The 56,389-nt window shown below is 71.6% G+C and carries 57 protein-coding genes and 1 riboswitch (2 of these 58 only partly in view); of the genes, 41 read left to right on the top strand and 16 right to left on the bottom strand.

Features of this window, described 5'->3' with window-relative positions; all coding sequences use genetic code 11:
• The 11 genes from J5V16_RS10225 to J5V16_RS10175 form a co-directional block, all read left to right on the top strand.
• On the top strand, window positions 1–650 hold the final stretch of the coding sequence (locus tag J5V16_RS10225) for a dihydroorotase (protein ID WP_208496096.1). Its footprint begins 664 nt before the window's first position; the window shows 650 of its 1,314 coding nt (coding positions 665–1,314); the start codon falls outside the window, past its left edge; it ends in the stop codon at window positions 648–650.
• The gene (carA, locus tag J5V16_RS10220) at window positions 647–1,774 is read left to right on the top strand and encodes a glutamine-hydrolyzing carbamoyl-phosphate synthase small subunit (protein ID WP_208496095.1); all 1,128 of its coding nucleotides are present in this window, start codon (window positions 647–649) and stop codon (window positions 1,772–1,774) included. Before J5V16_RS10225 ends, carA begins: the two co-directional genes overlap by 4 nt.
• A complete protein-coding gene (gene carB / locus J5V16_RS10215; protein ID WP_208496094.1) occupies window positions 1,767–5,087 on the top strand; it encodes a carbamoyl-phosphate synthase large subunit in 3,321 nt (1,106 codons plus the stop codon). The genes carA and carB overlap by 8 nt, the downstream gene beginning before the upstream one ends.
• A gap of 75 nt (window positions 5,088–5,162) precedes the next feature.
• Complete coding sequence (locus J5V16_RS10210) at window positions 5,163–6,239, top strand: quinone-dependent dihydroorotate dehydrogenase (protein ID WP_208496091.1); 1,077 nt, start codon at window positions 5,163–5,165, stop codon at window positions 6,237–6,239.
• Window positions 6,240–6,269: 30 nt separating this feature from the next.
• Entirely contained in the window at window positions 6,270–7,187 is a 918-nt protein-coding gene (gene pyrF, locus J5V16_RS10205; protein ID WP_208496089.1) for an orotidine-5'-phosphate decarboxylase, read from the top strand.
• A 148-nt stretch (window positions 7,188–7,335) separates the two neighbouring features.
• A complete protein-coding gene (mihF, locus tag J5V16_RS10200) occupies window positions 7,336–7,659 on the top strand; it encodes an integration host factor, actinobacterial type (protein WP_030156658.1) in 324 nt (107 codons plus the stop codon).
• Between the two features lie 20 nt (window positions 7,660–7,679).
• Complete coding sequence (gmk, locus tag J5V16_RS10195) at window positions 7,680–8,282, top strand: guanylate kinase (RefSeq protein WP_208496087.1); 603 nt, start codon at window positions 7,680–7,682, stop codon at window positions 8,280–8,282.
• A gap of 53 nt (window positions 8,283–8,335) precedes the next feature.
• The gene (gene rpoZ, locus J5V16_RS10190) at window positions 8,336–8,608 is read left to right on the top strand and encodes a DNA-directed RNA polymerase subunit omega (protein WP_091051042.1); all 273 of its coding nucleotides are present in this window, start codon (window positions 8,336–8,338) and stop codon (window positions 8,606–8,608) included.
• A 35-nt stretch (window positions 8,609–8,643) separates the two neighbouring features.
• Window positions 8,644–9,906, top strand: a complete 1,263-nt coding sequence (locus J5V16_RS10185) for a bifunctional phosphopantothenoylcysteine decarboxylase/phosphopantothenate synthase (RefSeq protein ID WP_208496085.1) — start codon at window positions 8,644–8,646, stop codon at window positions 9,904–9,906.
• A gap of 116 nt (window positions 9,907–10,022) precedes the next feature.
• Window positions 10,023–11,216, top strand: coding sequence for a methionine adenosyltransferase (gene metK, locus J5V16_RS10180; RefSeq protein WP_307792914.1), 1,194 nt, complete (start codon window positions 10,023–10,025; stop codon window positions 11,214–11,216).
• A 59-nt stretch (window positions 11,217–11,275) separates the two neighbouring features.
• The gene (locus tag J5V16_RS10175; protein ID WP_208496082.1) at window positions 11,276–13,201 is read left to right on the top strand and encodes a primosomal protein N' family DNA-binding protein; all 1,926 of its coding nucleotides are present in this window, start codon (window positions 11,276–11,278) and stop codon (window positions 13,199–13,201) included.
• Between the two features lie 12 nt (window positions 13,202–13,213).
• Here J5V16_RS10175 and J5V16_RS10170 read toward each other — a convergent pair whose 3' ends face one another.
• The 4 genes from J5V16_RS10170 to J5V16_RS10155 form a co-directional block, all read right to left on the bottom strand.
• On the bottom strand, window positions 13,214–13,672 hold the full coding sequence (locus J5V16_RS10170; RefSeq protein ID WP_208496080.1) for a DUF4190 domain-containing protein: 459 nt from the start codon (window positions 13,670–13,672) through the stop codon (window positions 13,214–13,216).
• A gap of 81 nt (window positions 13,673–13,753) precedes the next feature.
• Window positions 13,754–14,020 carry a hypothetical protein gene (locus J5V16_RS10165; RefSeq protein WP_208496079.1) on the bottom strand — a complete coding sequence of 89 codons (267 nt, stop codon included), beginning with the start codon at window positions 14,018–14,020 and terminating at the stop codon, window positions 13,754–13,756.
• A gap of 36 nt (window positions 14,021–14,056) precedes the next feature.
• A complete protein-coding gene (locus J5V16_RS25020) occupies window positions 14,057–16,588 on the bottom strand; it encodes an ATP-binding protein (RefSeq protein WP_208496077.1) in 2,532 nt (843 codons plus the stop codon).
• Window positions 16,589–16,825: 237 nt separating this feature from the next.
• A complete protein-coding gene (locus tag J5V16_RS10155; RefSeq protein ID WP_208496076.1) occupies window positions 16,826–17,194 on the bottom strand; it encodes an iron chaperone in 369 nt (122 codons plus the stop codon).
• A gap of 109 nt (window positions 17,195–17,303) precedes the next feature.
• Here J5V16_RS10155 and J5V16_RS10150 point away from each other — a divergent pair, with 109 nt between their 5' ends.
• From J5V16_RS10150 to J5V16_RS10140, 3 genes are all read left to right on the top strand, one after another.
• On the top strand, window positions 17,304–17,783 hold the full coding sequence (locus J5V16_RS10150) for a VOC family protein (protein ID WP_208496075.1): 480 nt from the start codon (window positions 17,304–17,306) through the stop codon (window positions 17,781–17,783).
• 121 nt (window positions 17,784–17,904) lie between these two features.
• Complete coding sequence (locus J5V16_RS10145; protein ID WP_208496074.1) at window positions 17,905–19,122, top strand: sensor histidine kinase; 1,218 nt, start codon at window positions 17,905–17,907, stop codon at window positions 19,120–19,122.
• Window positions 19,119–19,760, top strand: a complete 642-nt coding sequence (locus J5V16_RS10140) for a response regulator transcription factor (RefSeq protein WP_208496073.1) — start codon at window positions 19,119–19,121, stop codon at window positions 19,758–19,760. The genes J5V16_RS10145 and J5V16_RS10140 overlap by 4 nt, the downstream gene beginning before the upstream one ends.
• Window positions 19,761–19,796: 36 nt before the next feature.
• On the opposite strand, the gene J5V16_RS10135 is transcribed toward J5V16_RS10140, so the two are convergent.
• Window positions 19,797–20,240 carry a hypothetical protein gene (locus tag J5V16_RS10135; protein ID WP_208496072.1) on the bottom strand — a complete coding sequence of 148 codons (444 nt, stop codon included), beginning with the start codon at window positions 20,238–20,240 and terminating at the stop codon, window positions 19,797–19,799.
• A gap of 15 nt (window positions 20,241–20,255) precedes the next feature.
• Window positions 20,256–21,917 (bottom strand): hypothetical protein, encoded by a 1,662-nt coding sequence (locus J5V16_RS10130; protein ID WP_208496071.1) that lies wholly within the window; start codon window positions 21,915–21,917, stop codon window positions 20,256–20,258.
• 168 nt (window positions 21,918–22,085) lie between these two features.
• Here J5V16_RS10130 and J5V16_RS25465 point away from each other — a divergent pair, with 168 nt between their 5' ends.
• A complete protein-coding gene (locus J5V16_RS25465; RefSeq protein WP_208496070.1) occupies window positions 22,086–22,412 on the top strand; it encodes a hypothetical protein in 327 nt (108 codons plus the stop codon).
• A gap of 8 nt (window positions 22,413–22,420) precedes the next feature.
• Entirely contained in the window at window positions 22,421–23,806 is a 1,386-nt protein-coding gene (locus tag J5V16_RS25015; protein ID WP_208496069.1) for a WXG100 family type VII secretion target, read from the top strand.
• Between the two features lie 157 nt (window positions 23,807–23,963).
• Here the strand turns inward: J5V16_RS25015 and J5V16_RS10115 are convergent, their stop codons facing one another.
• Window positions 23,964–24,638, bottom strand: coding sequence for a hypothetical protein (locus J5V16_RS10115; protein ID WP_208496068.1), 675 nt, complete (start codon window positions 24,636–24,638; stop codon window positions 23,964–23,966).
• Between the two features lie 150 nt (window positions 24,639–24,788).
• Here J5V16_RS10115 and J5V16_RS10110 point away from each other — a divergent pair, with 150 nt between their 5' ends.
• The 15 genes from J5V16_RS10110 (at window position 24,789) to ribH (ending at window position 39,842) form a co-directional block, all read left to right on the top strand.
• Window positions 24,789–27,155 (top strand): AfsR/SARP family transcriptional regulator, encoded by a 2,367-nt coding sequence (locus J5V16_RS10110; protein ID WP_208496067.1) that lies wholly within the window; start codon window positions 24,789–24,791, stop codon window positions 27,153–27,155.
• A gap of 190 nt (window positions 27,156–27,345) precedes the next feature.
• On the top strand, window positions 27,346–27,711 hold the full coding sequence (locus J5V16_RS10105; RefSeq protein ID WP_208496066.1) for a GntR family transcriptional regulator: 366 nt from the start codon (window positions 27,346–27,348) through the stop codon (window positions 27,709–27,711).
• Window positions 27,708–28,583 carry an ATP-binding cassette domain-containing protein gene (locus J5V16_RS10100; protein WP_208496065.1) on the top strand — a complete coding sequence of 292 codons (876 nt, stop codon included), beginning with the start codon at window positions 27,708–27,710 and terminating at the stop codon, window positions 28,581–28,583. The genes J5V16_RS10105 and J5V16_RS10100 overlap by 4 nt, the downstream gene beginning before the upstream one ends.
• Before the next feature lie 2 nt (window positions 28,584–28,585).
• Complete coding sequence (locus J5V16_RS10095; protein WP_208496064.1) at window positions 28,586–29,344, top strand: hypothetical protein; 759 nt, start codon at window positions 28,586–28,588, stop codon at window positions 29,342–29,344.
• Window positions 29,345–29,347: 3 nt separating this feature from the next.
• Window positions 29,348–30,028 (top strand): hypothetical protein, encoded by a 681-nt coding sequence (locus J5V16_RS10090; RefSeq protein ID WP_208496063.1) that lies wholly within the window; start codon window positions 29,348–29,350, stop codon window positions 30,026–30,028.
• Between the two features lie 2 nt (window positions 30,029–30,030).
• Entirely contained in the window at window positions 30,031–30,759 is a 729-nt protein-coding gene (locus tag J5V16_RS10085) for a hypothetical protein (RefSeq protein WP_208496062.1), read from the top strand.
• A gap of 246 nt (window positions 30,760–31,005) precedes the next feature.
• Window positions 31,006–31,557 carry a peptide deformylase gene (def, locus tag J5V16_RS10080; RefSeq protein WP_208496182.1) on the top strand — a complete coding sequence of 184 codons (552 nt, stop codon included), beginning with the start codon at window positions 31,006–31,008 and terminating at the stop codon, window positions 31,555–31,557.
• Window positions 31,554–32,477, top strand: coding sequence for a methionyl-tRNA formyltransferase (gene fmt / locus J5V16_RS10075; protein WP_208496061.1), 924 nt, complete (start codon window positions 31,554–31,556; stop codon window positions 32,475–32,477). The genes def and fmt overlap by 4 nt, the downstream gene beginning before the upstream one ends.
• Complete coding sequence (locus J5V16_RS10070; protein WP_208496060.1) at window positions 32,474–33,853, top strand: RsmB/NOP family class I SAM-dependent RNA methyltransferase; 1,380 nt, start codon at window positions 32,474–32,476, stop codon at window positions 33,851–33,853. Before fmt ends, J5V16_RS10070 begins: the two co-directional genes overlap by 4 nt.
• A gap of 169 nt (window positions 33,854–34,022) precedes the next feature.
• Window positions 34,023–35,378, top strand: a complete 1,356-nt coding sequence (locus J5V16_RS10065; protein WP_208496059.1) for a glycoside hydrolase family 6 protein — start codon at window positions 34,023–34,025, stop codon at window positions 35,376–35,378.
• A 110-nt stretch (window positions 35,379–35,488) separates the two neighbouring features.
• On the top strand, window positions 35,489–36,184 hold the full coding sequence (gene rpe, locus J5V16_RS10060) for a ribulose-phosphate 3-epimerase (protein ID WP_307792913.1): 696 nt from the start codon (window positions 35,489–35,491) through the stop codon (window positions 36,182–36,184).
• A gap of 52 nt (window positions 36,185–36,236) precedes the next feature.
• Window positions 36,237–37,223: a GGDEF domain-containing response regulator gene (locus J5V16_RS25460; RefSeq protein WP_208496058.1), complete on the top strand. Its 987-nt coding sequence runs from the start codon at window positions 36,237–36,239 to the stop codon at window positions 37,221–37,223.
• Between the two features lie 79 nt (window positions 37,224–37,302).
• Window positions 37,303–37,444, top strand: a riboswitch (FMN riboswitch).
• 90 nt (window positions 37,445–37,534) lie between these two features.
• The gene (locus J5V16_RS10050) at window positions 37,535–38,125 is read left to right on the top strand and encodes a riboflavin synthase (protein WP_208496057.1); all 591 of its coding nucleotides are present in this window, start codon (window positions 37,535–37,537) and stop codon (window positions 38,123–38,125) included.
• Window positions 38,122–39,369, top strand: a complete 1,248-nt coding sequence (locus J5V16_RS10045; protein ID WP_208496056.1) for a bifunctional 3,4-dihydroxy-2-butanone-4-phosphate synthase/GTP cyclohydrolase II — start codon at window positions 38,122–38,124, stop codon at window positions 39,367–39,369. Before J5V16_RS10050 ends, J5V16_RS10045 begins: the two co-directional genes overlap by 4 nt.
• Before the next feature lie 2 nt (window positions 39,370–39,371).
• Window positions 39,372–39,842, top strand: a complete 471-nt coding sequence (gene ribH, locus J5V16_RS10040) for a 6,7-dimethyl-8-ribityllumazine synthase (RefSeq protein WP_208496055.1) — start codon at window positions 39,372–39,374, stop codon at window positions 39,840–39,842.
• A 63-nt stretch (window positions 39,843–39,905) separates the two neighbouring features.
• On the opposite strand, the gene J5V16_RS10035 is transcribed toward ribH, so the two are convergent.
• The 3 genes from J5V16_RS10035 to J5V16_RS10025 all read right to left on the bottom strand — a co-directional run bounded on the left by J5V16_RS10035 (window position 39,906) and on the right by J5V16_RS10025 (window position 42,846).
• Window positions 39,906–40,328, bottom strand: a complete 423-nt coding sequence (locus J5V16_RS10035; RefSeq protein ID WP_208496053.1) for an ester cyclase — start codon at window positions 40,326–40,328, stop codon at window positions 39,906–39,908.
• Between the two features lie 69 nt (window positions 40,329–40,397).
• Window positions 40,398–41,843: a glycosyltransferase family 39 protein gene (locus tag J5V16_RS10030; protein WP_208496052.1), complete on the bottom strand. Its 1,446-nt coding sequence runs from the start codon at window positions 41,841–41,843 to the stop codon at window positions 40,398–40,400.
• 91 nt (window positions 41,844–41,934) lie between these two features.
• On the bottom strand, window positions 41,935–42,846 hold the full coding sequence (locus J5V16_RS10025) for an NmrA family NAD(P)-binding protein (RefSeq protein WP_208496050.1): 912 nt from the start codon (window positions 42,844–42,846) through the stop codon (window positions 41,935–41,937).
• Between the two features lie 108 nt (window positions 42,847–42,954).
• Between J5V16_RS10025 and J5V16_RS10020 the strand changes: the two genes are divergently transcribed.
• Both J5V16_RS10020 and J5V16_RS10015 read left to right on the top strand, forming a co-directional pair.
• The gene (locus J5V16_RS10020; protein ID WP_208496049.1) at window positions 42,955–43,689 is read left to right on the top strand and encodes an SbtR family transcriptional regulator; all 735 of its coding nucleotides are present in this window, start codon (window positions 42,955–42,957) and stop codon (window positions 43,687–43,689) included.
• An 88-nt stretch (window positions 43,690–43,777) separates the two neighbouring features.
• Window positions 43,778–45,472, top strand: coding sequence for a glycoside hydrolase family 2 protein (locus J5V16_RS10015; protein ID WP_208496047.1), 1,695 nt, complete (start codon window positions 43,778–43,780; stop codon window positions 45,470–45,472).
• Window positions 45,473–45,489: 17 nt separating this feature from the next.
• On the opposite strand, the gene J5V16_RS10010 is transcribed toward J5V16_RS10015, so the two are convergent.
• Complete coding sequence (locus tag J5V16_RS10010; RefSeq protein ID WP_208496046.1) at window positions 45,490–45,855, bottom strand: hypothetical protein; 366 nt, start codon at window positions 45,853–45,855, stop codon at window positions 45,490–45,492.
• 103 nt (window positions 45,856–45,958) lie between these two features.
• The gene (locus J5V16_RS10005; RefSeq protein ID WP_208496044.1) at window positions 45,959–46,666 is read right to left on the bottom strand and encodes a GH12 family glycosyl hydrolase domain-containing protein; all 708 of its coding nucleotides are present in this window, start codon (window positions 46,664–46,666) and stop codon (window positions 45,959–45,961) included.
• Window positions 46,667–46,952: 286 nt separating this feature from the next.
• On the opposite strand from J5V16_RS10005, the gene J5V16_RS10000 reads away from it, so the two are divergent.
• Both J5V16_RS10000 and hisG read left to right on the top strand, forming a co-directional pair.
• The gene (locus J5V16_RS10000) at window positions 46,953–47,216 is read left to right on the top strand and encodes a phosphoribosyl-ATP diphosphatase (RefSeq protein WP_270109719.1); all 264 of its coding nucleotides are present in this window, start codon (window positions 46,953–46,955) and stop codon (window positions 47,214–47,216) included.
• 24 nt (window positions 47,217–47,240) lie between these two features.
• Window positions 47,241–48,086, top strand: a complete 846-nt coding sequence (gene hisG, locus J5V16_RS09995) for an ATP phosphoribosyltransferase (RefSeq protein WP_208496040.1) — start codon at window positions 47,241–47,243, stop codon at window positions 48,084–48,086.
• Here the strand turns inward: hisG and J5V16_RS09990 are convergent, their stop codons facing one another.
• From J5V16_RS09990 to J5V16_RS09975, 4 genes are all read right to left on the bottom strand, one after another.
• A complete protein-coding gene (locus tag J5V16_RS09990; RefSeq protein WP_208496038.1) occupies window positions 48,087–49,535 on the bottom strand; it encodes a PH domain-containing protein in 1,449 nt (482 codons plus the stop codon).
• On the bottom strand, window positions 49,532–50,038 hold the full coding sequence (locus J5V16_RS09985) for a PH domain-containing protein (RefSeq protein WP_208496032.1): 507 nt from the start codon (window positions 50,036–50,038) through the stop codon (window positions 49,532–49,534). The genes J5V16_RS09990 and J5V16_RS09985 overlap by 4 nt, the downstream gene beginning before the upstream one ends.
• 22 nt (window positions 50,039–50,060) lie before the next feature.
• Window positions 50,061–50,273: a hypothetical protein gene (locus J5V16_RS09980; RefSeq protein ID WP_208496030.1), complete on the bottom strand. Its 213-nt coding sequence runs from the start codon at window positions 50,271–50,273 to the stop codon at window positions 50,061–50,063.
• A gap of 61 nt (window positions 50,274–50,334) precedes the next feature.
• Window positions 50,335–50,898, bottom strand: a complete 564-nt coding sequence (locus J5V16_RS09975; protein WP_208496028.1) for an alpha/beta hydrolase — start codon at window positions 50,896–50,898, stop codon at window positions 50,335–50,337.
• 510 nt (window positions 50,899–51,408) lie between these two features.
• Between J5V16_RS09975 and J5V16_RS09970 the strand changes: the two genes are divergently transcribed.
• The 6 genes from J5V16_RS09970 to J5V16_RS09945 form a co-directional block, all read left to right on the top strand.
• Window positions 51,409–52,491, top strand: a complete 1,083-nt coding sequence (locus J5V16_RS09970; protein WP_208496027.1) for an AAA family ATPase — start codon at window positions 51,409–51,411, stop codon at window positions 52,489–52,491.
• Window positions 52,485–53,399 carry a DUF58 domain-containing protein gene (locus J5V16_RS09965; protein WP_208496180.1) on the top strand — a complete coding sequence of 305 codons (915 nt, stop codon included), beginning with the start codon at window positions 52,485–52,487 and terminating at the stop codon, window positions 53,397–53,399. The genes J5V16_RS09970 and J5V16_RS09965 overlap by 7 nt, the downstream gene beginning before the upstream one ends.
• A 26-nt stretch (window positions 53,400–53,425) precedes the next feature.
• Window positions 53,426–54,376 carry a VWA domain-containing protein gene (locus J5V16_RS09960; RefSeq protein WP_208496026.1) on the top strand — a complete coding sequence of 317 codons (951 nt, stop codon included), beginning with the start codon at window positions 53,426–53,428 and terminating at the stop codon, window positions 54,374–54,376.
• A gap of 107 nt (window positions 54,377–54,483) precedes the next feature.
• Window positions 54,484–55,188 (top strand): beta-ketoacyl-ACP reductase, encoded by a 705-nt coding sequence (locus J5V16_RS09955; RefSeq protein ID WP_208496025.1) that lies wholly within the window; start codon window positions 54,484–54,486, stop codon window positions 55,186–55,188.
• A gap of 51 nt (window positions 55,189–55,239) precedes the next feature.
• Window positions 55,240–56,022, top strand: a complete 783-nt coding sequence (gene fabI / locus J5V16_RS09950) for an enoyl-ACP reductase FabI (RefSeq protein ID WP_208496024.1) — start codon at window positions 55,240–55,242, stop codon at window positions 56,020–56,022.
• 16 nt (window positions 56,023–56,038) lie between these two features.
• A protein-coding gene (locus J5V16_RS09945; protein WP_208496179.1) for a ferrochelatase crosses the window boundary here: on the top strand, window positions 56,039–56,389 show its beginning. 690 nt of this gene lie beyond the right edge of the window; the window shows 351 of its 1,041 coding nt (coding positions 1–351); it begins with the start codon at window positions 56,039–56,041; its stop codon lies beyond the right edge, outside the window.

Raw genomic sequence — 56,389 nt, 5'->3', positions numbered from 1 at the left:
TCGCCGAGTACACCGGCGCGCGCGTCCACTTCTGCCACGTCTCCACCGCCCGCTCCGTGGACATCATCCGCGAGGCCAAGGCCCGCGGCGCGAAGGTCACCGCCGAGGTCTGCCCGCACCACCTCCTCCTCACCGACGAGGCCGCGCGCTCCTACGACCCGGTGTACAAGGTCAACCCGCCGCTGCGCCGCGAAGCCGACGTGGCCGTGCTGCGCGCCGCGCTCGTCGAGGGCGTCATCGACGCCGTCGCGACCGACCACGCCCCGCACGCCCCGCAGGACAAGGAATGCGAGTGGGCCGCCGCCCGCCCCGGGATGCTCGGCCTCGAGACCGCGCTGTCGATCAGCGTCCTCGCCCTCGGCGGACCAGCCGAAGTGGACTGGGACGTGCTCGCCGAGCGCACCTCCCGCACCCCCGCCCGCATTGCCGGCCTCGAAGCGCACGGCCGCGACCCGCAGCCGGGCACCGAAGCGAACTTCACCCTCGTCGACCCCTCCGCGACCTGGACCGTGGTCCCCGAAGGCCTCGCGTCCCTGTCGCGCAACACCCCCTACGCCGGGATGGAACTCCCGGTCACCGTCCAGGCGACGTTCCTCCGCGGACGCGCCACCGTGCTGAACGGGAAAATCGAAGAGGAGACCCACTCGTGAGCAGCAGAGCACCAGCGATCCTCGTCCTCGAGGACGGCCGCGTCTTCCGCGGCGAGGCCTACGGCTCGGTCGGCGAGACCTTCGGCGAAGCGGTCTTCAACACCGGCATGACCGGCTACCAGGAGACCCTCACCGACCCGTCCTACTACGGCCAGGTGGTCGCCCAGACCGCCCCGCAGATCGGCAACACCGGCTGGAACGACGAGGACGACGAGTCCCGCCGCATCTGGGTCGCCGGGTACGTCGTCCGCGACCCCGCCCGCATGGCCTCCAACTGGCGCGCCAAGCGCGGCCTCGAAGACGAGCTCGCCGCCCAGGGCATCGTCGGCATCAGCGGCGTCGACACCCGCGCCCTCACCCGCCACCTCCGCGAGGCCGGGGCCATGCGCGTCGGCATCTCCTCGCGCGACACCGACGTGGCCGCGCTCCTGGAGAAGGTCCGCGCCACCCCGCACATGGCCGGCGCCAACCACGTCGGCGCCGTGACCACGCCCGAGCCCTACACCTACGAGGCCAAGGAGACCAAGTACACGGTCGCCGCCCTCGACCTGGGCATCAAGCGGAACACGCCGCGCCGCCTCGCCGCCCGCGGCATCACCACCACCGTCTACCCGGCCACCGCCGAGGTGGAGCAGCTGCTCTCGGGGAACCCCGACGCCGTGTTCCTCTCCAACGGCCCCGGCGACCCCGCCACCGCCGACCACCAGGTCGCCGTCACGCGCGAACTCCTGCGCCGCAAGGTGCCCGTGTTCGGCATCTGCTTCGGCAACCAGATCCTCGGCCGCGCTCTCGGCCTCGAGACCTACAAGCTGAAGTTCGGTCACCGCGGCATCAACCAGCCGGTGCTCGACCGCCACACCAACAAGATCGAGATCACCGCCCACAACCACGGCTTCGCGCTCAAGGCCCCCGAGTCAGGGGAGTTCTTCGAGACCGACTTCGGGCGCGTCCAGGTGAGCCACGTCTGCCTCAACGACGACGTCGTCGAAGGCCTCACCTGCCTCGACGTGCCCGCGTACTCCGTCCAGTACCACCCCGAGGCCGCCGGCGGCCCGCACGACGCCGACTACCTGTTCGACCGCCTGATCGAACTCATCCAGGAAGGGGCCCCGACCCATGCCTAAGCGCCCAGACCTCAAGCACATCCTGGTCATCGGCTCCGGACCCATTCAGATCGGCCAGGCCTGCGAGTTCGACTACTCCGGCACGCAGGCCTGCCGCGTGCTCCGCGAGGAGGGCCTGCGCGTCACCCTCGTCAACTCCAACCCGGCCACGATCATGACCGACCCCGAGTTCGCCGACGCCACCTACGTCGAGCCGATCACCACCGAGGTCATCGAGCAGGTCATCGCCAAAGAGAAGCCCGACGCGCTCCTGCCCACCCTCGGCGGGCAGACCGCGCTCAACGCCGCCGTCGCCCTCCACGAGGCCGGCATCCTCGAGAAGTACGGCGTCGAGCTCATCGGCGCCGACATGGACGCCATCCAGCGCGGCGAGGACCGGCAGCAGTTCAAGGAGGTCGTCCTCAAGGTCGGCGGCGACGTGCCCCGCTCCGCGGTCTGCCACACCATGGACGAGGTCTCCGCCACCGTCAAGGACCTCGGCCTGCCCGTCGTCATCCGCCCCTCCTTCACCATGGGCGGCCTCGGCTCCGGCATGGCCTACACCTGGGAGGACGTCGACCGCATCGCCGGCAACGGCCTCGCCGAGTCGCCCACCTCCGAGGTCCTCATCGAGGAGTCCGTGCTCGGCTGGAAGGAGTACGAGCTCGAACTCATGCGCGACCGCAACGACAACGTCGTCATCGTCTGCTCCATCGAGAACGTCGACCCCATGGGCGTGCACACCGGCGACTCCGTCACCGTCGCCCCCTCGCTCACGCTCACCGACCGCGAGTACCAGAAGCTCCGCGACCTCGGCATCGCCATCCTCCGCGAGGTCGGCGTCGACACCGGCGGCTGCAACATCCAGTTCGCGATCAACCCCGCCGACGGGCGCATCATCGTCATCGAGATGAACCCGCGCGTCTCCCGCTCCTCCGCGCTGGCGTCGAAGGCCACCGGCTTCCCGATCGCGAAGATCGCCGCGAAGCTCGCCATCGGCTACACCCTCGACGAGATCCCGAACGACATCACCAAGGCCACCCCGGCCGCGTTCGAGCCCACGCTCGACTACGTCGTCGTCAAGGTCCCGCGGTTCACGTTCGAGAAGTTCCCCGGCGCCGACCCGACGCTGACCACCACCATGAAGTCCGTCGGCGAGGCCATGAGCCTCGGCCGGACCTTCCAGCAGGCGCTCCAGAAGGCCCTGCGGTCCACCGAGACCAAGCAGGCCGGGTTCTGGACCCGCCCCGACCCCGAGGGCGCCACCCTCGAGAACACCATGGAGGCCCTGCGGACCCCGCACGACGGCACCCTCTACACCGCCGAGCGCGCCCTGCGCCTCGGCGCCACGATCGGTGAAGTCCACGAGGCCTGCAAGATCGACCCGTGGTTCCTCGACCAGGTCGCGCAGCTCATCGACCTGCGCGGCGAGATCGAGAACGCCGCCGTCGTCGACGAGGACCTGCTCCGCAAGGCCAAGCGCGCCGGATTCTCCGACGCCCAGGTCGCGGCCCTGCGCCCCGAACTCGCCGGCGAGGACGGCGTGCGCCGCCTGCGCCACCGGCTCGGCCTGCGCCCGGTCTTCAAGACCGTCGACACCTGCGCCGCCGAGTTCGAGGCCCACACGCCCTACCACTACTCGACGTACGAGGACGAAACCGAGGTCGCGCCCTCCGACCGGCCCAAGGTGATCATCCTCGGCTCCGGCCCCAACCGCATCGGCCAGGGCATCGAGTTCGACTACTCGTGCGTCCACGCCGTGCAGGCCCTGCGCGAGGCCGGGTACGAGACGATCATGGTCAACTGCAACCCCGAGACCGTCTCCACCGACTACGACACCGCCGACCGGCTCTACTTCGAGCCGCTCACCTTCGAGGACGTCACCGAGGTCCACCACGCCGAGCACGAGTCCGGCCGCGCCGCGGGCGGCCCCGGCGTCGTCGGCGTCGTGGTCCAGCTCGGCGGCCAGACCCCGCTCGGCCTCGCCGAGCGCCTCGAGAAGGCCGGCCTCCCGATCGTCGGCACCAGCCCGAAGGCCATCGACAACGCCGAGGACCGCGGCGTCTTCGGCCGCCTCCTCGACGAGCTCGGCCTCGTCGCCCCCGCGGGCGGCACCGCCACCTCCTACGAGGAGGCCCGCGAGGTCGCCTCCCAGATCGGCTACCCCGTGCTCGTGCGCCCGTCGTACGTCCTGGGCGGCCGCGGCATGGAGATCGTCTACGACGAGGACACCCTCGCCGGGTACATCTCCCGCGCCACCGAGGCCAGCCCCGAGCACCCGGTCCTCATCGACCGGTTCCTCGACGACGCCATCGAGATCGACGTCGACTGCCTCTGCGACGGCGAGGACTTCTACCTCGGCGGCATCATGGAGCACATCGAGGAGGCCGGCGTCCACTCCGGCGACTCCTCCTGCGCGCTCCCGCCGATCACCTTGGGCGCCACCGTCATCGAGCAGATCCGCGAGTACACCGCGAAGCTCGCCTTCGGCATCGGCGTGCGCGGCCTCATGAACGTCCAGTACGCCCTCAAGGACGAGCAGCTCTACGTCCTCGAGGCGAACCCGCGGGCCTCGCGCACCGTCCCGTTCGTCTCCAAGGCCACCGCCGTGCCGCTCGCCAAGGCCGCCGCCCGCATCGCCCTCGGCGCCACCATCGCCGAACTGCGCGCCGAAGGCCTGCTCCTGCCCGAGGGCGACGGCTCCGACGCCGGACCCGACGTCCCGATCAGCGTCAAGGAAGTGCTCCTGCCCTTCAAGCGGTTCCGCACCGTCGAAGGCGCCGGGCTCGACGCCGTCCTCGGCCCGGAGATGAAGTCCACCGGCGAGGTCATGGGCATCGACTCCAACTTCGGCCTCGCCTTCGCCAAGGCCACGCTCGCCGTCTACGGCAAGCTGCCCACCTCCGGGAAGGTCTTCGTGTCCGTCGCCGACCGCGACAAGCGCGCCATCGTCTTCCCGGTGCGCCGCCTCGTCGACCTCGGCTTCACCGTCTACGCCACCGAAGGCACCGGCCTGGTCCTCAAGCGCCACGGCATCGACTTCACGCCCGTCGCCCGCCACTCCTCGGGCGAGGCCGTCGACGCCGTCAGCCTCATCGCCTCCGGCGAGATCGACCTGGTCATCACCACGCCCTCGGCGTCCTCGGGGCCCCGCACCGACGGCTGGGAGATCCGCTCGGCCGCCGTCGTCGCCGACGTCAGCTGCGTGACGACCATCCAGGGCGCCACCGCCGCCACCCAGGCCATCGAATCGGCCTCCCGCGGCGAGATCCGCGTCGCCTCCCTCCAGGAGCTGCACCAGCGCCTGCGCGGCGCCGAACGGGCCGCGGCATAACTCGGCACCGGGCGGGTGACGCGGCTCCCGTGGCCGTGTCACCCACCCGGTGCACTGACGTATACAGGAATGAGCATGCTGTACCAGAAACTGGCCCGCCCGGTCCTGTTCCGGATCGGACGCGGCGACGCCGAGCGAGCGCACGAGACCACCCTGCGCTGGCTCACCCGCCTGTCCTCCCAGCGGCAGGCCCGCAACCTGCTGATCAAGCTCAACCAGCTCAGCGCCCCCGTCACCGTCTGCGGCATCCCCTTCCCCAACCCCATCGGCCTCGCCGCCGGCATGGACAAGAACGGCATCGCGACCGGCGCCTGGCCCGCCCTCGGGTTCGGCTTCGCCGAGATCGGCACCGTCACCGCCCAGCCCCAGCCCGGCAACCCGCAGCCGCGCATGTTCCGCATGAAGCGGTCCGAGGGCATCGTCAACCGCATGGGCTTCAACAACGAGGGCGCGCAGGCGCTGGCCGCCCGGCTCACCGCCGCCCCCGCCGTGAACTGCCCGCTGGGCATCAGCATCGGCAAGTCGAAGGTGGTGCCGCTCGAGGGCGCGATCGAGGACTACCTGACCTCGCTGCGGTTCCTCTACCCCTTCGCGGACTACATCGCCGTCAACGTCTCCTCGCCCAACACGCCGGGTCTGCGCCAGCTGCAGGACGCGAACGCCCTGCGGGCGCTGCTCGGCGCGCTGCGCACCGAGGGCGTGCGCCTGGCGGCCGGGCGGCCCGCACGCCCGGTGTTCGTCAAGATCGCCCCCGACCTCACCGAGCCCGCTATGGCGCAGCTCCTCGAGGTCTGCCTCGAGACCGGCGTCTCGGGCGTGATCGCCACGAACACGACGCTCGGCCGGGACGGGGTCGACCCGAGCGAGGACGCGATCGCGGCCGAGCCGGGCGGCATGTCCGGCAAGCCGCTGACGCAGGTGTCGCGCGAGATCGTGCGCTTCGTGCACCGCGAGACGAACGGCACGCTGCCGATCATCGGTTCGGGCGGGATCATGACCGCCGACGACGCGCAGGCCATGTTCGACGCCGGCGCGAGCCTCGTCCAGCTCTACTCGGGACTCGTGTACAACGGGCCCGGCCTGGTGCGCAGCAGTGTGCGCCGCTACCGCTCCGCCGCCCGCAAGGGCATCCGCACCCCTCAGAACCGCTGACGACGAAGCCTGAACTCTTAAGGAAGTGCCATGCCTGCCAACAAGGACTTCGGCTCCCGGGCCTTTCACCTCTCGCAGGTGCGCGGCCCGCTCTGCGCCGGGATCGACCCGCACGGGGCGCTCCTGCAGCACTGGGGGCTCGACGACGACCTGGCCGGGGCCGAGCGCTTCGCCATGACGATCGTGGAGGCGACCGCCGAGTCGTGCGCCTTCATCAAGCCGCAGTCGGCCTTCTACGAGCGGTTCGGCTCGGGGGGCGTGGCGCTCCTCGAACGGGTGATCGCGGAGTCCCGCAAGGCCGGGGCGCTCGTCATCCTCGACGTCAAGCGCGGCGACATCGGCTCGACGATGGCCGCGTACGCGCAGGCGTACCTCGACCCCGCCTCGCCGCTCGCGGTCGACGCGATCACGGTGAGCCCCTTCCTGGGCACCGGCTCGCTCCAGCCCGCGTTCGACCTCGCCAACGCGCACGGCAAGGGCCTGTTCGTGCTGGCCCGCACCTCGAACCCCGAGGGCAAGCAGGTGCAGATGGCGAAGCGCCGCGACGGCAAGTCGGTGGCGCAGGGGATCATCGACGAGGTGAACGAGCAGAACGGCGACGCCGAGCCGATGGGCTCGTTCGGCATCGTCATGGGCGCCACCATCGGGGCCTGCGCGTCCGAAGGGGAGGCGCGCCTGCGTGAGTCGACTTACGGAATCACGCACACCACCGTGCGCCAACGTGACACCGCTCACGACTTGTCCCAGTTCAACGGCCCCATCCTGGTCCCGGGCATGGGAGCGCAGGGTGGACGCCCGAGTGATCTTCCGCGCGTCCTCGGCCCGGCTACGAACTTCGCAATCCCGTCCTATTCCCGACAAATCGCACAGCCGGGGCCAGCCGTGGCGAGCATTCGCACCGCCGTCGAGGCGTTGCAGGAGGAATGCCGCGCCGCGATGGGGGAATAAAGCCGCGGATTTCGGGCCCGGAATTTGCCCCACCCCCGGTCGCAGGCGTGTCGGACACTGGGGTTACCGTTCCCGAGCTGGGTATGCTTCACCGATACCCGCACGTCAAGGTCCACAGGGACGAAACCATCGACTGCAAGGAGACCCCGTGCCGCTCCCTAAACTGACTCCGGAACAGCGCGCCGCAGCCCTTGAGAAGGCCGCCGCGGCCCGCAAGGCCCGCGCCGAGCTCAAGGAGAAGCTGAAGTCGGGCGAGACCACCCTGGAAGCGGTCCTCAAGTCCGCTGCCACCGACGACATCTCGGGCAAGATGAAGGTCTCGGCCGTGCTGAAGGCCCTCCCCGGCATCGGCGACAAGCGCGCCACCCAGATCATGGAGAAGCTCAAGATCGCCGACTCCCGTCGGCTGCGCGGCCTCGGCGAGCACCAGCGCGCCGCGCTTCTGGATGAATTCAAGGGCGACCAGGCCTAAGTTCGGGTAGTTGTAGTCGCGTGAGCATCGATCGTCACCACGCAGTCCTGGCCCAGCGCCTCACGGTGCTGTCCGGCCCGTCCGGAGTGGGCAAGGGCAGCGTCAAGGCCCTCATCCAGGAGTACTACCCGTGGGTCTGGCTCTCCGTGAGCTGCACGACCCGCAAGCCGCGTCCTGGTGAGGTCGACGGCGCCGACTACCACTTCGTGTCGACCGAGCAGTTCGAGTCGATGATCGCCGCGGGGGAGTTCCTTGAGTGGGCCTCCTACGCGGGGAACCTCTACGGAACCCCCCGCGGCCCGGTCGAGGAGCGCCTGCGCGCCGGACTCCCGGCGCTGCTGGAGATCGAACTGCAGGGCGCCCGCCAGGTCCGCCGGGCCATGCACGACGCCCAACTGGTGTTCCTGGCGCCGCCGTCGTGGGACGAACTCGTCCGCCGCCTCACCGGGCGCGGGACCGAGGACGAGGCCACGATCGCGCGCCGCCTGGACGCCGCCCGCGAAGAGCTCGCCGCGGAGACCGAGTTCGATCACACAGTCACCAATGTGTCGATCGAGCAGGCGGCCGCCGAGCTGGTAGAGTTGCTCAGTTCTCCGGCTGTAGTCAAGACCGGAGCCCGCTAGCCCGGCATCCCGGAGCCAGCAGCAACAAGCAAGTCGCACACGAAGGATTACACGTGTCAGGGACTGTCGCCGACCCGGTCGGCATCACCAACCCGCCGATCGACGACCTGCTCAAGAAGAGCCAGTCGAAGTACCAGCTGGTCATCTACTCGGCCAAGCGCGCGCGCCAGATCAACGCGTACTACTCGCAGCTGGGCGAAGGCCTGCTCGAGTACGTGGGCCCGCTCGTCGAGACCACGCCCGAGGAGAAGCCGCTGTCGATCGCCATGCGCGAGCTCGACAAGGGCCTGCTCGAGACGAAGGCGTTCGACGACACCGAGGCTTAGCCGACACCGAGTGTCAATCGGCGTAAGCTTCGCGCGTGAACATCGTCCTGGGCGTGTCGGGCGGCATCGCCGCCTACAAAGCCTGCATCCTGCTCCGCCTCCTCAAAGAGTCGGGCCACGACGTCCACGTCGTACCCACTGAGGCGGCACTCAAGTTCGTCGGTGAAGCCACCTGGGAGGCCCTTTCGGGCCACCCGGTGGCTTCCGGCGTCTTCTCCGACGTCTCGGAGGTCAAGCACGTGCGGCTCGGCCGCCAGGCCGACCTCGTCGTGGTCGCCCCGGCCACCGCCGACCTCCTGGCGCGGGCCGCGCACGGCCGCGCCGACGACCTCCTCACCAGCACCCTGCTGACCGCGGCCTGCCCCGTCGTGTTCGCCCCGGCGATGCACACGGAGATGTGGGAGCACGCGGCCACCCGCGCCAACGTCGCCGCCCTGCGCGAGCGCGGAGCGCATGTCGTGGAACCTGACTCGGGCCGCCTTACCGGCGCCGACACCGGCCCCGGGCGCCTCCCCGAACCCGAGTCGCTCTTCGCCCTCATCAAGGGCTTCCTCCCGCACCCGTCGCCCCACCCGCCGGCGCCGCTTCGCGACGCCTCTCCCCGAACCGGAGTGAACGCTCTACCATTCACCCGCAAGCGAGACCTGGTGGGCCGCAAGGTCCTCGTCACCGCCGGCGGCACCCGCGAGCCGATCGACCCGGTGCGGTTCATCGGCAACCACTCCTCGGGCAGGCAGGGCATCGCCCTCGCCGCGGCCGCCGCCGCGCGCGGCGCGGAGGTGCACCTCATCGCCGCGCACATCGACGCGCCGCTGCCGGCCGGGATCAGCGTCGAGCGCGTCTCGACCACCGCCGACCTGTACGAGGCGACCGTGAAGGCCGCGGCCGAGGCCGACGCCGCCGTGCTCGCGGCCGCGCCCGCCGACTTCACGCCCAAGGAGTCCTCGGACCGCAAGATCAAGCGCAAGGGCGACCTCGACCTGGCGCTGACCTCGACCCCGGACATCGCCGCCGCAGTGGGCCGCGAGAAACGCCCCGACCAGGTGCTCGTCGTCTTCGCCGCCGAGACCCACGACGGACGCGAGCACGCGATGCGCAAGCGCGAGGCCAAAGGCGCCGATCTCGTCGTCCTCAACGACGTCTCCGGCGGGGCCGTGTTCGGCGCCTCGGAGAACTCGGTCACCGTGTTCGACGAACGTGGCGAAGTCGACGTCCGCGAGCACGCCTCGAAGGAGGCCGTGGCCGACGCCATCTGGGATGCCGTCTCCTCACGTCTCCCGCTGAGTGGACGCGATTGACACCGCGTGGCCGCCGCGTGCCGACTTGGTGGGAAGATCTTCACCGCATAGACTTGTGAGCTGCGAAGTCAGTCGAAATGCGCCGCATTGGCGGTGTGGAAGTGTTGAGGAGTGCCGTGGCACGTCGCCTGTTCACCTCCGAGTCGGTCACTGAGGGCCACCCGGACAAGATCGCCGACCAGATCTCCGACGGGATCCTGGACGCCCTGCTGGGCGAGGACCCCGCGAGCCGGGTTGCGGTCGAAACCCTCATCACCACCGGTCAGGTGCACGTGGCGGGCGAAGTCACGACGCACGCGTACGCGGACATCCCGCGCATCGTGCGCGAGACGATCCTGCGGATCGGCTACGACTCCTCGAAGAAGGGCTTCGACGGCGCCTCGTGCGGCGTGAACGTCTCGATCGGCGGGCAGAGCCCCGACATCGCCCAAGGCGTCGACAAGGCCTGGGAGTCCCGCGTGGACGGGACCGAGATCGACGAGCTCGACATCCAGGGCGCGGGCGACCAGGGCCTCATGTTCGGCTTCGCGTGCCGTGAGACCCCTGAGCTGATGCCGCTGCCGATCGCCTTGGCGCACCGGCTCTCCCAGCGGCTCACCGAGGTCCGCAAGGACGGCACCGTCCCTTACCTGCGTCCTGACGGCAAGACCCAGGTCACCATCGAGTACGACGGCAACAAGCCCGTCCGCCTCGACACCGTCGTCGTCTCGAGCCAGCACGCGCCCGACATCTCGCTCGACTCGCTCCTGGCACCCGATGTCGCCGAGCATGTGATCGCGCCGGTCGTCTCGGGTCTCGACCTCGACACCGCCGACTACAAGCTCCTGGTGAACCCGACCGGCCGCTTCGAGATCGGCGGCCCGATGGGCGACGCCGGCCTCACCGGCCGCAAGATCATCGTCGACACGTACGGCGGCTACGCCCGCCACGGCGGCGGCGCGTTCTCCGGCAAGGACCCGTCGAAGGTCGACCGCTCCGCCGCGTACGCCGCGCGCTGGGTCGCGAAGAACGTGGTGGCCGCCGGGCTCGCCGAGCGCTGCGAGGTCCAGGTCGCCTACGCGATCGGCAAGGCCAAGCCCGTCAGCGTCGCCGTCGACGCGCAGGGCACCGAGACTGTGGACCCCGCGCGCATCGAGCGCGCCGTGCTCGAGGTCTTCGACCTGCGCCCGGCCGCGATCATCCGCGACCTCAACCTCATCCGCCCGGTCTACTCCAAGACCGCCGCCTACGGCCACTTCGGCCGCGAGCTCCCCGAGTTCACCTGGGAGGCGACCGACCGCGCCGCGGCCCTCAAAGAGGCCGTGAACTAAGCGCCGAAGCAAGTGACCGGGCGGCCCCGCGTGTCGGGGCCGCCCGGTATTTTTATTCGATGGACGAGTCCCCGGCACGATACGCAGCGGTCTGCGTAGACCACCCGTTGCCGCAGCTCAACCAGCTTTTCGACTACCGGGTGCCGGTCGAGCTCATGGACGAGGTGCGTCCGGGCTGCAGGGTCGCGGTGCGCTTCAGCGGGCGCAAGCTCAAGGCCACCGTGATGGAGCTGCGCGACCGCACGGACTTCCCCGGGAAGATCCTGCCGGTGCTCGAAGTCGTGCCGCCCGGGCCGGTGCTCACCGCCGAAGTGGCCGAGGCGGCGAAGCGCGTCGCGGACCGCTACGCGGGCAACCTCGCCGACGTGCTGCGTCTCGCGCTGCCCGAGCGGAAGCTGCGGGTCGAGAAGGAGGCCCCGGCGGAGGCGCTGCCCGTGGAGGTGCCGGACCAGACTCTTTGGGATAGATATATCGCTGGCGAGGCATTCCTTCGCGCGTTGCGCGAAGGCAAGCAGGCCCGCATCGTCTGGAACGCGATCCCCGGCGAGGACTGGGCGATCCGCCTCGCCGAAGCGGCCGCCACCACTGCCGCCGCCGGGCGCGGGGCGCTGCTCGTGGTCCCCGATCAGTACGACCTGGAACGGCTCGACGCGGCCCTGGCCTCGGTGCTCGGACCGGACCGGCACGTGACCGTCTCCAGTGCGATGGGCCCGACCCCGCGCTACCGGTCCTTCCTGAAAGCCCTGCGCGGCGAGGTGCGCATCGTCGCGGGCACGCAGGTCGCGATGCTCGCCCCCGTGGAGCACCTTGGGCTGGTCGCCGTCTGGGACGACGGCGACAAGAACCTCATCAGCCTCCACGCCCCGCACCCGCACGCACGAGACGTGCTGCTGACCCGCGCCGAACTGGCCGGGGCCGCCTGCGTCGTCGGCGGCTTCTCGCGGACGCCGCAGGCGCAGCTCCTGGTCGAGACCGGCTGGGCCGTCTCGGCCGCGGGGGAGCGCGACGCCCTCCGCGCCGCCGCACCGCGGGTCGTGCCCATCGGCGACGACGCCGACCTCGCCGCCGACCCGTCGAGTTCCACCGCCCGGTTGCCAACGGTCGCTTGGGAAGCCGCCCGCAGCGCCCTGAACGCCGACCTGCCTGTGCTGCTCCAGGTGCCCCGCCGCGGCTATGTGCCGGCGGTGTCCTGCCAGCGGTGCCGCACCCGCGCGCTGTGCCCCGACTGCACTGGGCCGCTTCGGCTCACGGGTCCGCGCCGCCCGCCGGTGTGCACGTGGTGCGGCCGCGTGGACGAGCACTACCGCTGCAAGGAATGCGGATCGACGCGGATCAGGGCGGTCGTGATCGGTGCGGCGCGCACCGCCGAAGAGCTCGCGAGCGCGTTCCCGGGCGTCGAGGTGGTCGAGTCGAACGCGTCGGAGCGGCTGGGCGCGATCGGAGAGGGGCGGCGCATCGTCGTCTCCACTCCGGGCGTGGAACCGACGGCGCCGCAAGGCTACGGCGCGGTGCTGCTGCTGGACACGTGGGCGCAGCTGACGCGGGCGGAGTTGACCGCTTCGGAAGAGGCGCTTCGGATCTGGATGAACGCGGTGGCCTTGTGCGCGCCCACGGGCACGGCCGTGGTCACGGCCGACGGCGGGCTGCCGGTGGTGCAGGCCCTGATCCGCTGGGACCCGGGCTGGTTCGCGCGCCTGGAACTCGAAGAGCGCGCGGAGCTGGGCTTCCCGCCGGTGATGAAGTTCGCCGCGTTGACGGGGCCGAACGGCGAGGCGGAGAAGATCGCGGCGAACCTCCCCGCCGACCTGGGCGCGGAGGTGATCGGGCCGATCCCGGTCGACGAGCACACGGAGCGGCTGCTGCTGCGCGTGCGGCGCCGGGACGGGGCCGCCCTCGCGAGCGTGCTCGCGAAGGCGGCGGCCGAGCGGGCGAGCGCGAAGGCCGAACAGGTGCGGATCCAGATCGACCCGCGCGAGATCGCTTGAGCCCGAACCGGGTCAGTAGTAGTAGTCGGTGGTGCCGACGCTGAGCACCAGGATGATGCGGAGCGCGATCCAGCCGACCGCGATCCAGCCGAGGACGATCCCGGCGGTCGCCATGCCGGCGCCGGCCTGGCCGGTCTCCTCGATCTGGCGCCGGGCGACGTTGCCGAAGATGATGCCGAGGAACCCGAAGCAGAGGCAGAGTCCGACGATGCCCACGACCAGCGCCGCGACGGCGAAGCCGTTGGTGCCGGGCTTCGGAGGGTAGTAGTACGGCCCGGGCGGGTACGGCGACGGCGGCGCGAAGTAGCCGGGCGCGCCGTCGGCGGTGGCGCCGGACGACGGTTCCGCGGGGTACGGGCTGTAAGCCGGACTGTCCGGAGTGGATTCGGGAGGTGAGGCGTCCGACCCGGACGAGGAGTTCGGTGCCGGTTCGGGGGCGGGGTCTGCGGGGCGGGATTCGTTATCGGACATGGCAGGTCCTTCACGTCAGGGGACCTTCATTGTCGCAGGATCCGGCCGGGAGGGGTCCCCGCCGCCGGTCGCGAGGCGCGGCTATTCGGCCTCGCCGCGGCGCAGCCGGGCGCGCAGGCCGTGCCAGGATTCGCGGAGGCGCTGGCGGAACAGGTAGGCGAGGCCGAGGACGATGAGGACGAACGGGATCGCGATCGGCAGGACCGTGGTGAAGCCGAGGAGCACGATGAGCGCTTCGACGCCGATGAACGACGCGACGCCCATGTAGCCGACCACGGTGAACGCCTGCGCGCGGTACACGAGGGCGGCGACGGCGCGGCGGACGCGGCCGGGCCGCACGTCGGTCATCGTTCATGTATACCAGCGGGTCTCGGCCCGGAGGGTTCAGCGAGGTCCGCCTTGCGCCCGTTTGCCGAGCAGTTCGGCAACCTCGGCGCGGCCGTAGGTGCCGATCTCGTCGTGAAGGCGCAGGGCCCTGGCCCAGTGGGTGCGGGCGTCCGCTTCGCTGCCCTGGGCCGCGATCGCGTTGCCGAGGCCGTGGTTGGCGCGGGCCTCCTCGTACGGGTCGGGGGCGGCTTCGGCGAGGTCGAGGGCTTCGCGGTGGAGGCGCTCGGCGGTGTCGGGGTCGCCGATCACGTTGAAGGTGAACCCGGTGTTGTTGAGCACTTCGAGGCGCAGTTCGACGCTGGTGACGGCGGCGGTCGCGTCGAGGGCCTGCCGGGCGAGGGTCTTGGCCTCGTCGTGGAGGCCCTGGTGGGCGCGGGCATAGGCGAGGCGGCTGCGGATGAACGCCTGGCCGAGGTCGTCGCCGGAGTCGCGGTAGGCGTGGAGGGCCTCGTCGAGGAGTTCGGCGGCGGTGCCGGGGTCGTGGTCGCGCAGGCGCAGGCGGGCGAGTCCGGCGAGGGCGGCGCCGAGGTTCTGGTTCCAGCCGCGGTCGGCGAAGGCCTTGACGGAGTGTTCGAAGCCGTTGCGGGCGTTCTCGTTGTCGCCGACGAGGAGGTCGATGTGGGCGAGGTCGTCGACGGCGTTGGCCTCGCGGACGGCGTCGCCGAGCTCGCGGAAGCCTTCGGCGACCTCCATGGCGCATTGGCGGGCTTCGGCGAGGCGCCAGCGCTGGCTGTGGCACCAGCCGAGGGCGGCGAGGGCGATGAGCTCGCGTTCGCGGTCGCCGAGTTCGGCGGCGAGGGCGCGGGAGGCGGCGAGGTGGTGTTCGGCGTCGTCGAGGGCGCCGATGGCGCGGTGGGTGCTGCCGATCTGGTAGCGGACGGCGGCTTCGTGGCGGCGGTCGCCGCTGGCCCGGTCGGCGGTGAGGGCGAGGTCGAGGCATGCGAGTGCTTCGGTGCGCAGGCCGCGGAGGTACTGGTAGCGCCAGAGGGCGGAGGCGAGGCGGCTGGTGTGGCGGTGGTGGCCGCCCGCGGCGGCGTGGCGGATGGTCTCGGTGAGGGCGCTGTGGCGGGCGTCGAGCCAGGTGAGGGCGTCTTCGGCGGCGGCGAATGCCGCTGGGGGAACGGCGGTCTCGGGGGTCTCCTCGGGTTCGAGTCCGAAGAGGACAGGCCAGGAGGCGGCGACGGAGGCGAGGTGCCAGTCGTAGAGGCGCTCGAGGGCGGCGTCGCGGTCGGGGAGGGCCGCGGCCTGTTCGCGGGCGTAGGCGCGGACGAGGTCGTGGACGTTCCAGCGGCCGTCGTCGACGGTGGCGGCGAGGTGGACTTCGGCGAGGCGGCGGAGTGCGGCGGCGGCTTCGGCGGGGGTGGTGCCGGTGAGGGCGGCGATGCCGGCGGGTTCGAACTCGGTGGCGGGGTGGAGGCCGATGGCGGCGAGGGTGTCGCGTTCGGCGGGGGCGAGGTGGTCGCGGGTGAGGTCGAGGCAGGAGCGGAGGCCGGCGGCTTCGTCGCCGGGGAGGTCGAGGTTGGCGAGGGGCGCGGTGGCGATGCGGTCGCGGAGTTCGCCGAGGGGCTGTTCGGGGTGGGCGAGGGTCTGGCAGGCGGCGAGCCGGAGGGCGAGGGGGAGGTCGCCGCAGGCGGCGGCGAGGCCGCGGGCGGCGGCGGGGTCGGTGGCGATGCGGTCGCGGCCGATCATGGCGCCGAGGAGGTCCATGGATTCGTCGCGGGCGAGGGGGTTGAGGCGGAGGTGGGGGGTGCCGTGGGTCGCGGTGAGTCCGAAGAGGACGGTGCGGGCGGTGATGAGGGCGGCGGAGCCTCCGCTGCCGGGAAGGAGGTCGCGCAGCTGCTCGGGGCTGCGGGCGTTGTCGAGGACGACGAGGACGCGGCGGTGGCTCAGGAGGGAGCGGTACATGGCGGCGCGTTCGTCGGCGTCGGCGGGGATCTCGTCCGCGTCGGTGCCGAGGGCGGCCAGGAAGCGCTGCAGGACCGGGGCGGGCGCGAGGGGGTCGGCGCCGGAGAAGCCGCGGAGGTCGACGTAGAGCTGCCCGTCGGGGTAGTCGTCGAGGGCGCGGTGGGCCCAGTGGAGGACGAGTGCGGTCTTGCCGATCCCGGCTGGTCCGGCGATGACGACGGAACGGGGCGCGCCCTCGCGAGTGTGCTCGCCGATGAGGCGCAGTTCCCGTTCGCGGCCGGTGAAGGCGTGCGGGGCGGGCGGGAGCTGGCGGGGGACCTGACCCGTGTCGGCGACGTCGCCGGCGGCGATCCGGGAGCACTGGGCGAGCCAGGCGTCGACGGTCGCCTCGTCGCCGCCGCAGGCGCGCACGAGGGCGGCGACGACTTCGGAGCGGGGGAGGGAGTCGCGGTTGAGGACGGCGGCGAGCGTGGAGGTGGGGAGCCAGTCGCCGTGGTCGCGGGCGCGGCGGCTGACTTCGCGGATGCTCAGCCCCGAGCCGGCGCGCAGCTCGCGGAGGAGGGCGACCATCTGGGGCGCGGAGCCGGCGGTGGAGGGGTCAAGGCCATTGGGGAAATGACGCACGTCACCGAGTCTACCGAGGCGCACCGGTCCCGTCCGCCCCCGTCCGGGACGTTCCGGGACACCGCAACCGTTGCGGCCCATGGCGATGCGGTGGTCCACTGGAAGCGTCCCAACGCGCTGTCTCCGCGCGGCGGCGACCTCTCAGGAAACCCGGGCCGGCCCGTGCTGTCGACGGTCCGAACCCCCGGCCGCTCCCGCTGCCCCCTTTTGCGGGAGCGGCCGGGGTTCCCGCGGTCCTCAGCGGGCCGGGGCCTCGGCCGTCGCCCGGGCGAGGTCGCGCACCAGCCCGAGGTCGACCTTCGCGGGGCCGGCGAACCGCAGGCAACCCTTGCCCATGTCGCGGCCCTCCAGGCGCTCGGCGAACGCCTCGCGCACGTCCGCGCGCATGAGGTAGAACGACAGGTAGCGCTTCTGGGACGCGAAAGCGATCTCGATCCCCGCAGCCGTGCCGTCGCGCGAGAAACCGGGCATCCCGTACACCATGAGCTCGGTGAACCCCGGCATCGCCGCCCGGCAGGCGTCCCTGATCGCGCGCACCGCCGCCCGGCGCTCCTCCGGGAGCTCCGCCAAGTACCCGTCCACCGTCGCCGCCTCGCTGCGCACCATGCCCGCACCGTAGCGCCGATCCGGGCCGAAGCGATGAGTTTCGGCGCGCCGCCTCGTCTCAACTGGTGCAATCGGCTTATATCGGATCCGCTCGGAAGGACGAACCGCCATGCAGAAGATCGTCACCAACATCTGGTACCAGGACAACGCCGCCGAAGAGGCCGTCGAGTGGTACCTCACCCTCTTCGACGACGCCAAGGTCACCAGCACCGTCCCGTACGTCGAGGACGCCCACGGCAAGGTCGGCGACGCCATGGTCGTCAACTTCGACCTCGCCGGGCAGTCGTTCACCGCCATCAACGGCGACGACTCCGCCAAGCACGACCACGCCATGTCGCTGCTCATCAACTGCGACTCCCAGGACGAGGTCGACCGCCTCTGGGACGCGTTCCTCGCCAACGGCGGCAGCGAGATCCAGTGCGGCTGGATCGCCGACAAGTGGGGCGTCAACTGGCAGGTCTGGCCCACCCAGGCCGACCAGTACCTGGGCGGCCCCGACAAGGAGGCGGCCGTGCGCGCCGTCAACGCCATGTACGCGATGAAGAAGATCGACCTGCAAGGCCTCAAGGACGCCTACGAAGGCCAATAGCACCCGCACGGGCAGGCCCGGTCCCCCGCGCGGGGGACCGGGGCCCCTCACCGGGGGGACGACGCCGGGCCGCCGCGCCTGGCAGGCTCGACCCGTGAACCGCCGCTGGCACAATGGCCCCATGCGCCTCCTCGCCCCGATCCGGTCCCGGGCCACCTACCGCGGCTGGGTCTGGATGATCCTGGGCGGCGCGCTCATGATGCCCTTCATGATGGTCGGCGCGATCGGCCGCAACTTCCTCGAACCCGAGAGCGGCTTCGACGGCATCCTCGAACCCGCCGTGTTCGCCGCCGTCCTCCCGCTCGTCGCCGCCACTTCGCTGCTTCTGCCCGACCGCGAGGTCGAGCGCACCGCCGCCCGCCGCCTCCTCGGCGCCGAGTTCGCCTCGCCCGCCGACGACACCACCTGGAACTCGCGCTGGCGCACCGGCTGCTGGTTCACCCTCCACGCCGCGGTCGGCGGCGTCGTCAGCGGCATCACCCTCGCGCTCGTCCCGTTCGCGGCCTACCTGCTCTACTACGGCGCCCTCACCGCCTTCTCCGGCCGCGGCGCGGTGCCCGGCTACTTCGACGGCCCGGTATCCGACTGGGGTCTGCTCACCGGCCCCCTGCTGCTCATCGCCCTCGTCCTCGTCGTCGCGGGCGCCACCGCCGCCATGAAGGCCCTCGCGCCGCTGCTCCTGGGCCAGGGCGCGAACGACCGGCTCGCCGCCTCCCGCGCCGAGGCCGCCCGGCTCGCCGCGCGCAACCGCATCGCCCGCGAACTCCACGACTCGGTCGGCCACGCCCTCTCCGTGGTCGTCGTCCAGTCCGAGGCCGCCTCCCGGCTCATCGCCCGCGACCCCGCGTTCGCCGCCGAGGCCATGGCCGCCGTCGGCGAGACCGCCCGCGGCGCCCTCGCCGAACTCGACGCCGTGATCGGGGCGCTCCGCGAGGACCGCGACGACGCGCGCGCCCCGCAGCGCGACCTCGCCGACCTCGCGTCCCTCACCGCCGAGTCCGGCGTCGACGTCGACCTCCGTGTCACGGGCGACCCCGGGACCCTGGGTCGCCTCGCCTCCCGCGAGGCCTACCGGATCGTCCAGGAGGCCCTGACGAACGTGCTGCGCCACGCCGACGAGCCGCGCGCCCGTGTCCAGGTGGACATCGGCGCGGCCGAGACCGCCGTGACCGTGACCAGCCCCGCCGCGCGCCGCCCGCGCGGGCGGCCCGGCGGCAGGGGCCTCATCGGCATGGCCGAACGCGCCGCCGTCCTCGGCGGCACCGCCGAGACCGCTTGGACGGCAGGGGAGTGGACCGTCCGCGCCGCCGTACCGACCGACACGAAGGGCCGGGAATGACCGCACCGCTGCGCATCGCGCTGATCGACGACGAGGCCCTGATCCGCACCGGCTTCGCCGCGATCATCGGCGCCGAACCCGACCTCGAGGTCGTCGCCCAGGGCGCCGACGGGATCGACGCGGTCGCCATCGCCCGCTCCGGCAAGGCCGACGTCCTCCTCATGGACGTCCGAATGCCTACAGTGGACGGCATCCAGGCGACCGAGCGGATCGTCGCCGAGATGGCCGCGCCGCCGAAGATCCTCGTCGTCACCACCTTCGACAACGACGACTACGTGTGGCAGGCGCTCCGCGCCGGCGCCGACGGGTTCCTGCTCAAGCGCACCCGCGTCGAAGACCTGCTCGTCGCCGTCCGCCTCGTCGCCCGCACCGACGCGCTCCTGTTCCCCGAGGCCGTCCGCCGCCTCGCCGCGGCCGCGCCGGCCCGCAAGGCCCCCAAGGGCATCGGCGATCTCAGCGACCGCGAACGGGAAGTCCTCGTGCTCGCCGCCCGGGGCCTGTCGAACCAGGAGATCGCCGCCGAGCTCTACCTCGGCCGCGAGACCGTCAAGACCCACCTCAGCGGCGTCTACGCCAAGCTCGGCGTCCGCGACCGCACCCAGGCCGTCATCGCCGCCTACGAGGGCGGCCTCGTCTGAACGGCGGCGTCCGGCCCCTCGGGACCGGACGCCCCCTCATGCGGTGAACGCCGTGGCCTCCCCGGGGTCGGCGCCCTCGACGGTGAACCCCTCGGCGATGAGGACCGTGCCGACCGCGCTCTGGTCGGCCGTCGGCGGCGCGGACAGGTCGGCCAGGTCGGACTCCGTGGTCGCGAGGCCCGCGGTCGTCTCCTCCTCGGCCTCGCCGCCGCTCGCCGCGACCGCGGTCAGCGCGGACTCCATGCCGTGCAGCGTCCCCCGCAGGTACTGGAGGTTCCGCCACGTGGCGGCGTGGAACTCCAGGTACTGGCCCGCCGCGTTCTCGGCCGCGCCCGGCGCGGTCCCGAACGCCGGGGCCCGGCTCAGCGTCCCGGTGCCCAGCACCGGGATCACCTGGTTCTCGAGGGCGTCGAGCAGTTCCAGCAGGAACAGCCGGTACTCCTCGATCGCTTCGGGGTCGAACACCCGCTCCTGTGCCATCGCGCGGTCTCCTCGCTAGTTGTACGGGTCGTCGCCGGGCTTCACGTAGCCCCAGGCGAAATCGGTCTCGCGGAAGGTCAAGTCCTCGTCCTCCGCTTCTTCGTCCTCTTCGGACTGCTTCTTGCGCTGCTCGGCCGCCGCCCGCTGTTGCTGCGGCGCTCCGGCGACCATCGCCGTCCGTGACCCGCCCGCGCCGCCGCCCGCACCAGCGGACGGTGCCGCCGCCGATCCGGGCGCGGTGAACGCCCCCGGCACCGTCGAACCGAAGCCCCCGCCCATCGGCGCCCCGCCGCCAGGAGCCGCGCCGCCCCCGGGCACGGACCCGAACCCGCCGCCGCCCATGCCGCCGCCGAACCCGCTCGCGAGACCGCCCGAGACGTCCTCGGCCGCAGTGGGCGTCGACTCCCAAGGGTCCGTTGCGGTCTCGGCATCGACCGGCGCCGTCGAGCCGTCGCCGCCGGGCGGCACCGGAGTCGGGTCCTGCGTCGTCTGCGGCGCCACCGGCGGCGCCGGCTGCTCCATCGCGGGCGACCCCAAGTCCATATAGGAGGTATCCGCGCTGTCCGGGTACGGCCGGTCCGAACCGGGCGTGGTCAGCGACCCCAGCTGCTCGCTCTGGCCCGAGCGCTTCTCGCCGATCGACTCGTCGATCGCTGCCTGCCGCTCGGTGTACGCCGCCAGTTCCGCAGCGATGCGTGACCCGAAGCTCGACTTCGCCTCCTCGCCCGCCGCCGCCCGCGCCTCCGAGACCACCGCGCCGACCACAGTCGAGGTCGCCTCGCCCGCCTTCTGCTCGATGAACGACCGCACTTCCGCCGCCAGCGCCGGATCGGCCCCGCCCAGCTCGAGCGCCCTCTCGGCCTCCTCGCAGGTCATCTGGATGCAGTCGCCGTGCCACCACGCGGGTCGCACGTGGATCGCGACGAGGTTCGTCCACTCGCCGTCCGCGCCGACCAGCGGTGCGGGGTAGGGGATCTCGCCGGAGTCGCCGCCCTGGAGGGTGTAGATCGCCTCTTCGCGGTGCTTGAGCTCCTGCGCGGCCGCCTCCACGTCGTCGAGGATGCCTTCGAGCAGGGCGCGGGCCTGGTCGGTCTGGTCGGCGAACGCGTCGAAGTCGGTTCCGGCCCAGCCAGTCGACAACGCGGTGAGCTGCGTCTTGAGCCTCGCGGGCCAGTCGCCGATGACGGCCGCGACCTCGTCGTTCCAGCCGGTCCGCAGCCGCTGCAGGGAGAACGAGTCGGGGTCGATGGGGCGCACCGCGCTCACCGCCGCCCGGAAGTCGTCCTCGGTCGGGTACGACATGCCCTCGCAGAACGGCTTGAACCGCCCCAGCTGGCCCTCGACCGGGACCGCCGACGCCAGCTGCTCCCAGTCGGTCTCGGCCGGGTGCGCGACCGGGTGCGGGCACGCGCCGGCCGTGCAGCCGGCGCGCTCGGCCTCGGGCGTCTCGAGGTCGGCGGTGTCGCCGAACGCGATCGTGGAGCTCGCGGTCGCCGTCTCCATCTCGGTGTACGGCACCGGTTCGTACGCTGTGGTCTCGAGCGGTGCCTCTTCGTAGACGAGGCCCGCGTCGCCAAAGGCGATCGAGTCCGACGATCCTGCGTCGAATTGGGTGACGAACTCGGACCCCGCGTCGCCGCCGGGGGCCGAGCCCTCGATCAGTCCTCCGTCGCTCATGCCGGTGCACCTCCCTGGTCTGCTCCTGGTCGCCGCCCCATGGAAGACCGGCCCGCCCCGGAATCGCCATGACTTCGCTCTAGCCGCGACAGGACGGGTCCGTGGCGGCGGGGTGCACATTGCAGGCAGTGCTCATCGAAAGACGTGCCGGATGCGAAGGAGGAGCGCGTGGACGAGGTGTACATGGAAGTGGAGCAGGTGCGCGGCGGCGGCGGCGACCTGCAGACCCTCGCGCCGAAGGCCAAGCTGGCCTCCGACCGCGTGGAGGCGCCCGCCCAGACCGCCGCGTCGAGCAACGCCGGGTTCATCACCGGCGGCGCGGGCGTGCAGTGGCACGGCCGGTTCGACACGGTCACCGCGGGCGTCGAGCGCCGCGTGGACTGGCAGGGCGCGCAGGTGACAACGAGCGCCGACGAGCTCGAGTCCTGCGACATGGAGGTGCGCGGGAAGTTCCGCGCCCTCGAACGCCGCATCCCCGTCCGCCGCGAGCCTTAGGAGGAGCCGTGCCCGCATATGAGGAGGCGCTGGCCGCCGATCCCGCTGCGTTCGTCGACTGCGCGAGCGAGATGAGTGCCGCCGGGACCGATCTGGGCGACCACCGCTCGGAGTACGGCGCGAAGGTCGCCGAGATCAACGGCGGCTGGCAAGACCGGGCGAACACCGCGTTCAACGACGACGTGACGATCGTGGACGAGCATGTGGACCAGGTGGTCTCGCAGGTGGGCGAGGCCGCGGAGGCGCTGGACACGGGCGGTTCGGCGATGGTGTCGCAAGTGGAGCAGTTGAGGGAGGCGGACGCGGCCTACAAGGGCGCGGGGTTCGTCGTGCAGCCCGCGCCGAAGGTCGAGCTGGGGCCGGCCCACTGGGCGGCGATCGCGGCCGCCGGGCCGTTCGGGCCGGTCCTACAGGCGATGTTCCAGGCCCGGGCCGACGAGGGCACGGTGCGGCTGACGACCGGCCTGGCGGTGCTCACCGCGACCGATGCGGTGACCGGGACCGCGCTGACGGCGGCCGCTGAGGCGCTGCAGCCCTTGGAGGACAAGGGACCCGGCGCCACCGACTGCCTGCCGGTGCGGCCCGAGGAGGCCGACGGGAACCTCGAGAACGTGGAGCAGTCGACCGAACGCAAGCAGGGCAAGGACACCGGCGACACCACGGGCAAGGACGAGGACGCCGGCAATGACAAGGACGACGAGGACGAGAAGGACGAGGACGAGGACGGCAAGGAAGACGACAAGAAGGACGACGAGGACCAGGACAAGGACGAGCAGGAGGAGGACCAGCAGCCCGAGGACCCGCGCGCGGACGCCGACCAGCCGCCGAACGAGCCGCCCGGGAACGAGATCCCCGGTTACGAGCCGACCGACCCGGTGCCGGAGGTCCCGGACTTCACGACCGACCCGATCGACCCTCCGACGCCCGACTTCGGCGACCCGTGGAAGCCCGCCGAGCTCGAAGACGCCGAGCTGCCCTCCGGCGGTCTCGCCTCCGGCGGTGGTGGTGGCGGCGGCCTCGGCGGTGGCGGGCTCGGCTCGCCCGACGTCTCGACCGGTGGACCGGGCATGGGCACGGGCATGATGTCGACCGCCGGCGGCGGCACGCCAGCCGTGGCCGCAGGGGCGGGCGGCAGGCCCGGCCTCGGCGGCGGCCTCATGGGCGCGCCTGGCGCGCGCGGCCCGGTGAACCCCGACGAGGAGTTCGAGCGCGAGTCGTTCCTGACCGAGGACCCGGAAGAAGACGTGTGGGGGATCGGCACCGACGAGGGCAACCCTTACGTCGACTACCTGGAGGAGCAGCCGAAGCAGCCCGATCTGCCCCCGCTCCCGCCGATCGACGAGCTGCCCCCGATCTCGCTGCCGGGCTTCGACCTACCGGAGCCCAAGGCCTGAAACCGGGAGCGAACGGCCCGCCGTCCCTCGTGGACGGCGGGCCGTTTCGCGCTGCGGGGGCAGCGGGCTCGAACGGCACCGTCGATCGGTGCAGCGCGATCGCGCGCTCGCACCGCTGAGTGGTCGGGGGACATTCGGCGGCGTCTTCGCTTTCGCCTTATCGCGATGTGGCTTCGAACAGGGCCGAGAGCCGGTCTGAGGCGCGGCGCTGTGCCAGCTCGATCGCGGCCGAGACCGCCGCCGAGAGGGCTTCGTGGTCCGATTCGACCGTGGCGTTGGGGACCAGGAACCGGAAGGCGGTCAGCCGCCCCGCGAAGGTCACTTCGGCCTCGCACAGGTCGTCGTCGGTCGCCTCGCTGGTGAACCGCTCCGGGGAGCGTTCGATCCACTCCCGCAGGTCGGCCGAGCGGGCGTCGGGCTGGGAGCGGGCGAGCAGGTCCGCGGCCGTGCGCTCGGCGCGCATCACCTGTTCGGCGCGGGCCGCTTCGGCTGCGTCCCAAGCGGTCTGCACGGCCTTGGCCACGGCCCGGCTGCTCATGCGGTCGACCGTGGGGCTGAGCGCGAGGGAGCCGAGCCGCCCCGTGTAGTCGAGCCGCAGCCACACCACGCGGCCCGGGTCGGTGCCGTCGAACCCGGCGCTCATCAGCTGCGCGGCCATCGCGCCCGCCTTCGCGGCGGCCTGCTTCGCGTCGTCGAACCGCTCGCGCGTCGGCGCCGCTTCCAAGGCCCGCAGCGCGTTGTCGCGCACCGGCCCCTCAGGCAGCCGCGTCACGGCGGCGTGGGCCGCCCGCAGGCGGTCCTCGTAATCCTCAGGGATAGCGATCCGGTCCATAGGGGACTCCTCCTCTAGCGGTGTCCCCGCATCGTCGCCCCGGCCGCCACGGATCCGCCCTCGAATCGCCATGCCTCAGGGCGGCACCGCCCTCACCGCCATGTGGGACAATGGAGTCCCCCGAACCGCGGTGCTGAAAGCGACGACGCCATGACCCTCGACGTGCGGCTGCTCGGACCCCTCGAAGTCCGCGTCGACGGCCGCCCCGCGTCCTTCCCGCGCGGCAACGCCACCACGATCCTCGCCCTCCTCCTCGACGACGCCGGACGCGTGATCCCCATGAGCGGCCTCGTCGCCGGCGTCTACGGCGACGACTTCCCGCTCGACCCCGAAGCCCAGATCCAGAACACCGTCGGCGTCCTGCGCCGCCAGCTCGGCACCGCCCGCGACCGCATCGAGACCGTCGGCCGCGCCTACCGCTTCCGCATCGACACCGCTGAACTCGACACGCTGCGCTGCAAGGCGAAAGAAGCCCAAGCCCGCGCGCTCCGCCGCGAAGGCGACAGCGACGCGGCCGCCGAGGTCCTGCGCGAGGCCCTCGCCGAATGGCGCGGCCCCGCCCTCGCCGACCTCCCCGGGCGCGCCGCCGGAGCGATCGGCCGCCGCCTCGACGAGTACCGGCTCACCCTCCTCGAGCAGCGCATCGACGCCGACATCGACGCAGGCCGGGCGCCCGCCGCCGTCGAGGAGCTGCGCCAGGTCCTCGCCGTCCACGACTCCCGCCAGCGCCTCGTCGGCCTCCTCATGCGCGCCCTCCACGCCTGCGGGCGCACCGCCGAGGCCCTGGACGCCTACGCCGCCTTGAAGGAGCGGCTCGCCGACGCCCTCGGGGCCGACCCCAACCGCGAACTCGTCGACCTCCACACCGCGATCCTGCGCGACCAGCCCGCCGAACCCGCCCCGCCCGAACCGGTCGAGGCCGTCGCCGCCGCGGTCCCGGCGATGCTGCCGCGGACCACGCGCCGCTTCACCGGGCGCGAGAACGAGATCCGAGCGCTGGACGCGTTCCTCATAGACGCGGGGTCCGAAGCGGGGCTCGCGGCCGTCACCGGCATGGGCGGGGTCGGCAAGACCGCGCTGGCCGTCTCGTGGGCGCACCGCGTCGCGCACCGCTTCCCCGACGGCCAGTTGTACTTCAACCTGCGCGGCTTCGACCCGACGGCGCCGGGCGCCCGCCCGGAGGACGTGCTCCGCGAAGCGCTCGCGGCGCTCGGCGTCCCTGCCGCGCGGCTTCCGGCGGGGCTCGACGAGCGGGCCGGGTTGTACCGCACGATCCTTGTGCAGCGGCGGGTCCTCATCGTGCTCGACAACGCCCGGGACGCCGCGCATGTGCGCCCGCTGCTGACCACCGCGCCCGGCTCGTTCACGATCGTGACCAGCCGCGACCGGCTGACCGGCCTCGACATGAGCGAAGGCGCGGAGGTCGTGCACCTCGGCCTGCTCTCCGAGGCGGACTCGCAGGCGCTGCTGGCGCGCCGGCTCGGCCCCCAGCGAGCGGCGGACGACCGGGCCGCGGTCGACCGCATCGCCGCCGCCTGCGGGCGGCTTCCCTTGGCGCTCACCCTGGTCGGGTCCTGGTCGGCGGCCGACCCGGCGCTCACCCTCAACTCGCTCGCCGACCGGCTCGCCAGCACCGGGAACCTCCTCAACGTGCTGGCCTCCTCCGACCACGCCTCCGACCCGCGCGCGGTGTTCGACAGCTCCTACCAGCTGCTGAGCGAGCGGGACGCGCTCGCGTTCTGCCTCTTCGGGCTGCATCCGGGGCCGTCGCTCACGCCCGCGGCGCTCGCCAGCCTCATGGGCGCGCCGCTCGCCGAGGCCCGTGCGGCGCTGGCCGCGCTCGCCGAGATCAACCTGATCAACCGCTTCCCCGGCGGCCGGTACGGTGTGCACGGGCTGATGCGCGACTATGCCGCCGAATGCTTCGTGGACGAGGTGCTCGACGTGGAGCGCCGCGCCGCCGCGATCCGGATGCTGGAGCACTACCTGTTCGCCGCGCACCGGGCGGACCGGCGCGCGGTGCACCGGTTCGACCAGAGCCGCCTCGATCCCGGCGCCCCGGCGCCGGGGGTCTTCGTCGAGCTGGTCATGGACCCCGCCACGTGGTTCTCCGCCGAGCACGCGGTCCTTGCGGGGCTGCTTCGGGTCGAGGCGGGATTCGGGACCGACCTGCGGGTCTGGCAGCTCGGCTGGATCCTCGCCGAGCGCGCGATCGACGCCCCGGACGAGCTGCTCGCGGTCCAGACCGCCGCGCTCGCGGCCGCCGAACGGCGCGGCGACGCGTTCGAGCAGGCGGTCTCCTTGGGCTACTTGGCGATCGCGCACCACGGCCGCGGCGACACCGCCGCCGCCCTCGACTGCGCCGAGCGGTCGGCGGGCTGCGCCGAGCACGACGGCCGCACCTGGGCCCGCGGCTTCGCCGATTACGCCAGCGCCGTCGCGTGCGGGCGCGACCGCGAGGCCCGGACCTTGCGCGCCCGGCTCGCGTCCCTGCCCGTCGACCCGCGTATGCCCTAGCTCTCAAACGCACGCGAAACCGCAGCACTGCAACGCTTTTCGCCGCCGAGGCCCGACCGGACAGGTCGGGCCTGGTGGGCTCGCGCGCCCGTTCGAGTTGACACGCGTCGGCGCACACGTGCTATGGTTCATTAGTCAACTAATGAACCTCTGAACCAACCAACCTTTCCCACTAGACGAAGGAGGCGAGATGTTCGATGACGGCACACCGATCTACCGGCAGATCGCCGATCAGATCAAGGCCGAGATCATGAACGGCTCGCTCGAACCGGGAGGCAAGGTCATGTCGACGAACCAGTACGCCGCCTTCTACAAGATCAACCCCGCCACCGCGCAGAAGGCGTTCCGGGAGCTCGTCGACGAAGGAGTCCTCTACAAGCAGCGCGGCGTCGGCATGTTCGTCGCCGACGACGCCCGCGAACGGCTCGCCGCCGACTTCCGCGAGCGGTTCTTCGAACGGGTCCTGGCCCCGCTCGTCCAAGAGGCCCGCCAGGCCGGCATCGCGATCACCGACATCATCGACTACCTCGAAGCACAGGAAGGCGCCCGCAAATGAGCTTCACCGCATCCCTCCGCGACGTCACGTTGAAGTACAAGGACACCGACGCGCTCGCGGACGTCAACCTCGAACTCGAGGCCGGCAAGATCTACGGCCTTCTCGGCCGCAACGGCGCCGGCAAGACCAGCCTGCTCAGCCTCCTGGCCGCCTTCCGCAAGCCCACCAGCGGCGAGATCCTCATCGGCGGCGAACCGGTATGGGAGAACGCCGCCGTCGTCTCCCGCGTCGCCCTCATCCGCGAAGGCGGCGACTTCGACGACGCCGACACCGTCAAGGCCGCCATCGACACCGGCCAGATCCGGCCCGGCTTCGACACCGAGTACGCCCTCAAGCTCGCCGAGCGGTTCGAACTGCCGCTCAAGAAGAAGGTCCGCGAGCTCTCCCGCGGCAAGCGCTCCGCCCTCGCCGCCGTGTGCGGCCTCGCCGCCCGCGCCGAGCTCACCATGTTCGACGAGGTCCACCTCGGCATGGACGCCCCCACCCGGGACGCGTTCTACAAGGAGCTCCTCGCCGAGTACATGGACCGCCCCCACACCGTCATCCTCTCCACCCACCTCATCGACGAGGTCGCCAACTACCTCGAAGAGGTCATCATCGTCGACCGGGGGCGCATCCTCCGCCACGAGGAGCTCGAGGTCTTCCAGGGCATGGGCGCGACCCTCACCGGCCCGGCGGCCGCCGTCGACGCCGTCGCCGCGGGCCTCGAGGTCCTCGCCGAGCAGCAGCTCGGCGGCACCAAGGCCGCCACCGTCGCCGCCCTCGACCCGGGCGCCCGCGAGCGCGCCGCCGCGTCCGGACTCGAGATCGGCCCCGTCGGCCTCCAGGACCTCTTCATCCACCTCACCGAGCCCACCCGCAAGGGAGCCTGACCATGCCCGCCCTCCAGCACCTGACGCTTCCCAACCGTCGCTTCGCGCTCGGCGCCGGCTTCGCCGTCGAGGCCGTCAAGTACTTCAAGTACTGGATCCTCGCGGCCGTCGCCATCGCCTTCCTCGGGCCGCTCGCGCTCTCCCAGTACCGCGACATCGACCTATCGACCTGGTACTACACCGCGAACATCGCCAAGTGGTTCACCTCGTTCGTCGCCGGCGGCTTCCTGTTCACCCTGGTGCCCAACATGATCGCCGCGGGCATGACCCGCCGCGAGCTCAGCGTCGCCATGGGCGTCTTCGGGCTCCTGTGGTCGGCCGCGCTCGGCGCGCTCGTCTTCGCCGGGATCCTCGCCGAACGCGCCTACTACGGCGCGATGGGCTGGAGCCAGGGCATCGACGCCCAAGGCACGATCAGCGCCATCGGCACCTGGGGCGAGACCGCCGCCTTCGCCGCGGTCTACCCGCTCATGTATCTGGCGTACTTCGCGGCAGGGGCCGTCATCGGCGCCGCCGCCTACCGCTGGGAGAACAGCGGCTGGCTGCTCCTCGTCCCGATCCTCCCGGTCGTGTTCAGCCTCGACAACGCCGTCTACGACACCGAGCCGTTCGGCCCGGCCTGGGCGGGCGTGCTCGGCCGGTTCATGGAGGACTGGGGCCGCGGCGTCGTCCTCACCGGGGTCGTGATCGTCGCCGCCGGCCTCGCGGTCGCCACCCGCCAGATCCTCCTCGACATCCCGCTGCGCAGTAAGAAGGCCTGAACCATGACCACCGCACTCGCCAAGCGCCGCTACCGCCTCGGCTGGCGCCTCTTCAAAGGCACCGTCCTCTGGGCCCGCCTGTGGCTGCTCGCCGGCGCCGCGCTCACCCTCATCGCCTCGGCCGTCTTCGCCACGGCCATCGAGACCGGGATGTGGCCGGTCGCCGCCTCCGTGCTCCAGTGGTTCGCGGCGGTCGCCGCCAGCGGCCTGCTCTACGCGCGGCTGCCGGTGTGGATCTCCCAGGGCTGGACCCGCCGCGAGATCACCGTCGGCTTCGCCGTCTTCGGCGTCCTGGCCTCCGTCGCACTCGCCGCCTTCGTCACCGCCGGGTTCGCCGCCGAGCACGCCGTGCTCGCCCTCATCGACCAGGCCCCCGGCACCTGGGGCGACGCCCTCGCCTCCGGCGCCCGCTACCTCGCCGTCACGCCCATCTACTTCTTCAGCGGCGCCCTCATCGGAGTCCTGGCGGCGCGCTTCAGCGGTGCGGCCTGGTTCACCGCCGCCGCCCTCGTCGGCGCCGCACTGCTCTATACCGTCGTCCTCTCCTTGGAGTTCGGCGTCGTCTGGTTCGAGGGCGCGCTCTCTCCCGCGGCCTGGACCGCCACCGCCCTCGCGCTCATCGCCGCCCTGCTCGCGGCATACGCCTCGACCCTGCGCACACTTCCGATCCGAGCAAAGGCCTGACCATGAACGCCGTTCTCACCCAACGCAAGTACCGACTCGCCGCCCGACTCGCCACCGACACCGCCCGCACCTTCGGCCTCTACACCGTCATCGCCTTCGGCGTCCTCCTCGCCGCCTCGCTCCTCTGGCGGCAGATCACCGGCGAATACGCGGATTTCGCCGCAATGCTGATCTTCGCGGTGCCGCTCATCGTCACCGTCATCGCCTGGGCGCACCTCGCCAAGTCCTACCCGCTCGCCATCGCCACCGGCCTGACCCGCAAGGAGTTCCTGGCCGCCTACGCCCTCTTCGGGCTGGCGACGGTCCTCGTCACGGCCCTGCTCACACAGCTCGGCCTCGCGGTCATCGACCTCTTCGACACCTTCCGCGGGGTCGAGCACCACATGGGCTTCTACGGCCAGACCCCGCTCGAGTCGGTCGTCCGGCCCGCCCTCTTCTTCGCCTGCGGCGCCGCCGCGGCCGCCGCGAAGCTCCGCTTCGACCGCGCCTGGATCAGCGCCCCGCTCGCCGCTGTCGTCATCGCCGGCGTCGTCTACCGGTCGGTCGCCTACTTCGCCCTGATGAAACTCGTCGGCATGGAGAACAGCAGCACCGACGGCACCGTCTTCGAATACCCGAACGTCGACCTCTCGGCCGTCATCCCCTACCTCGACGCCGTCCTCGCGGCCGTGTTCGCCCTCATCGCCTGGGCGCTCCTCGCCCGCGCCCCGATGCGGCCGAAGGCGAACTGAACCATGGGACTCCTCAGCGTCGCGGTGCCCTTCCCCCTGGTCGTCCTGCTCGTGTGCGCCACCGCCGTCCTCGTCGCCTCACTCCTGCTCGCCGCCGACCGCGCCGCCGCGGCCCGCCCCGCCGCCGGCCCCGGCGAGCGCCGGCGGCCCCGGCCCGCACCACACCCGCCGCCGACCCCTCACGGAGAGCCCCCGGAGGGTGGGACACTGGTGGACGGCCAGTACACGCATCGGAAGGTCAGCACATTGTCGATCCAGCCCATCCGCATCTTCGGCGACCCGGTCCTGCGCACCGCGGCCGAGGAAGTCGACACCTTCGACAAGGAACTGCGGGGCCTCGTGAAGGACCTGCTCGACACCATGCGCGACGAAGGCGGCGCCGGGCTCGCCGCGCCGCAGCTCGGCGTCAGCAAGCGAGTGTTCTCCTTCGACGTCGACGACGTCATCGGCCACATCGTCAACCCCGTGCTCGAATTCCCCGACGAAGAGGAGCAGGACGGCCCCGAAGGCTGCCTCTCCCTCCCCGGGCTCTACTTCGACACCGTCCGCCGCCAGAACGTGGTCGCCAAGGGCTTCAACGAATACGGCGACCCCCTGCAGATCGTCGGCACCGGCCTCATGGCCCGCTGCCTCCAGCACGAGACCGACCACCTCGACGGCATCATCTTCATCGACCGCCTCGACACCGAGCGCCGCAAGGCCGCGATGGCCGAGATCCAGTCCCAGGACTGGTACAACGAAGACGTCAAAGTCAAAGTCACCCCCCACGATGCCAAGGGTGTGTTCTTCAAGCGATGAAGATCGTCTTCGCCGGGACCCCGGAGGTCGCACTGCCGACCCTCCAGGCCCTCCACGACTCCGACCACGAACTGGCCGCGGTCCTGACCCGCCCCGACGCGCGCACCGGCCGCGGCCGCAAGGTCTCCCGCTCGCCCGTCGCCGCCTGGGCCGACGAGCACGGCATCGAGGTGCTCACCCCCGCCAAACCGCGCGAACCCGAATTCCTCGACCGCCTGCGCGAACTCGACGCCGACATCGTCCCCGTCGTCGCCTACGGCGCGCTCGTGCCGCCCGCCGCGCTCGCCATCCCGCGCCTCGGCTGGATCAACCTCCACTTCTCGCTCCTGCCCGCCTGGCGCGGCGCCGCCCCCGTGCAGCACGCCGTGCTCAACGGTGACGCCATGACCGGCGCCTGCGTCTTCCAACTCGAAGAAGGCCTCGACACCGGCCCCGTCTACGGCCGCCTCACCGAACCGGTCGAACCCGGCGACACCTCCGGCGACCTCCTCGCCCGCCTCGCCGTCGCCGGCGCCCGCCTCACCGTCGACGTCGTCAACGCGCTCGAGGCCGGCACGATCTACGGCGAACCGCAACCCGAGGACGGCGTCTCCTACGCCCCCAAGATCACCGTCGAAGACGCCCGCGTCCGCTGGAGCGACCCCGCCTTCGCCGTCGACCGCCGCATCCGCGCCGTCACCCCCGCCCCCGGCGCCTGGACCGAATTCGACGGCCAGCGCCTGCGCCTCGGCCCCGTCCGCCCCGACCCCGACGGCCCGCGACTCGCCCCCGGCCATATCGCCCTCGCCAAGCACCACGTCCACGTCGGCACCGCCACCGACCCGGTCCTCCTCGGCCAAGTCCAGCCCGCCGGCAAGAAGCCCATGGACGCCGCCGCATGGGGCCGCGGCCTCCAGACCGAGAGCCCGGTGTTCGCATGAGCGACAACAGAAGGAACCGCCGCCGTGAGCCTGACCGCGACCGCCCGAAGGTGAACCCGCGCCGCGTCGCGTTCGACGCGATCAGCGCCGTCACCGCCGACAACGCCTACGCCAACCTCGTCCTGCCGCGCATGCTCGCCGAGACCGACAACACCGGCCGCGACGCCGCGCTCGCCACCGAGCTCACCTACGGCACGCTCCGCAGCCTCGGCACCCTCGAAGCGATCCTCGCCGCCGCCTCCGGCCGCGACATGCGCCAACTCCAGCAGGACCTCGTCGACGCCCTCTGCCTGGGCGCCTACCAGCTGCTGTACATGCGCGTCCCCCCGCACGCGGCCGTCGCCACCACCGTCAGCCTCGTCAAGGCCGCCGTCTCGCCGCGCGTCTCCGGGCTCGCGAACGCCGTGCTGCGCAAGGTCGCCGCGAAGGACCTCGAGGAGTGGACGGCCGAGCTCGCCACCGGCGACCGCCTCCACGACCTGTCCCTGCGGCACGCCCACCCCGAGTGGATCGCCGCCGAGTTCGAGGCCGTCGTCGGCCCCGAGGAGCTGCCGCCCGCGCTGGCGGCTGACAACGTCGCGCCCCCGGTGCACCTGTGCGCCAAGCCGGGCCGGATCACCAAGGGCGACCTGTCGCGCGAGACCCGCGGCGGGGAGCACGGCCAGTGGTCGCCGTACGCGGTGTACCTGCCCAGCGGCGACCCCGGCCGCATCAAGGCCGTCGCCACGGGACTGGCGCATGTGCAGGACGAGGGCAGCCAGCTGGTCGCCGTGCAGCTCGCCGAAGCCGCTCTCGAAGGCCCCGACCAGGCCTGGATCGACCTGTGCGCCGGTCCCGGCGGCAAGACCGGTCTCCTCGGTGCCCTTGCGGCCCAACGGGAAGCGACGTTGGACGCGGTGGAGATCCAGGCGCACCGGGCCGAGCTCGTCGCCAAGGCGGCGCGCGGCCTGCCCGTCACCGTCCACACCGGCGACGGCCGCACCTTCGGGAAGTCGAACTCCGCCGACCGGGTGCTCGTGGACGCCCCGTGCTCAGGGCTCGGCGCGCTGCGCCGCCGCCCGGAGGCCCGGTGGCGCAAGCAGCGCAGCGACATCGACGACCTGGTGCCGCTGCAGCGCGAACTGCTCGCCTCGGGGCTGCGCCTGGCGCGCCCGGGAGGGGTCGTCGCGTACGTGACCTGCTCACCGGTGGCCGCGGAGACCTCCGAAGTGGTCGAGTCGGTGCTCGCGGCCGGGGGAGCGGAGCTCGTGCGCCCCGACTGGCTGACGAAGCGCGTCCCCGGCTCGGAGCGAGGCGACTTCGCTCAGCTGTGGCCGCACCGCCACGGCACCGACGCGATGTTCCTTGCGCTGCTTCGCAAGACCGGCAACCGGTAACACTCCAGCTCGAGGGCCTTCTGCCGCGTACCGGTGCGAACCGGTCGCGGCGGGAGGCCCGGTTTTTTCGGGTGGGGCATCGAAACCCACCGATTTGGAAGCGCTACCATTTATAGATAGGGGTAAATATTTCCCCGGGTTACCGGCACGACGACCCAAGGAGCACCAGATGAAACGACGACAGCGCCTCGCGGCGATCGTCGCGGGAGCGGCCACCGCGGTCGCCGCCGCACTCAGCACCGGCTTCCTCCTCGGCCCCACCGCGGGCGCGCAGGAGGACGTCACCGCGCAAGCCCAGGCACTATGGACGAACCCGAACACCGGCGCGGCCCGGTGGGTCGCCCAGAACCCGAACGACTGGCGCGCGTCCATGATCCGCGACCGGATCGCCGAGACCCCCGCGGGCACCTGGTTCACCCAGTACAACCCCACCGGCGGCATCGCCGCCCAGGTCGCCGCCGTGGTCGACGGCGCGGCCGCGGCCGGCGCGGCCCCGACCATGGTCGTCTACGGCATCCCCAACCGCGACTGCGGCGGCCACTCCGGCGGCGGCGCGCCCGACCACCCGTCCTACCGGCGCTGGGTCGACCAGATCGCGAACGAGATCGACGGCCCCGCGTACATCATCATCGAGCCCGACATCCTCGCGCACGACTGCCACAGCGCCGCCGAACGCGCCGAGATCAACGCCTCGCTCTCCTATGCGGCCCAGAAGCTCAACGCCGCCGACCCGGCCGCCAAGGTCTACCTCGACGCCGGGAACTCGGCCTGGCTCACCGCCGCCGAAGCCGGCAGGCGCCTCCAGGCCGCCGGCATCCAGTACGCGGACGGCTTCGCGCTCAACGTCTCCAACTACCGCACCACCGACGAGGCCACCGCGTACGCGCAGCAGATCCGCGGCATCGTCGGCACGAGCAAGGGCGCCGTCATCGACACCAGCCGCAACGGCAACGGCCCGCTGAACCCGCCCAACCCGAACGACTGGTGCGACCCGCCGGGCCGCGCCATCGGCAAGTTCCCGACCACCGCCACCGGCGTCACCGGCATCGACGCCTACCTGTGGATCAAGCTCCCCGGTGAAGCCGACGGCTGCGCCGGATCGGCCGGCCAGTTCATCCCCGACCTGGCCTACCAGCTCGCCAACAACGCCGGCAGCGGCTGGCCCGGCCAGGTCGAGCCGACCGACCCGGTCACCAGCCCGACCTCGAGTCCGACGGGCAACCCCACCACGGGCGGACCGGGCGCCTGCACCGTCCACATCGACGTCGTCAGCACCTGGAACGGCGGCTGGCAGGGCAAGGTCTCCATGACCCCCGCCCAAGCAGTCAACGGCTGGACGGTGAAGTGGACCTGGCCCTCCGGCCAGGCGGTCACGAGCAGCTGGAACACGCAGCTGACCTCGTCCGGCGCCAACGTCACCGCCAAGGACGTCGGCTGGAACGCCTCCGTCGCGGCGGGCCAGACGAAGGAGCTCTTCGGCTTCGTCGCCTCAGGCTCGGCCGCCGACATGGACGTCCCCTGCTGACCTGACATCGCCACCGACACCCCGGGCCCTATGTGAGGACCATTCGCCGGGCCCTCACATAGGGCCCGGTGTCCGGCCTGCGTCGCGGTTCCGCGACCTACACTGTCCGTGTGGCACAGTTCCGAACGGCGCAGGCCGACACCGTCATCGCCCCGTCCCTGCTGGCGGCGGACTTCGCCCGCCTCGCCGAAGCGGCCGACGCGGTCGAGGGGGCCGTCGACTGGCTCCATGTGGACGTCATGGACAACCACTTCGTTCCCAACCTCACCCTCGGCCCGCCGATCGTCAAGTCCCTCAAGGCCGCCACGGACATCCCGCTCGACTGCCACCTCATGATCGAGAACCCCGACCGCTGGGCCCCCGGCTACGCCGAACTCGGCGCCTACAACGTCACCTTCCACGCCGAGGCCGCCGAGGACCCCGTCCGCCTCGCCAAGGACCTGCACGCCGCCGGCTCCAAAGCCGGGCTCGCGATCGACCGCGACACGCCAGTGGAGGACTACCTCGACATCCTCCCGGCCTTCGACACGCTCCTCATCATGACGATCAAGGCCGGCTTCGGCGGCCAGGCGTTCATGCCCGAGCTGCTCGCCAAGGTCCGCACCGCCCGCGCCCACGCCGACTCCGGCCACCTGGAGCTCCGCATCGAGGTCGACGGCGGCATCGCCGACGACACCATCGCCGCCGCCGCCGAAGCCGGAGCCGACGCGTTCGTCGCCGGCACCGCCGTCTACGGCGCGGCCGACCCCGCCGAAGCGGCCCGGCGCCTGCGCGCCCGCGCCGACGCGGCGCGATCATCCGGATGACACGCCATGCGCCCGCCCGTCACCCACCCCCGCCCCGCAGCGAGTAGGCGCTGTGGCTAACACCCCTGAACTCGTCCTCATCAGCGACGCCGACCCCGAGATCGCCGAATTCCTCGCGGCGCGGCTGCGGGCCGACGGCTTCGACACCGCCCTCGCCCGCGACGGCTACCAGGCGCTCGCCGGCATCGCGCTCCGCCGCCCCGGCATCGTCCTGCTCGAAGCCGACCTCCCGTTCATCGACGGCCTCGCCCTCACCCGCCAGCTTCGCGCCGACCCGGCAACCGCGAGCCTGCCGATCATCCTCCTCGGCGCACAGCCCTCCTCGGCCGACAAGATCGCCGGGCTCAAGGCCGGCGCCGACGACTACATCGCCAAGCCCTTCGACCCCGCCGAGGTATCCGCTCGCATCGACTCGGCGATCCGCCGCCACCGCGAGGTCCGCGAGTCCTCCCCGCTCACCGGCATGCCCGGCAACGACCGGATCCTCCGCGAACTCCAGTCCTGGATCAAGCGCGGCGACCCGTTCGCCCTGTGCTACATCGACATCGACCAGTTCAAAGCGGTCAACGACGTGTACGGGTTCGTGCGCGGCGACGAGTTCATCCGCGCCCTCGCCGAATGCGTCTACGCCGCCGCCGGCGACGCCGGCGCCGCCCCGGTCTTCCTCGGCCACGTCGGCGGCGACGACTTCACCATCCTGTGCCTGCCCGAGCACGCCGAAGCCGTCACCGGCTTCCTCAACGACCACTTCGCGCGCCGCGTCCGGGCCCTGTGCGAACCGCGCGACGTCGAACGCGGCTACATCGAGCACGCCGACCGCACCTCCCGCCGCCTCACCCGCTCCCGCCTGCCCACCCTCTCCACCGGCGTCGCCCTCTCCACCGTGCGCCGCTTCGCCGACGCCTACGAGGCCGTCGCCGAGGCCACCACCCTCAAGAGCGTCGCCAAGTCCCACCCCGGCAACTACGTGGCCTTCCCCGAGGGCCGCACCCCCGGCCGCACCAACCGCCGTCCCGTCTTCTGGACGAACGACCGGTGATGACGCCCCGGATCAGTAGGGTGCGTCACAGAGGGGATCGCGGCGGAATAATGCCGTGGCACAATTCCTTGTAGCAAACGCGCGTCAGCGGGGTCGGTGAAATTCCGAGCCGGCGGTGAGCGGCGACAGCCGCGAGTCCGCGACCCGTCCGCATCCAGCGGACGGTTGACCTGGTGAGAATCCAGGACCGACGGTCAAAGTCCGGATGGGAGCAGACGCAACGCGGGAGGCCACTGGTGGCCCCTGCGAGCCTTTCCCTTGCCCCCGCCTGCGTACCGAAGATTCGAGTCGCAAGGTAGGGAGATCCACACGTGTTCACCGGAATCGTCGAAGAACTCGGCGAAGTCGTCAAGGCCAGTGAAGCGTTCCTGGCCGTCCGCGGGCCCATCGTCACCTCCGACGCCGCCCTCGGCGACTCCATCAGCGTCAACGGCGTCTGCCTCACCGTCGTCAGCGTCGAAGGCGACGTCTTCACCGCCGACGTCATGGAGGAGACCTACCGCCGCTCGGTCATCGGCAAGCTCGAGCCCGGCGACCGCGTCAACCTCGAGCGCGCCGCCACCCTCACCACCCGCCTCGGCGGGCACCTCGTGCAGGGCCACGTCGACGGCGTCGCCGAGATCGTCAAGCGCACGCCCGCCGCCGAATGGGAGGAAGTCACCTTCCGCCTCCCCGAAGGCCTCGCCAAGTACGTGGTCGAAAAGGGCTCCATCACCATCGACGGCACCTCGCTCACCGTCGCCCACATCGAAGGCGACGAGTTCACCGTCGGCCTCATCCCCACCACGCTCGAAGCGACCACCCTGGGCCGCAAGCAGGTCGGCGACCAGGTCCACATCGAGACCGACGTCGTCGCCAAGCACGTCGAGAAACTCCTCCAGTCAGCCGGGAGCCTGTCATGAACGAGATCCGCCTGGACTCCATCGAAGACGCCATCGCCGCGATCGCGGCGGGCAAGCCCGTCATCGTCGCCGACGACACCGACCGCGAGAACGAAGGCGACATCGTCTTCGCCGCCGAGGACGCGACGACCGAGCTCCTGGCCTTCACCGTGCGCTACACCGGCGGCTACATCTGCGTCGCGATGCCCTCGGACACCGCCGACCGGCTCGACCTGCCCCCGGCGCACCACACCAACCAGGACTACAAGGGCACCGCGTTCGCCGTCTCCGTGGACGCCCGCAAGGGCGTGACCACCGGCATCTCGGCCGCCGACCGCACCCAGACCATCCGGGTCCTCGGCGACCCCGAGACCCTGGCGACCGACCTCAACCGGCCCGGCCACGTCGTCCCGCTGCGCGCCAAGGACGGCGGCGTCCTCGTCCGCCGCGGCCACACCGAGGCCTCCGTCGACCTCGCCCGCCTCGCCGGGAAGCAGCCGGTCGCCGCCATCTCCGAGATGGTCAACGACGACGGCTCGATGATGCGCCTGCCCGAGCTGCGCGCCTTCGCCGACCAGCACGATCTCGTCCTCATCACCGTCGCCGACCTCGCCGAGTGGCGCCAGCGCAACGAGGTGCACGTCAAGCGCCTCGCCGAAGCCCGCCTCCCGCTCGAGTCCGGCCAGTTCACCGCCATCGGCTACCGCGCCGTCTTCGACGGCAACGAGCACGTCGCCCTCGTCAAGGGCGACATCGGCGACGGCGAAGACGTGCTCGTCCGCGTCCACTCCGAATGCCTGACCGGCGACGCCTTCGGCTCCCTGCGCTGCGACTGCGGCCCCCAGCTGCAGGCCGCGCTCCGCGCCGTCGAGGCCGAAGGCCGCGGCGTCGTCCTCTACATGCGCGGCCACGAGGGCCGCGGCATCGGCCTGGTCCACAAGCTCCAGGCCTACCAGCTCCAGGACCAGGGCCGCGACACCGTCGACGCGAACCTCGAACTGGGCCTGCCCGCCGACGCCCGCGACTGGGCCATCGGCGCGCAGATCCTCGAAGACCTCGGCGTCAAGTCGATGCGCCTGCTGACCAACAACCCGGAGAAGCGCGCCGGCATCGAAGGCCACGGCCTCGAGGTCATCGACCGGGTCGCCCTGCCGACCTACGCCACGCCCGACAACCTCGCCTACCTGACGACCAAGCGCGACCGCATGGGCCACCTGCTCAGCGGCCTGCCCGCGCCCGTCCTCGCCACCAAGGGAGCCGCATAGCCATGGCCGGACACGGAGCACCCGAGATCAAGGCCCCCGACGCCGCCGGGCTCACCCTCGGCATCGTCGCCACGGACTGGAACACCGAGATCGTCGGCCAGCTGCTCAAGCGCGCCCTCGACGCGGCCGCCGACGCGAAGGCCGCCGACGTGAAGGTCCTGCACGTGGCCGGGGCCGTCGAGCTCCCGATCGCCGCGCAGGCCCTCGCCCGCCGGTACGACGCCGTGGTCGCCCTCGGCACCGTCATCCGCGGCGGCACCGCGCACTTCGATTACGTGTGCAAGTCCGTCACCGAGGGGCTGACCCGGGTCGCGCTCGACGAGTCGACCCCGGTCGCCCACGGCGTGCTCACCGTCGACAACCAGGAGCAGGCCCTCGCCCGCGCCGGCTACCCCGAATCCACTGAGGACAAGGGCTACGAGGCGGTCGTCGCCGCCCTCGGCGCCGCGCTGGCGATCCGCTCGCTGGACTAGGAACGCGAACGCGCGGGCACTGCCGATTTCGGCAGTGCCCGCGCGCGTTGGTTTTCGGTTCGGTCAGCTGGTCAGTCCCATCTGCCGCATGAACTCCGATTCGTCGAAGTAGAGATGGTGCTCGGTGATCATGCCGTCCTTCACGGTGGCGATGTCGCAGCTGCGCAGCTTCACCTTCTTCCCGGTCGCCGGGATCGTCTCGCCCGTGGGCGTCTTCATGTCACCGGTGTTGGTGCCGATGAAGTAGCCCTCGTCGACGGCCTGCCCGTCGGTCTCGAGTTTCGCGATCGTCTCGTAGGTGCCGTCGGGGAACGCGTCGATGAACTGGTGCCAGTACTCGGCGATCTTGTCGTGGCCCGTGATGGTGCCGGCGTCGGGCGTCACGATCACGGCGTCGTCGCTGTACAGGTCGACGGCCGCGTCGACGTCGTGCCTGCCGACGGCCGTTTCGGTCATCCGGTCCAATACCTCTCTGGCTTGTCCCATGGTCCTCACCTCCTCAAACCCGATTATTCTTCGTTTTCGGAGGGCTGGGCCTCCTTCGCGCAAAGCCGCCTAGCTGTAATGCTGGAATTCCACCCACAGCCGGTCCCACGAGCGGAGCGGACCCTCGCAGACCGCCACGACCGCGCCCTGCTCCTCGTTGTCGATGCCGAGGCCGTGGTCGAGCTCGACGGCCTTCTCGCACGAGTCGAAGTAGGGGAGCAGCGCCTCGATGTCGAGCCCGACCGTGACGACCGTGCCGACATCGGCCGGAGGCGGGCCGTACGCATGGAGGGCGTTATGGCCGCTGAAGACCGGCGGCAGGCCCTCCCCGTATCGCACCAGCGCCCCGGCCTCGCCGTAGTTCGCAGTGATGACGGCTCCGGCATCGGGGGTCGCTGCGGCGACGGCCTCCACCTGGTCGGTGTAGGTCCGCCAGCCCACGCCATCGGGCACGGAGCTGTTCATCGCCGCGATCGGCGTGCTGCCGACGATGCCGATGGGGAGCAGCGGCAGCGCGACCACGGCCGATATCGCGCTGTTCAGCACGACGGCGGTGACCAGCATGCCGCGCCGGCCCCGCGTCGCCGCCCAGGCCGCGACCGGGACGCACCCGGCCGCGTACAGGGCGACGACCAGGCCCATCGGGTAGTAGAACTGGCCGCCGCTCGCCAGCGTGACCGCCAGCAGGACCGGGTACGCGACGGCGAGCGCCCGCACCGGCCGCCACTCGGGCCGGCGCAGGAGCGCGGTGATCCCGGCGATCCAGACCGGCACGAGGAACAGTCCGAGCAGCAGGAACTGGAAGGGCAGCAGCAGGATGCGGTTCTCGGCGCCGTCGGTCTCGTTGATGGCCGCGGCCATCTCGAGCTGCGGCCAGCCGTTCAACGCCTGGTAGACCAGGTTCGGCGTGCCGATCACCAGCGCAAGGGCCGCCCCGGCCCAGAGCCATTGCGAGACCAGGGCCTTCCGCGGTCCGACCGCGAGCAGCGCCAGGCCGAGGCTGAGGAGCAGCAGCACGACCAGGTGCTTGTTGTACAGGCCGATCCCGGCCACCGCGCCGACCGCGAGCCACCACCGCTCCTCGCGCAGGAGCGCCCGCGCCGCGAACAGCAGTGTGGCCGTCCACACCAGCAGGTCGACCGCGTTCGTCGTGAGTTGGTGCCCGAACGCGAGCGCGACCCCGGCGAACGACAGGCCCCATGCGCAGAGGGCCTGCGCGGCCCTGCCGCCGCCGAGTTCGCGCGTCAGCAGCGCGCCGATCCACAACAGCCCGACCATGCACAGGATCGAAGGGAACCTCAAGGCCCACAAGGAATCCCCGAGCACCGCGATGGCGGCCTTCCCGAGCAGCGGCGTGAGGGGCGGCTGGTCCACGTACCCCCACGCGGGCTCGAGCATCCGGAAGTACAGCTCGTCGCGGTGGTAGTCGTAGCGGCCGTTGAGCGCGGCGAGCACGGCCGCGAGCACTGCTGAGGCGGCCGTGAGCTGGGCGCGGTACAGGGGAGGGGGCTGCATGGGCGGGCCTTCGTGTCGGGGGTGGCCCCGATCCTGCCGCAGTGGACGGACGGGCGCAACCCGCCCGCCCGTCCCGAAACGGCCGGGACGCCTACTTCGCGTCGAGCCGCGCGAAGTACGCGTCGACCAGGGGCTTGCCGATCCCGGTCATCCACTGCTCGAACGTGAGCAGGCCCGGGTGGATCTCGCGCAGCGCCTCGATGTCGACGGGCAGGGGGTGCGCGTTGAGGATGCCCAGCATCTTCGCGGTGGACGGGCTGTCCGCGGCGACCTGGTCGACCGTGATGCCGATGTAGGGCACCTCGCGCCCGACGACGCGGCCGATGAGCGCGGCCTTCTCGGTCTGGCCGAGGTTGTCGCCGGCCAGCTCGTACACCTGCCCCCGGTGCCGTTCCGGGTCGGCGAACGCGATCGCGGCGAAGGCGGCGATGTCGTCGGCGGCGATGTGCGGTTCGAGCGTGTCGGCGTTGAGCATCGAGACCAGCGCGCCGTCCTGCAGCTCGCGGAAGGAGTCGAACGTGTTCTCCATGAACGAGCTCGGGCGCAGAATCGTGTGCGGCACCCCGCTCGCGGCAATCGCGCGCTCGGCTTCGGCCTTGCGCTGCAGCATGTCCATCACGGCTTCGAGGGGGCCGCCGACACCGATCGAGGACGAGTGCACGAGGTGCGCGACGCCCGCGGCCTTCGCGGCGGCGCCGATGTTCGCGGCGCTGCGGCGCTCGTGGTCGAGGTCGTGGCCGTAGGGGCCGCCCTCGTAGGCGCCGGCGTGCACGCTGAAGACACCGAAGGCGCCCGCCGCGGCGGCGTCGAGCGAGGCCCGGTCGTCGAGGTCGCCTGCGACGACTTCGGCCCCGGCCTCCTTGAGCGCCTTGGCCTTCGCGCCGCCGGGGTCGCGGGTGAGGGCCCGCACCCGCCAGCCGTCGGCGAGCAGGCGGGCGGCGACGGCCCCGCCCTGGCGGCCGGTCGCGCCGGTCACGAGGACGGTCTTCTCGGATGCAGGCATGGGTGTTCCTTTCGGTGGAGGGGTGCGCCGACTACTATCGGGAGCGGCGACCCGGTTTCTGAAACGGAACACTACACCCGTTTAAGTGAGTCCACGAGAGGGGGACCCATGCCCGCCGCAACACAGCGCGCCGAACGCTCCGACTCCCAGCGCAACCGCCAGAACGTCCTCGAGACGGCCGACCGGCTCTTCGCCGAACGCGGCGCCGCGGTGTCCCTCAACGAGATCGCGGTCGCCGCCGGCGTCGGCGCGGGCACCGTCTACCGCCACTTCCCGACCAAGGACGCCCTGCTCGCCACCGTGCTCGACCAGCGGCTCGGCCAGCTGGGGGAGTACGGCGAGCGGGCGCTGGCCATGCCCGACCCGGAAGCGGCCTTCTTCTCCTACCTGCGGTTCATCACCGAGCAGGCCCTCGCCAACCGGGCGATCTGCGAGGCCCTGGTCGCGCGGGGCGACTGGCAGGAGCCCTCGAAGGCGATCGGCCGCTGCGTGCTCGACTCCCCGCTCTCACTCCTGCTCGCGCGGGCCCAGCGGGCGGGCGTCGTCAGAGGCGACCTCGACGTCGAGGACGTGCGCGCCCTGCTCACCGGCTGCACGGCCAGGATCGACGATCCCGCACGCGCCCAACGGCTTCTCGAAGTCCTCTGGGACGGCTTCCGTGCGCAACGAAACCCCGAGGTTCGTAACGAAACTCCGGCGGTTCCCGAACTCCGTAACGAAACGAAACGGAACTGTCCCGTCTGCGGCGGCCCGCTTCCCGAGACCGCCACCGGGCGGCCCGCGAAGTACTGCTCGGCGGCCTGCCGCCAGAAGGCGTTCCGCAAGAAGCGCAAGACCACGTAGTCACAGGTCGGTCTCAAGGCCTTCCCCTTTGGCAACCGCTCGCCTAGGATCGGTCCCGCATCTGCCGAGACCACCGGAGGAGGCCGCCATGGCCCGCAGGTTCGCCACTCACGAGCGGCGCGAGGTCGCCGCGCTCGACGGCATCTGGGACTTCACGTTCCTGGGCGAGGCCGACCCCGACGCCGTCGAAGTCGACCGGATCGAGTTCGACGCGTTGATGGCCGTGCCCGGCTGCTTCGACGCCTCCCCCGCCTACGCGGGCAGACGCGGCCTGGCCGCCTACCGCATCCGCACCGACGTCGAGGCCGGGCGCCAGCGCCTCGTCTTCGACGGCGTCCAGCACTGGTGCCGCGTCTTCTGGGACGGCGAACTCATCCGCGAGCACGCCGGCGGCTTCTCGCGCTTCACGGCCGAGACCGAGGCCGACGCGGGCACCGCCGAGATCGTCGTCCTCGTCGACAACCGGTTCGACGAGCGCTCTCCGCTCCACATGGAGCACTTCGACTGGTACGCGTACGGCGGCATCTCGCGCAGCGTCGAGTTGCACCGGCTCGGCCCCGTTCGCGTCGAGGGCCTGCGCATCGCCACCGCTTCGACCGCCGACCGGCGCGTCAGCGTCCGGATCGACTACGCCGCTGACGCCCCGGCCTCGGTGCCGCTCGAGATCGAGTGCGACGGCCGCGCCGTCCTCACCGAGACGGTCGCGCTCGACACCGCCGGCAGCCTCGATCGCGTCCTCGAACTCCCTTGGGCCGCATCGTGGTCGCCCGAGCACCCGAACCTGATCACCGTGAGCGTGCGCCTGGGGGAGGACGACCTCCGCGAGCGCTTCGGCCTCCGCGAGGTCCGCACCGAGGGCGCCCGGATCACGCTCAACGGCGAGCCCGTCACCCTTCTGGGCGTCAACCGCCACGAGGCCCACCCGCAGTTCGGCCACACCCAGCCCGAAGCGCTGCTCGTCAACGATGTACAGCAGCTCAAGGACCTCGGCTGCAACTTCGTGCGCGGCAGCCACTACCCGCTCGACCCACTGTTCCTCGACCTGTGCGACGAGGCCGGCATCCTCGTCTGGTGCGAGTCGATCGGCTGGCAGTACCCGGTCGAGCACCTCACCGACCCCGCGTTCATCGACGCGCAGCTCGAGCACATCGGCGAGATGGTCGCCGCCTCGCAGAACCACCCGTCGATCATCCTGTGGGGCATCCTGAACGAGTGCCCGAGCTGGTCCGACGAAGGCCACCCGGTCTACGAGCGGCTGCTGGGCCGCCTGCGCGAGCTCGACCCCGACCGGCTCGTGACGTACGCGAGCATCAACGCCCACGACGACAAGTGCCTCGACCTGGTCGACGTGGTCGGCGCGAACACCTACCCCGGCTGGTACTACGGCGACCTGCCCGACATCCCCGGCGAGCTCGACCGCATCAGCGCGCACGTGGACGCCCTGGGATTCGCGGACAAGCCGCTCATCATCTCCGAGATCGGCGCCGGCGCGGTGCCCGGCTGGAACGACTCGCACGGCTCGCTGTGGACCGAGGACTACCAGGCCCGCCACCTCGACACGGTGGTCGGGCACCTGCTCGACGGCCAGGACCGCATCTCGGGGCTGGCGATCTGGGTGCTCGGCGACTTCAAGACCACCGAGCTGCGGCGCATGGCGCTCACCCGCCCGCGCGGCGTGAACGACAAGGGCCTCATCGACGAGTACCGCCGGCCCAAGCAGGCCTACCGGGTCGTGCAGGGGCATTTTCGAAAAGAGCGCAGCCCGCGTGCCGAGCAGGCCTGACACGGCGGGCGCTCAGTTCAGCGGTCGGTGACCCGGTGCAGGACCTCGCGTCCGCGCTCGGGCAGTTCGGAGGCCGCTGAGAGGAGCGCGTCCCGTGCGTCCTCGAGCGCCGAGACGGCGCGGCGATAGCCGCGGGCGGACTTGCGGCGGTCGTAGGCGATCTTGCCGCCGATGACGGCGGCCGCGACCAGCACCGCGCCGACCGCGACGAGCGCCAGTCCGCGGCGGACTTTGCGCGGGGCGGGCCAGAGGTCGTCGTCAGGGGCGTAGGACTCGTCTAGCGCTTCGACGGGGACGGCCTCGTTCTCGAGGTCGGACAGTCGCAGTGCGTCCGTCTCGCCCGCCGCTTCGGTCTCGTTCGGCTTCTCGTGCTTCGACTTCATGGTCGCGCCTCCCTCGGTCGGTCACTGGGAGTTTACCCAGGACGGCAAGGAAATAGGCGTCTTGCGCCGCAGATTCGCGGTGCAAGACGCCTTCGGACTCAGGCTAGGTCCAGAGCGAGTAGCTGTTCATCCGGAAGTCGCGCCCGCCCGAGGACGAGGTGATCTCCCAGCCGAGCTGGATCTGGTCGATGCGGACGTTCGGCATCCGGCCCTGGTTGACCAGCCACTGGCAGATCGGGGTGATGTTCACGGTGCCGCTGGTGAACTGGCTCGTGGCCATGAAGCTGTAGACGGGGTTGGCGCCGTTGTGGCCCTGGTGGTAGTTCCAGTTGCGGCCGCCGAGGTTGACGTTGGTGACGTAGCCGCCGATGGGGCCGACGTTGGACGTCCACTGCGTCCAGATCATGATCTCGTGGGCGTGCCCGTTGCCCCACACGTCGTAGGTCGTGTTGTACGCCAGGCCCGAGCCGGAGCCGGGGACGGTCGCGTTGAAGGAGCTGCCGACGTTCCCCATGTTGGAGACGGTGCGCCCCAGCGTGTAGGAGACGTTCGGGTACGACTTGATGCCGCCGGTGTTGGGGTGGTTGGCCCACACGCCCCAGTTGCTGTACGAGTTCGCCCAGATCGACTGGGGGCCGTAGCCGTTGCCCCAGACATTGTTGTAGAGGGTGTAGGCGCCGTTCTGCCAGCTGCCCCACCGGTCGGAGGAGGACCAGTTGGCGGCCTGCGCGGGGGACTGGAGGGCGCCGACGGCGCCGGCGGTGGCGAGGGGAGCGGCCAGCGCGGCCGAAAGGAGCGATCTGCGTCGCATGAGGGCACGCCTTTCTTGAGGTCATGGTGTCAGCCGTCGACACCTCGTCATATGTTGACGAATGTCGATACGTTAATTAGAGCATGTGCCCCAATTAATGTCTAGTTCCGATACGCCCGTTATCGGCGGTGTTCCCTCGATCGGGTGGTCGCCCTGGGGCAAAAGTTGCGAAACGGGGCGAATGCCAATGACCGCTGCTGCGAGCCCGGTCTCACCGTCCCGGCCAGCGGTAAGCGCGGGCGGTTCGCGGTCGCCCCGGCCAGGCCCGCCACGTAGAATTCCGGCCGTGAAGACCTTCGAGCAGCTCTACGCCGAACTCGCCGACAAAGCCGCCACCCGACCCGAGGGATCGGGCACCGTCGCCCAGCTCGACGCCGGCGTCCATGCCATCGGCAAGAAGATCGTCGAAGAGGCGGCCGAGGTCTGGATGGCCGCCGAATACGAGTCGGACGAGGCCGCGGCCGAGGAGATCTCCCAGCTCCTCTACCACCTCCAGGTGATGATGGTCGCCCGCGGCATCAGCCTCGACGACGTGTACCGGTACCTCTAACCAGCTTCCGAAAGGCCCATCCGCATGCTCCGCATCGCCGTGCCCAACAAGGGATCGCTCTCCCAGGGCGCCACCGACATGCTCACCGAGGCGGGTTACCGCCAGCGCGGCTCCAGCCGCGACCTCCAGTCCCTCGACGCCGCCAACGACGTCGAGTTCTTCTACCTGCGCCCCAGCGACATCGCCACCTACGTCGCCTCCGGCGACCTCGACCTCGGCATCACCGGGCAGGACCTCGCCGTCAACTCCGGCGAGGAGGTCGAAGAGGTCCTCGCGCTCGGCTTCGGCCGCTCCACGTTCCGCTACGCCGCCCGCCCGGGCACCGTCGACACCGTCGCCGGGCTCGACGGCAAGCGCATCGCGACCTCGTTCCCCGGGGTCGTGCGCACCGACCTCGAGAAGCACGGGGTCAAGGCCGAGATCGTCAAGCTCGCGGGCGCGGTCGAGAACGCCATCGCCCTCGGCGTCGCCGACGCCATCGCCGACGTGGTCGAGACCGGCACGACCCTCAAGCAGGCCGGGCTCGCCGTCTTCGGCGACCCCATCATGCGCTCCGAGGCCGTCCTGGTCCGCAAGGCCGGCAACGGCCAGTCCCCGGCCGTCGAGCAGCTGCTGCGCCGCCTGCGCGGCGTGCTCGTGGCCCGCTCGTACGTGATGCTCGCCTACGACGTGCGCGCCGAACTCCTCGAGGCCGCCGTCGAGCTGACGCCCGGCATCGAGTCGCCGACGGTCTCCCCGCTGCATCGGGAAGGCTGGGTCGCGGTCCAGTCGATGACCGAGCGTGCCGACCTGCACCGGGTCATGGACGCCCTCTACGAGATCGGCGCCCGCGGCATCCTGGCCTCGAACATCGACGCCTGCCGGCTCTGATCAGCTGAGCCGCGGCGCTTCGAGCGCCGCGGCCGCATCGGCCCGCTTCCGCAGCTCGGCGGCCATCGCGACGGCTTCACCGACGTCGCGGTGCGCCGCCCTCGCCGTGTGCCCGATGCCCCCGGCGGTCATCGCGTGCACCGTCGCGAGCCCCTGCAGCCGCTGGATCGGCCCCTGCACGACCCGCACCGACTGTATTCGCGCATACGGCACCGCCACATGCGTGTTCACCCACCAGCCGTGCCGCACCACGAACACCTTCTCGTCGAGCCCCGCACCGGTCCGCTTCCAGCGCAACGGCATCCGCCACCGCGCCCGGCGCGGCGGCCGCTCCACCGCGAACACCGACGGCAGCTCGGGCACCGCCTGGGCGGCCACGGTCGCGACCTCCGTCGGCTCCCCGACCGGCAGTGCCGTGGTCGACCTGACGACCGAACCGCTCGCCTGCGCCACCGCCGCCGTCCATACCTCGACCCGCCGCCAGTCCTTGCGCCGCCACAGGATCGGCTCGTCGAAGCTCACCGCCGTCACCCGGTCCACCGGCACCGTCTCGTGGCTCGTGTCGGTCAAGCCCCGCTCGATGAGCAGGTTCCCGCCGTCGCGAGTGATCCGGAACCGGCAGTTGCGCAAGAACCGGTTCACCGTCGCGACGGTGCTCTGCACGTAGCCCAGCAGCGCCGGGGCGAGGAAGCCGAACCACAGCGCCGTCGCGACCTTCGTGAACCCGAAGATCGACCCGATCACCGTGAACGCCGTCCCGAAGATCAGCAGCGCCGTCACCTGCACCGGCAGCGCCTCCAGCAGCGACGCGAGCGCCAGCTTCCGCACCGTCACCGGCGGGACCAGCGGCGCCGGACCCTCCGATACCTCCTCTGCGGACGCCTCAAGGTTCTCGGCCCGCGGCGCGGCCCCGGGCCTGCCCGCGATCGAGAGCAGCTCAGAACGCAACTCCAGCGCCCGGTCGTGCTTGAGGTACGCCAGCCGCGCGTCCGTCCCGTCCCCGCCCGCGACCTCGATGTTCAACTGCGCCAAGCCGAACACGCGTGCCCGCAGCGGCCGCACCAGGTCCACCGACTGCAGCCGGTCCAACGGCACCGTGCGGTGGCTGCGCGTGAACACGCCCCCGTAGATGTGCAGCTCCCGGCCCCAGATCACGAACCCCCGGAACTGCAGCGCGATCAGGCTCGCGATGCCGCCCACGACCGCCGCCGCCACCGCCGCGTACACCGCGAACAGGAAGTTCCGCGACGTGAACATCTGGATGCCCACCGCCGCCGCGGCCGCGGTCAGGAACCGCACGCTCTCCAGCAGCGGCGTGAGCGGGTGCAGGCGCTGGCGCTGCATGCCCTCGGGCGGCGCGCTCGGCGTGTACGGCGCGGGGCCGAAGGGCGCGGGCGCCAGTGGGGGAGCGGGCTCGTCGCCGCGGACCTCTCCGGCCTCCGCGCTCACAGCCCCTCCCGGACCTCGGCGGCGCGGACGGCGAGCCGGTCGCGCAGCGCGGCGGCCACCTGCGGGTCGAGCCCGGGCACCTCGGTCGTCGAGCCGAGCGCGGCGGTGCGCACCTGCACCGTGGTCAGCCCGAACATCCGCTCGATCGGCCCGGCCGAGAGGTCGATGAGCTGGATGCGGCCGTAGGGGACGATGCTCAGCCGGCGCGTCAGCAGCCCGTGCCGCACCAGCAGGTCCTGGTCGCGTTCGGCGTACCCCCAGGTCCGCACCGTGCGGGAGACGGCGAGCGCGCGCAGGCACGCGAGCAGCACGTACCCGGCGAGCGTCCACAGGAGGCCGTCCCAGCCGAGCCAGATCGTCAGCGGGACCGCGGCGATCACGGCCAGGATGAGGACGTTGAGGAGGCTCCGCAGCACCCACACGGTGCGCAGCTTCGGCGACATGGGCTGCCAGGAGATCCCGTCCGGCCACAGGTCCCACACCGGGACGGCGCTCGCGTTCATCGCTCGATCATTCCACGCTCGGTCATGCCAACCTCTGAGTCTCGCAAGGGAATCCGCGCGCCGTGAGGAATTCGCGCAGCATCGGCTCGTGCTCGTCGCAAGCGGCCCAGCGCTTCACCCGGTCGCTGCCGTGGATGCGCGGATTGCGCCACAGCAGCATCCAGGTCGCCGTCTCGCGGCAGCCGCGCGACGAGCAGACAGGTGCTTCGGCCGGCGCTACTGGATCTGAAGTCACAGCGCGATTGTCCGCCAAGTCCCGCCTCGGCGGCGCTCGCGAGCCGCAAATGTGGACCGCCTCATCCGGTGCGGGGCCATACCGCGGTGTCGATGAACGCCTCCACGGCCTCGATCACGTCCGCCATCGCGTGCGCCGACTCCACGAGCGGCCGACCGCGGATGAACATGCCGTGGTCGGCCCCGCGGATCTCGCAGACCTCGCCGGGCAGTTCGCGGGCGAGCGCGGTGTTCCACGCCGGGTCGGTGGTGCCGCCCACCAGCAGGTACGGGGCGGTCGAGCGGCGCAGGGCCTGCACGATCGGGTAGTGCTGGAGGAACGGCGTGAACCAGATCGCCGGGAGCCCGTGGTGGGCCGCGAGGATCGCGGCGGCCGTGCCGAGCGACTTGCCGACCAGCAGCGGCGGGTCGTCGTTGTGGACCCGGTCGAGCACGGCCTCGGTCTGCTCGCACACGCCCTCGATCATGCCCTGCGGGTCGGCCGCGAGCTGGTCCACGCCCTTCCACACCAGCGGGTACGTATGGGCGCCACGGGACTGCAGGGCCACGTGGGTGTACATCAGCAGCGGCCCTTGGACGCTGTAGTTGCGTCCGGGGAGCAGCAGGGCCTGGCGGCGGCGGGGCATGAGGGGAATTCTAGTGCCGCTGGGGCGGCTGCGCCTCCCACGGAAACCCGGCGCGCTGCGGCGCGGCGTTGTCCCGCATGGTCCGCGCGGCAGGTTCCGGGCAGCAAAAGACCCGCGCGACCACGGGGGAAGTCGCGCGGGTTGGTGAAAGCATAGCGCTCCGACATTTCGCAGCAACGGATTGAATCCGCGCGGCGTGTCACGCTTCTGGGCAAATACCACGTCACCGTTTGCCGAGCCGAGGCCATGGCAGTCTAGACTCCCTGCGCTGCAAGGGGATCGGCGAGAACTGTCGGGTTCCCGACAAATCGCGGTGCGGCCGCACTCAGTGCCGGCTCGCAAGCTTCCCCGGCCGCACTCAGTGCCGGCTCGCACGCTTCCCCGGCCGTACTCAGCGCCGGCTCGCAAGCTTCGCCGGTGTGCCGAACCGGTCCGTGAAGCCCCCTGCCATCCTCGAACGGGCGAATTAGTATCGACAGCACCAGACCGACCGCTCGCGAAGGAACCGACATGGGATCAGCCGAGGCCGACCGCTCCGACCGCAAGTCCGGGTCCTCCACCCCGGCAGAGAACGCCGCCCTGCTCGAGAAGGCGCTGTTCGAGATCAAGAAGGTCATCGTCGGCCAGGACGCCCTCGTCGAGCGCATGTTCGCCGCGCTGCTGGCCCGGGGCCACTGCCTCATCGAAGGCGTGCCCGGCGTCGCCAAGACCCTCGCCGTCGAGACCATGGCCCGCGTCGTGGGCGCGGACTTCCAGCGCATCCAGTTCACGCCCGACCTGGTCCCGGCCGACATCGTCGGCACCCGCATCTACCGCCAGTCCTCGGAGTCCTTCGACGTCGAGTGGGGCCCGGTCAACACCAACTTCGTCCTCGCCGACGAGATCAACCGCGCCCCCGCCAAGGTCCAGTCCGCGATGCTCGAGGTCATGGCCGAAGGCCGCATCTCCATCGGGGGCCAGACCCGCGTCCTGCCCAAGCCGTTCCTGGTCATGGCCACCCAGAACCCCATCGAGCAGGAGGGCGTCTACCCCCTCCCCGAGGCCCAGCGCGACCGGTTCCTGTTCAAGATCAACGTCGGCTACCCCACCGACGCCGAAGAACGCGAGATCGTCTTCCGCATGGGCGTCGACACGCCCGTGCCCGAGCGCATCCTCACCACCGACGACCTCCTGCGCCTCCAGCAGGCCGCCGACGGCGTGTTCATCCACAACGCCCTGGTCGACTACGCCGTGCGCATCGTCATGGCCACCCGCAGCCCCGCCCAGGCCGGCCTCGGCGCCATCGCGCACCACATCCAGTACGGCGCCAGCCCCCGCGCCTCCCTCGGCCTCATCCGCGCCACCCGCGCCATCGCGCTCCTGCGCGGCCGCGACTACGCCCTGCCGCAGGACCTCGACGACATCGCCCCCGACGTCCTGCGCCACCGCCTCGTCCTCTCCTACGACGCCATGGCCGACGGCGTCGTCACCGACCAGCTCGTGGGCCAGCTCCTCGCCGCCGTCCCCGCCCCCACGGTGAGCCCGCGCCAGGACGCCGCGCCGCGGCCCGAGTCCCCGCCGCCCTACCAGCCCCAGCAGCCGGGCGCCTGGTGAGGACCGCGGCACCCGTGGAACACGACCTGCGCGCCCTCGACCGCCTGCAGCTCAACGTCACCCGCCGCCTCGACGGGCTCCTGCACGGCGACTACCTCGGCCTGCTGCCCGGGCCCGGCTCCGAGCCCGGCGAAGCCCGCGAATACCGCGCCGGAGACGACGTGCGCCGCATGGACTGGCCCGTCACCGCCCGCACCACGGTGCCGCACGTGCGGACCACCATCGCCGACCGCGAACTCGAGACCTGGCTCGCCGTGGACCTCTCCCCGAGCCTCGACTTCGGCACCGTCGGCATGCTCAAGCGCGAACTCGCCGAAGGGGCCGTCGCCGCCTTCGCCTACCTCGCCGGACGCGGCGGCAACCGCATCGGCGCCGTCGTCACCGAAGGCGGCCCGGCCCGAGCCATCCCGCCGCGCCCCGGCCGCGGCGGCGCCCGCTCCCTCCTGCGCACCGTCACCACGCTCCCGCGCGGGGAAGGAGCGGGCGATCTGGCCGAACTCATCGACAAGACCCGCCGCCACGCCCGCCGCCGCGGCCTCGCCGTCGTCATCTCCGACTTCCTCGAGGATGAGGACCACCCGAGCGACTGGACGCGCGAGCTGCGCCGCCTCGCCGTCCGCCAGCAGGTCCTCTGCGTCGAGATCCTCGACCCCGCCGAACTCGCCCTCCCCGACGTCGGCGTCCTCGACCTCATCGACCCCGAGACCGGGGCCACCGTCGAAGTCCAGACCGGCAACGCGCGCTTCCGCGCCCGCTACGCCGAGGCCGCCGCCGAGCAGCGCGACCGCATCGCCGCGGGCATCCGCGCCGGCGGCGCGGCCCACCTCCGCCTCTCGACCGGCTCCGACTGGCTGCGCGACATCGCCGCGTTCATCGCGCAGCGCCGCCACCTCGCCGCCTACCGCTAGCGCCGCCTACCGACCAAGGAGAAGTGTTGATCCGCCTGCTCGAACCGATGTGGCTCCTGGCGCTCATCGCCGTCGCCGCGCTCGCCGCGGTCTACGTCTGGGCCCAGTTCGCCCGCCAGCGGATCGCCGTCAGGTTCGCGAACGCCTCGCTCCTGGCGAAGCTCGTGCCGAAGATCCCCGGCTGGCGCCGCCACCTCCCGGCCGGGCTCCTCGTCATCGCGCTGGCGGTGCTCGTGGGCGGCATGGCCCGCCCGGCCGTGGACGTCGACGAGCCGCAGGAGCGGGCCACGATCATCCTCGCGATCGACGTCTCACTGTCCATGATGTCCGAAGACGTGTCGCCGACCCGCATCGAGGCCGCGAAGGAGGCCGCCGCCGGGTTCGTCAGCGACCTGCCCGAGCAGTACAACGTCGGCCTCGTCTCCTTCGCCGGGTTCGCCTCGGTGAACGTGCCGCCCACCAAGGACCACGCCAGCGTCGCCTCCGCGATCCTCGGCCTCAACCTCGCCGAGGCCACCGCCACCGGCGAGGCGGTCTTCGCCTCCCTGCAGGCCGTGCAGCAGGTCCCCGCCGACGAGTCCGGGACGCTCCCGCCCGCGCGCATCCTGCTCATGTCCGACGGGTACCGCACGGCCGGGCGCACCGTCGAGGAGGCCACCGAGGCCGCCTCCGCCGCGAACATCCCCGTCTCCACGGTCGCGTTCGGCACCGACGAGGGCGTGATCGAGCTCGACCAGGAACTCGTCTCCGTGCCCGTCGACCGCGACGCCCTCGCCGCGCTCGCCGACGGCTCCGGCGGGAACTTCTACGAGGCCGCCACCGCCGAGGAGCTGCGCTCGGTCTACGAGGACATGGAGTCCTCGCTCGCGCACCAGACCATCGCCCGCGACGTCTCCCAGTGGTTCATCGGGACCGCGATGATCCTGCTGTTCGCGGCCGCCGGACTCAGCCTCGCCTGGACCTCCCGCCTCACCTGATCCTGAGGCCCGAACCACACGGCGCGTGAAGGCCCCTTCGCCGCGGAAGGGGCCCGTCGCTACGATCGTCGGTGGCTTCATACAAATAAACTTGAGGAGTTCGAACAATGGCGCGCACGGTCCTCGTCACCGGAGGCAATCGCGGGATCGGTCTCGCTATCGCCAAGGCCTTCGCGGCCCAGGGCGACAACGTCGCCGTCACCCACCGCGGCACCGGCGCCCCCGACGGCCTCTACGGCGTGCAGTGCGACATCACCGACACCGCCTCGGTCGACGCCGCGTTCACCGAGGTCGAAGACAAGTTCGGTCCCGTCGAGGTCCTCGTCGCCAACGCCGGCATCACCGACGACACCCTCCTGCTCCGCATGAGCGACGAGCAGTTCGAGCGCGTGGTCGACACGAACCTCAAGGGCGCGTGGCGGGTCGCCAAGCGCGCCTCCTCGAAGATGCTGCGCGCCAAGTTCGGCCGCATGATCTTCATCTCCTCGGTCGTCGGCCTCTACGGCAACGCCGGGCAGACCAACTACGCCGCTTCCAAGGCCGGGCTGGTCGGCCTCAGCCGCTCCATCACCCGCGAACTCGGCTCGCGCAACATCACCGCGAACGTCGTCGCCCCCGGCTTCGTCCAGACCGACATGACCGACGCGCTCCCCGAGGCGCAGCGCAAGGCCTACCTCGACTCGATCCCCGCCAAGCGGTTCGCGACGGCCGAGGAGATCGCCGGGGCCGTCACCTGGCTCGCGGGCGACAACGCCGCCTACGTCAACGGCGCGGTCATCCCCGTCGACGGCGGCCTCGGCATGGGCCACTAGCCCCCTCGCGGGCCACAGTATTTGCAAGCACGAATAACGACGGAGGAACAGATGACTGGATTCTTGGACGGCAAACGGCTGCTGATCACCGGGGTGATCACCGAGCAGTCCCTCGGCTTCGGCGTGGCCAAGTACGCGCAGGAGCAGGGCGCCGAAGTGGTCCTCACCGGCTTCGGGCGCATGTCCCTGGTCGAGCGGATCGCCAAGAAGCTCCCCACGCCCGCCCCCGTCATCGAGCTCGACGCCACCGACCCCGAGCAGCTCGCCGGGCTCGAGGCGAAGGTCCGCGAGCACGTCGACGGCATCGACGGCGTCCTGCACGCCATCGCCTACGCCCCGCCGTCGGCGCTCGGCGGGAACTTCCTCAACACCCCGTGGGAGGACGTCGCGACCGCACTGCAGGTCTCGACCTTCTCCTACAAGGCCCTCGCCATGGCCTGTCTGCCGCTGATGGGGAACGGAGGCTCCATCGTCGGCCTCACCTTCGACGCCAGCCAGGCCTGGCCCGTCTACGACTGGATGGGCGTCGCCAAGGCCGGCCTCGAGTCCGCCAACCGCTACCTCGCGCGCGACCTGGGCCCCAAGGGCATCCGCGTCAACCTCGTCTCGGCGGGGCCGCAGCGCACCATGGCCGCCAAGTCCATCCCCGGCTTCGAGGCCTTCGAGGAGGCGTGGACCACCCGCGCCCCGCTCGGCTGGTCCCTCACGGACTCCGAGCCGGTCGCCAAGGCCTGCGCGGCGCTCCTGTCCGACCTGTTCCCGGCCACCAGCGGCGAGATCCTGCACGTCGACGGCGGCTTCCACGCCGTCGGGGTCGAGCGCACCGAGCAGTAGCGGAGCCGCCATGACCATGAATGGCTACGACGCCGTCCTGCTCGTCTCGTTCGGCGGCCCGGAGGGCCCTGGCGATGTGCTCCCGTTCCTGCGCAACGTCACCCGCGGCCGCGGCATCCCCGACGAGCGCCTCGCCGAGGTCGCCGAGCACTACTACCACTTCGGCGGGATCTCGCCGATCAACCAGTGGTGCCGCGAAGTCCTCGAGGCCCTGCGCCAGGAGTTCCGCGCGAACGGGATCGACCTGCCGATCTACTGGGGCAACCGCAACTGGCCGCCGATGCTCGTCGACGCCGTCACGCAGATGACCGGCGACGGCGTCAAGCGCGCCCTCGCCCTGTGCACCAGCGCCTACGGCTCGTACTCC

It is taken from the genome of Glycomyces niveus (genome assembly GCF_017592475.1).
In the GTDB taxonomy this organism is placed as follows: domain Bacteria; phylum Actinomycetota; class Actinomycetes; order Mycobacteriales; family Micromonosporaceae; genus Glycomyces; species Glycomyces niveus.
Note: the sequence above shows the minus strand (reverse complement) of the source record. Positions and strands in the feature narration are given on the sequence as shown.

Coding starts and splice junctions, on each gene's coding strand:
- carB (WP_208496094.1), top strand. CDS start 1,767: ATGCCTAAGCGCCCAGACCTCAAGCACATCCTGGTCATCGGCTCCGGA.
- J5V16_RS10210 (WP_208496091.1), top strand. CDS start 5,163: ATGCTGTACCAGAAACTGGCCCGCCCGGTCCTGTTCCGGATCGGACGC.
- pyrF (WP_208496089.1), top strand. CDS start 6,270: ATGCCTGCCAACAAGGACTTCGGCTCCCGGGCCTTTCACCTCTCGCAG.
- J5V16_RS10175 (WP_208496082.1), top strand. CDS start 11,276: ATGGACGAGTCCCCGGCACGATACGCAGCGGTCTGCGTAGACCACCCG.
- J5V16_RS10170 (WP_208496080.1), bottom strand. CDS start 13,672: ATGTCCGATAACGAATCCCGCCCCGCAGACCCCGCCCCCGAACCGGCA.
- J5V16_RS10165 (WP_208496079.1), bottom strand. CDS start 14,020: ATGACCGACGTGCGGCCCGGCCGCGTCCGCCGCGCCGTCGCCGCCCTC.
- J5V16_RS10155 (WP_208496076.1), bottom strand. CDS start 17,194: ATGGTGCGCAGCGAGGCGGCGACGGTGGACGGGTACTTGGCGGAGCTC.
- J5V16_RS10150 (WP_208496075.1), top strand. CDS start 17,304: ATGCAGAAGATCGTCACCAACATCTGGTACCAGGACAACGCCGCCGAA.
- J5V16_RS10145 (WP_208496074.1), top strand. CDS start 17,905: ATGCGCCTCCTCGCCCCGATCCGGTCCCGGGCCACCTACCGCGGCTGG.
- J5V16_RS10140 (WP_208496073.1), top strand. CDS start 19,119: ATGACCGCACCGCTGCGCATCGCGCTGATCGACGACGAGGCCCTGATC.
- J5V16_RS10135 (WP_208496072.1), bottom strand. CDS start 20,240: ATGGCACAGGAGCGGGTGTTCGACCCCGAAGCGATCGAGGAGTACCGG.
- J5V16_RS10130 (WP_208496071.1), bottom strand. CDS start 21,917: ATGAGCGACGGAGGACTGATCGAGGGCTCGGCCCCCGGCGGCGACGCG.
- J5V16_RS10115 (WP_208496068.1), bottom strand. CDS start 24,638: ATGGACCGGATCGCTATCCCTGAGGATTACGAGGACCGCCTGCGGGCG.
- J5V16_RS10110 (WP_208496067.1), top strand. CDS start 24,789: ATGACCCTCGACGTGCGGCTGCTCGGACCCCTCGAAGTCCGCGTCGAC.
- J5V16_RS10105 (WP_208496066.1), top strand. CDS start 27,346: ATGTTCGATGACGGCACACCGATCTACCGGCAGATCGCCGATCAGATC.
- J5V16_RS10100 (WP_208496065.1), top strand. CDS start 27,708: ATGAGCTTCACCGCATCCCTCCGCGACGTCACGTTGAAGTACAAGGAC.
- J5V16_RS10095 (WP_208496064.1), top strand. CDS start 28,586: ATGCCCGCCCTCCAGCACCTGACGCTTCCCAACCGTCGCTTCGCGCTC.
- J5V16_RS10090 (WP_208496063.1), top strand. CDS start 29,348: ATGACCACCGCACTCGCCAAGCGCCGCTACCGCCTCGGCTGGCGCCTC.
- J5V16_RS10085 (WP_208496062.1), top strand. CDS start 30,031: ATGAACGCCGTTCTCACCCAACGCAAGTACCGACTCGCCGCCCGACTC.
- fmt (WP_208496061.1), top strand. CDS start 31,554: ATGAAGATCGTCTTCGCCGGGACCCCGGAGGTCGCACTGCCGACCCTC.
- J5V16_RS10070 (WP_208496060.1), top strand. CDS start 32,474: ATGAGCGACAACAGAAGGAACCGCCGCCGTGAGCCTGACCGCGACCGC.
- J5V16_RS10065 (WP_208496059.1), top strand. CDS start 34,023: ATGAAACGACGACAGCGCCTCGCGGCGATCGTCGCGGGAGCGGCCACC.
- J5V16_RS10045 (WP_208496056.1), top strand. CDS start 38,122: ATGAACGAGATCCGCCTGGACTCCATCGAAGACGCCATCGCCGCGATC.
- ribH (WP_208496055.1), top strand. CDS start 39,372: ATGGCCGGACACGGAGCACCCGAGATCAAGGCCCCCGACGCCGCCGGG.
- J5V16_RS10035 (WP_208496053.1), bottom strand. CDS start 40,328: ATGGGACAAGCCAGAGAGGTATTGGACCGGATGACCGAAACGGCCGTC.
- J5V16_RS10030 (WP_208496052.1), bottom strand. CDS start 41,843: ATGCAGCCCCCTCCCCTGTACCGCGCCCAGCTCACGGCCGCCTCAGCA.
- J5V16_RS10025 (WP_208496050.1), bottom strand. CDS start 42,846: ATGCCTGCATCCGAGAAGACCGTCCTCGTGACCGGCGCGACCGGCCGC.
- J5V16_RS10020 (WP_208496049.1), top strand. CDS start 42,955: ATGCCCGCCGCAACACAGCGCGCCGAACGCTCCGACTCCCAGCGCAAC.
- J5V16_RS10015 (WP_208496047.1), top strand. CDS start 43,778: ATGGCCCGCAGGTTCGCCACTCACGAGCGGCGCGAGGTCGCCGCGCTC.
- J5V16_RS10010 (WP_208496046.1), bottom strand. CDS start 45,855: ATGAAGTCGAAGCACGAGAAGCCGAACGAGACCGAAGCGGCGGGCGAG.
- J5V16_RS10005 (WP_208496044.1), bottom strand. CDS start 46,666: ATGCGACGCAGATCGCTCCTTTCGGCCGCGCTGGCCGCTCCCCTCGCC.
- hisG (WP_208496040.1), top strand. CDS start 47,241: ATGCTCCGCATCGCCGTGCCCAACAAGGGATCGCTCTCCCAGGGCGCC.
- J5V16_RS09985 (WP_208496032.1), bottom strand. CDS start 50,038: ATGAACGCGAGCGCCGTCCCGGTGTGGGACCTGTGGCCGGACGGGATC.
- J5V16_RS09975 (WP_208496028.1), bottom strand. CDS start 50,898: ATGCCCCGCCGCCGCCAGGCCCTGCTGCTCCCCGGACGCAACTACAGC.
- J5V16_RS09970 (WP_208496027.1), top strand. CDS start 51,409: ATGGGATCAGCCGAGGCCGACCGCTCCGACCGCAAGTCCGGGTCCTCC.
- J5V16_RS09955 (WP_208496025.1), top strand. CDS start 54,484: ATGGCGCGCACGGTCCTCGTCACCGGAGGCAATCGCGGGATCGGTCTC.
- fabI (WP_208496024.1), top strand. CDS start 55,240: ATGACTGGATTCTTGGACGGCAAACGGCTGCTGATCACCGGGGTGATC.